At 71.0% G+C, this 56,866-nt stretch carries 53 protein-coding genes (1 of these 53 cut by a window edge); 28 read left to right on the top strand and 25 right to left on the bottom strand.

What is annotated here, in order from left to right; genetic code table 11:
- Positions 1-502: 502 nt before the first annotated feature.
- The 7 genes from G401_RS0100005 to G401_RS0100035 form a co-directional block, all read right to left on the bottom strand.
- A complete protein-coding gene (locus G401_RS0100005; RefSeq protein WP_027340867.1) occupies positions 503-1,288 on the bottom strand; it encodes an alpha/beta hydrolase in 786 nt (261 codons plus the stop codon).
- Positions 1,285-2,727, bottom strand: a complete 1,443-nt coding sequence (locus G401_RS42475; RefSeq protein WP_084556645.1) for a flavin-containing monooxygenase — start codon at positions 2,725-2,727, stop codon at positions 1,285-1,287. Before G401_RS42475 ends, G401_RS0100005 begins: the two co-directional genes overlap by 4 nt.
- Before the next feature lie 252 nt (positions 2,728-2,979).
- On the bottom strand, positions 2,980-4,464 hold the full coding sequence (locus G401_RS0100015; RefSeq protein WP_034590429.1) for a hypothetical protein: 1,485 nt from the start codon (positions 4,462-4,464) through the stop codon (positions 2,980-2,982).
- Between the two features lie 5 nt (positions 4,465-4,469).
- Positions 4,470-5,141: an endonuclease/exonuclease/phosphatase family protein gene (locus tag G401_RS0100020; protein WP_027340869.1), complete on the bottom strand. Its 672-nt coding sequence runs from the start codon at positions 5,139-5,141 to the stop codon at positions 4,470-4,472.
- A 34-nt stretch (positions 5,142-5,175) separates the two neighbouring features.
- Complete coding sequence (locus G401_RS0100025; protein ID WP_027340870.1) at positions 5,176-6,120, bottom strand: ROK family glucokinase; 945 nt, start codon at positions 6,118-6,120, stop codon at positions 5,176-5,178.
- A gap of 278 nt (positions 6,121-6,398) precedes the next feature.
- Positions 6,399-6,989: a hypothetical protein gene (locus G401_RS52200; protein WP_245601555.1), complete on the bottom strand. Its 591-nt coding sequence runs from the start codon at positions 6,987-6,989 to the stop codon at positions 6,399-6,401.
- Positions 6,986-7,432, bottom strand: coding sequence for an SRPBCC family protein (locus G401_RS0100035; RefSeq protein ID WP_027340871.1), 447 nt, complete (start codon positions 7,430-7,432; stop codon positions 6,986-6,988). Before G401_RS0100035 ends, G401_RS52200 begins: the two co-directional genes overlap by 4 nt.
- A 146-nt stretch (positions 7,433-7,578) precedes the next feature.
- Here G401_RS0100035 and G401_RS0100040 point away from each other — a divergent pair, with 146 nt between their 5' ends.
- From G401_RS0100040 to G401_RS0100060, 5 genes are read left to right on the top strand one after another with little or no spacing between them, the layout of a single operon-like run.
- Positions 7,579-9,345 (top strand): AMP-dependent synthetase/ligase, encoded by a 1,767-nt coding sequence (locus G401_RS0100040; protein WP_027340872.1) that lies wholly within the window; start codon positions 7,579-7,581, stop codon positions 9,343-9,345.
- Positions 9,346-9,355: 10 nt separating this feature from the next.
- On the top strand, positions 9,356-11,014 hold the full coding sequence (locus G401_RS0100045) for a sensor histidine kinase (RefSeq protein WP_034590340.1): 1,659 nt from the start codon (positions 9,356-9,358) through the stop codon (positions 11,012-11,014).
- A 43-nt stretch (positions 11,015-11,057) separates the two neighbouring features.
- On the top strand, positions 11,058-11,726 hold the full coding sequence (locus G401_RS0100050; protein ID WP_027340874.1) for a response regulator transcription factor: 669 nt from the start codon (positions 11,058-11,060) through the stop codon (positions 11,724-11,726).
- A gap of 40 nt (positions 11,727-11,766) precedes the next feature.
- Positions 11,767-12,288: a hypothetical protein gene (locus G401_RS42485; RefSeq protein ID WP_051365947.1), complete on the top strand. Its 522-nt coding sequence runs from the start codon at positions 11,767-11,769 to the stop codon at positions 12,286-12,288.
- Complete coding sequence (locus G401_RS0100060) at positions 12,285-13,400, top strand: glycosyltransferase family 4 protein (protein WP_027340875.1); 1,116 nt, start codon at positions 12,285-12,287, stop codon at positions 13,398-13,400. Before G401_RS42485 ends, G401_RS0100060 begins: the two co-directional genes overlap by 4 nt.
- A gap of 18 nt (positions 13,401-13,418) precedes the next feature.
- Here G401_RS0100060 and G401_RS0100065 read toward each other — a convergent pair whose 3' ends face one another.
- On the bottom strand, positions 13,419-14,663 hold the full coding sequence (locus tag G401_RS0100065; RefSeq protein ID WP_027340876.1) for a M48 family metallopeptidase: 1,245 nt from the start codon (positions 14,661-14,663) through the stop codon (positions 13,419-13,421).
- A gap of 22 nt (positions 14,664-14,685) precedes the next feature.
- Here G401_RS0100065 and G401_RS0100070 point away from each other — a divergent pair, with 22 nt between their 5' ends.
- Entirely contained in the window at positions 14,686-15,408 is a 723-nt protein-coding gene (locus G401_RS0100070) for an SDR family NAD(P)-dependent oxidoreductase (protein ID WP_034590342.1), read from the top strand.
- A gap of 364 nt (positions 15,409-15,772) precedes the next feature.
- The gene (locus tag G401_RS0100075; RefSeq protein ID WP_027340878.1) at positions 15,773-16,018 is read left to right on the top strand and encodes a hypothetical protein; all 246 of its coding nucleotides are present in this window, start codon (positions 15,773-15,775) and stop codon (positions 16,016-16,018) included.
- 93 nt (positions 16,019-16,111) lie between these two features.
- On the opposite strand, the gene G401_RS42490 is transcribed toward G401_RS0100075, so the two are convergent.
- Complete coding sequence (locus G401_RS42490; protein WP_084556646.1) at positions 16,112-17,542, bottom strand: NYN domain-containing protein; 1,431 nt, start codon at positions 17,540-17,542, stop codon at positions 16,112-16,114.
- A 72-nt stretch (positions 17,543-17,614) separates the two neighbouring features.
- Between G401_RS42490 and G401_RS0100085 the strand changes: the two genes are divergently transcribed.
- The 6 genes from G401_RS0100085 to G401_RS42500 all read left to right on the top strand — a co-directional run bounded on the left by G401_RS0100085 (position 17,615) and on the right by G401_RS42500 (position 24,089).
- The gene (locus G401_RS0100085) at positions 17,615-19,459 is read left to right on the top strand and encodes a DEDD exonuclease domain-containing protein (RefSeq protein ID WP_281174123.1); all 1,845 of its coding nucleotides are present in this window, start codon (positions 17,615-17,617) and stop codon (positions 19,457-19,459) included.
- A gap of 148 nt (positions 19,460-19,607) precedes the next feature.
- The gene (locus G401_RS55495; protein ID WP_051365948.1) at positions 19,608-21,566 is read left to right on the top strand and encodes a RelA/SpoT family protein; all 1,959 of its coding nucleotides are present in this window, start codon (positions 19,608-19,610) and stop codon (positions 21,564-21,566) included.
- Positions 21,563-22,132, top strand: a complete 570-nt coding sequence (locus G401_RS56580; protein ID WP_034590344.1) for an NUDIX hydrolase — start codon at positions 21,563-21,565, stop codon at positions 22,130-22,132. The genes G401_RS55495 and G401_RS56580 overlap by 4 nt, the downstream gene beginning before the upstream one ends.
- On the top strand, positions 22,132-22,935 hold the full coding sequence (locus G401_RS0100100) for a nucleotidyltransferase family protein (RefSeq protein ID WP_034590346.1): 804 nt from the start codon (positions 22,132-22,134) through the stop codon (positions 22,933-22,935). The genes G401_RS56580 and G401_RS0100100 overlap by 1 nt, the downstream gene beginning before the upstream one ends.
- A 9-nt stretch (positions 22,936-22,944) precedes the next feature.
- Positions 22,945-23,229: an Lrp/AsnC family transcriptional regulator gene (locus G401_RS0100105; protein ID WP_027340882.1), complete on the top strand. Its 285-nt coding sequence runs from the start codon at positions 22,945-22,947 to the stop codon at positions 23,227-23,229.
- Between the two features lie 38 nt (positions 23,230-23,267).
- Positions 23,268-24,089 (top strand): alpha/beta hydrolase family protein, encoded by an 822-nt coding sequence (locus tag G401_RS42500; RefSeq protein ID WP_034590348.1) that lies wholly within the window; start codon positions 23,268-23,270, stop codon positions 24,087-24,089.
- An 873-nt stretch (positions 24,090-24,962) separates the two neighbouring features.
- Here G401_RS42500 and qcrB read toward each other — a convergent pair.
- The 4 genes from qcrB to ctaE are packed head-to-tail and all read right to left on the bottom strand — an operon-like array spanning position 24,963 to position 29,213.
- Positions 24,963-26,567 carry a cytochrome bc1 complex cytochrome b subunit gene (qcrB, locus tag G401_RS0100115; RefSeq protein WP_027340883.1) on the bottom strand — a complete coding sequence of 535 codons (1,605 nt, stop codon included), beginning with the start codon at positions 26,565-26,567 and terminating at the stop codon, positions 24,963-24,965.
- Positions 26,564-27,706, bottom strand: coding sequence for a cytochrome bc1 complex Rieske iron-sulfur subunit (gene qcrA, locus G401_RS0100120; RefSeq protein ID WP_027340884.1), 1,143 nt, complete (start codon positions 27,704-27,706; stop codon positions 26,564-26,566). The genes qcrB and qcrA overlap by 4 nt, the downstream gene beginning before the upstream one ends.
- Positions 27,703-28,560, bottom strand: coding sequence for a cytochrome bc1 complex diheme cytochrome c subunit (gene qcrC / locus G401_RS0100125; RefSeq protein WP_051365949.1), 858 nt, complete (start codon positions 28,558-28,560; stop codon positions 27,703-27,705). The genes qcrA and qcrC overlap by 4 nt, the downstream gene beginning before the upstream one ends.
- A 35-nt stretch (positions 28,561-28,595) precedes the next feature.
- Positions 28,596-29,213, bottom strand: coding sequence for an aa3-type cytochrome oxidase subunit III (gene ctaE, locus G401_RS0100130; protein ID WP_027340886.1), 618 nt, complete (start codon positions 29,211-29,213; stop codon positions 28,596-28,598).
- Positions 29,214-29,344: 131 nt separating this feature from the next.
- Here ctaE and G401_RS42505 point away from each other — a divergent pair, with 131 nt between their 5' ends.
- From G401_RS42505 to trpD, 3 genes are read left to right on the top strand one after another with little or no spacing between them, the layout of a single operon-like run.
- Positions 29,345-30,364 (top strand): cytochrome c oxidase assembly protein, encoded by a 1,020-nt coding sequence (locus G401_RS42505; protein ID WP_084556648.1) that lies wholly within the window; start codon positions 29,345-29,347, stop codon positions 30,362-30,364.
- 49 nt (positions 30,365-30,413) lie between these two features.
- Positions 30,414-30,821, top strand: coding sequence for a response regulator (locus G401_RS0100140; protein WP_027340887.1), 408 nt, complete (start codon positions 30,414-30,416; stop codon positions 30,819-30,821).
- Between the two features lie 43 nt (positions 30,822-30,864).
- Complete coding sequence (trpD, locus tag G401_RS0100145) at positions 30,865-31,935, top strand: anthranilate phosphoribosyltransferase (protein ID WP_027340888.1); 1,071 nt, start codon at positions 30,865-30,867, stop codon at positions 31,933-31,935.
- Between the two features lie 71 nt (positions 31,936-32,006).
- Here the strand turns inward: trpD and G401_RS0100150 are convergent, their stop codons facing one another.
- A complete protein-coding gene (locus tag G401_RS0100150; RefSeq protein WP_027340889.1) occupies positions 32,007-32,432 on the bottom strand; it encodes a cytochrome c oxidase subunit 4 in 426 nt (141 codons plus the stop codon).
- Between the two features lie 11 nt (positions 32,433-32,443).
- A complete protein-coding gene (ctaC, locus tag G401_RS0100155; RefSeq protein ID WP_084556649.1) occupies positions 32,444-33,364 on the bottom strand; it encodes an aa3-type cytochrome oxidase subunit II in 921 nt (306 codons plus the stop codon).
- 147 nt (positions 33,365-33,511) lie between these two features.
- On the opposite strand from ctaC, the gene G401_RS0100160 reads away from it, so the two are divergent.
- The 3 genes from G401_RS0100160 (at position 33,512) to G401_RS0100170 (ending at position 36,543) form a co-directional block, all read left to right on the top strand.
- Positions 33,512-34,672 (top strand): cysteine desulfurase family protein, encoded by a 1,161-nt coding sequence (locus G401_RS0100160; RefSeq protein WP_027340891.1) that lies wholly within the window; start codon positions 33,512-33,514, stop codon positions 34,670-34,672.
- Positions 34,669-34,881: a sulfurtransferase TusA family protein gene (locus tag G401_RS0100165; protein ID WP_027340892.1), complete on the top strand. Its 213-nt coding sequence runs from the start codon at positions 34,669-34,671 to the stop codon at positions 34,879-34,881. The genes G401_RS0100160 and G401_RS0100165 overlap by 4 nt, the downstream gene beginning before the upstream one ends.
- Before the next feature lie 135 nt (positions 34,882-35,016).
- Positions 35,017-36,543: an endo-1,4-beta-xylanase gene (locus G401_RS0100170; protein WP_027340893.1), complete on the top strand. Its 1,527-nt coding sequence runs from the start codon at positions 35,017-35,019 to the stop codon at positions 36,541-36,543.
- Between the two features lie 96 nt (positions 36,544-36,639).
- Here the strand turns inward: G401_RS0100170 and G401_RS0100175 are convergent, their stop codons facing one another.
- The 3 genes from G401_RS0100175 to G401_RS42510 all read right to left on the bottom strand — a co-directional run bounded on the left by G401_RS0100175 (position 36,640) and on the right by G401_RS42510 (position 38,834).
- Entirely contained in the window at positions 36,640-37,629 is a 990-nt protein-coding gene (locus G401_RS0100175) for a carbohydrate kinase family protein (protein ID WP_027340894.1), read from the bottom strand.
- Between the two features lie 247 nt (positions 37,630-37,876).
- On the bottom strand, positions 37,877-38,236 hold the full coding sequence (locus tag G401_RS0100180; protein ID WP_027340895.1) for a HesB/IscA family protein: 360 nt from the start codon (positions 38,234-38,236) through the stop codon (positions 37,877-37,879).
- Positions 38,237-38,357: 121 nt separating this feature from the next.
- Entirely contained in the window at positions 38,358-38,834 is a 477-nt protein-coding gene (locus tag G401_RS42510) for a MarR family winged helix-turn-helix transcriptional regulator (protein ID WP_211240633.1), read from the bottom strand.
- 85 nt (positions 38,835-38,919) lie between these two features.
- Between G401_RS42510 and G401_RS42515 the strand changes: the two genes are divergently transcribed.
- Complete coding sequence (locus G401_RS42515) at positions 38,920-40,377, top strand: MFS transporter (protein WP_051365951.1); 1,458 nt, start codon at positions 38,920-38,922, stop codon at positions 40,375-40,377.
- Positions 40,378-40,533: 156 nt separating this feature from the next.
- On the opposite strand, the gene G401_RS0100195 is transcribed toward G401_RS42515, so the two are convergent.
- Positions 40,534-41,616 (bottom strand): glycerate kinase family protein, encoded by a 1,083-nt coding sequence (locus G401_RS0100195; RefSeq protein ID WP_027340896.1) that lies wholly within the window; start codon positions 41,614-41,616, stop codon positions 40,534-40,536.
- Between the two features lie 64 nt (positions 41,617-41,680).
- Between G401_RS0100195 and nadA the strand changes: the two genes are divergently transcribed.
- Positions 41,681-42,850: a quinolinate synthase NadA gene (gene nadA / locus G401_RS0100200; protein ID WP_027340897.1), complete on the top strand. Its 1,170-nt coding sequence runs from the start codon at positions 41,681-41,683 to the stop codon at positions 42,848-42,850.
- Between the two features lie 45 nt (positions 42,851-42,895).
- Here nadA and G401_RS42520 read toward each other — a convergent pair whose 3' ends face one another.
- The gene (locus G401_RS42520; RefSeq protein ID WP_245601557.1) at positions 42,896-44,878 is read right to left on the bottom strand and encodes a peroxidase family protein; all 1,983 of its coding nucleotides are present in this window, start codon (positions 44,876-44,878) and stop codon (positions 42,896-42,898) included.
- A gap of 367 nt (positions 44,879-45,245) precedes the next feature.
- Here G401_RS42520 and murA point away from each other — a divergent pair, with 367 nt between their 5' ends.
- From murA to G401_RS0100230, 5 genes are all read left to right on the top strand, one after another.
- Positions 45,246-46,613: a UDP-N-acetylglucosamine 1-carboxyvinyltransferase gene (gene murA, locus G401_RS0100210; RefSeq protein WP_211240634.1), complete on the top strand. Its 1,368-nt coding sequence runs from the start codon at positions 45,246-45,248 to the stop codon at positions 46,611-46,613.
- 23 nt (positions 46,614-46,636) lie between these two features.
- Positions 46,637-47,272, top strand: coding sequence for a DUF3043 domain-containing protein (locus G401_RS0100215; RefSeq protein WP_027340899.1), 636 nt, complete (start codon positions 46,637-46,639; stop codon positions 47,270-47,272).
- A 109-nt stretch (positions 47,273-47,381) separates the two neighbouring features.
- The gene (locus tag G401_RS0100220) at positions 47,382-47,654 is read left to right on the top strand and encodes a helix-turn-helix domain-containing protein (RefSeq protein WP_051365953.1); all 273 of its coding nucleotides are present in this window, start codon (positions 47,382-47,384) and stop codon (positions 47,652-47,654) included.
- 2 nt (positions 47,655-47,656) lie between these two features.
- Entirely contained in the window at positions 47,657-48,178 is a 522-nt protein-coding gene (locus G401_RS0100225; RefSeq protein ID WP_027340901.1) for a Clp protease N-terminal domain-containing protein, read from the top strand.
- 21 nt (positions 48,179-48,199) lie between these two features.
- On the top strand, positions 48,200-48,832 hold the full coding sequence (locus tag G401_RS0100230; RefSeq protein WP_027340902.1) for a DUF2461 domain-containing protein: 633 nt from the start codon (positions 48,200-48,202) through the stop codon (positions 48,830-48,832).
- 18 nt (positions 48,833-48,850) lie between these two features.
- Here the strand turns inward: G401_RS0100230 and G401_RS42525 are convergent, their stop codons facing one another.
- The 5 genes from G401_RS42525 to G401_RS58205 all read right to left on the bottom strand — a co-directional run bounded on the left by G401_RS42525 (position 48,851) and on the right by G401_RS58205 (position 53,729).
- Positions 48,851-50,182: an MFS transporter gene (locus G401_RS42525; RefSeq protein ID WP_051365954.1), complete on the bottom strand. Its 1,332-nt coding sequence runs from the start codon at positions 50,180-50,182 to the stop codon at positions 48,851-48,853.
- Positions 50,183-50,319: 137 nt separating this feature from the next.
- Positions 50,320-51,297, bottom strand: a complete 978-nt coding sequence (locus G401_RS0100240) for an ABC transporter ATP-binding protein (RefSeq protein ID WP_027340903.1) — start codon at positions 51,295-51,297, stop codon at positions 50,320-50,322.
- A complete protein-coding gene (locus G401_RS0100245) occupies positions 51,294-52,097 on the bottom strand; it encodes an ABC transporter permease (RefSeq protein WP_027340904.1) in 804 nt (267 codons plus the stop codon). Before G401_RS0100245 ends, G401_RS0100240 begins: the two co-directional genes overlap by 4 nt.
- Positions 52,090-52,776 carry an ABC transporter permease gene (locus G401_RS0100250; RefSeq protein ID WP_245601558.1) on the bottom strand — a complete coding sequence of 229 codons (687 nt, stop codon included), beginning with the start codon at positions 52,774-52,776 and terminating at the stop codon, positions 52,090-52,092. The genes G401_RS0100245 and G401_RS0100250 overlap by 8 nt, the downstream gene beginning before the upstream one ends.
- 371 nt (positions 52,777-53,147) lie before the next feature.
- Positions 53,148-53,729, bottom strand: a complete 582-nt coding sequence (locus G401_RS58205; RefSeq protein WP_157545128.1) for a hypothetical protein — start codon at positions 53,727-53,729, stop codon at positions 53,148-53,150.
- A 108-nt stretch (positions 53,730-53,837) separates the two neighbouring features.
- On the opposite strand from G401_RS58205, the gene G401_RS0100260 reads away from it, so the two are divergent.
- Positions 53,838-56,039, top strand: a complete 2,202-nt coding sequence (locus G401_RS0100260) for a WG repeat-containing protein (protein ID WP_084556653.1) — start codon at positions 53,838-53,840, stop codon at positions 56,037-56,039.
- Between the two features lie 41 nt (positions 56,040-56,080).
- Positions 56,081-56,866, top strand: the 5' portion of a protein-coding gene (locus G401_RS0100265; protein ID WP_027340908.1) for an aldo/keto reductase family protein. Its footprint extends 213 nt past the window's final position; 786 of the gene's 999 nt are visible here — the first part of the coding sequence; its start codon is at positions 56,081-56,083; its stop codon lies beyond the right edge, outside the window.

Genomic DNA, 56,866 nt, shown 5'->3' on the forward strand with positions numbered 1-56,866 from the left:
TGGGCGAGGGATGTGTTTTCACATCTCAGCCGCTGTGGATCATGTCCAAGCCGTCCAGCCAACCACTGCGGCCCAAGATGCGGGAACAATCTTCCGCCATGCGGACGCCAGGCTCGGATTTCTTGATCGATGACGGCCGAGGTGCATATCCGGCCCGATCTACATGATCGATGACGCGTCAGGTGCAGCAGAACCCGGTCAACGCGCTCCATAACCGTAAACGATCATGCATTGGGTGGCCGTTTTCGCACCTCAGCCGTAAACGATCACCCCATCGGCCGCCGGACGCGCCCACAAGTCGGACAGTCGGGACAAAGTCCGAGCCGACACACGTCAGACGGGGTTGGGTCGGGTCGGGGGTAAACGGTGACCGGGCGACGGTGAAAGATGCGTCGCCCCACTCACCTGGCAGTGGAGGCCCCCCAGGGCCGGAGCGGTCTCCCGCGCGAGGAGCGGAAGTGAGATCGACGAACCCGGGACAAGAAATTGATCTTGAATTGATCTAGTTCTTGGCCAGCCAGTCGAGGATGGCGTCGATGGGCTCCCGCCAGCGCGCGTCGAGCATCACGTCGTGCCCCATGCCGGGGAACAGCAGCGGTGCTCCACCGTAGCCCCGGGCCGCCTGCTTGAGGGCGACCGACGGGACGATCTTGTCGTCGGGGCTGCCGACGACGAGGACCGGCGGGTTGCCGACGGGCGTCTCGGGCGTGCGGCCGCGCAGCAGCTGCCACTGCGCGCGGGAGCTAGCGCGGCCGGTCTTGCGTGCGTAGGCGCGGGCGGTGGCGCTGGGCAGCTCGCGGCTGAACAGCTGGGAGGCGGGCAGGCGCAGGCCGCCGCCGAAGGCCGCCGGCAGGACCAGGCCCGGGTTGCGCAGGGCCGCACCCCAGCCGCCGAGCACCGGCGACACGAGCACCGCGGCCCGCGCGGGGTAACGCGCCATCGCGTGCGCGACCACGAGGGCACCGGCGCCGTGGCCCACCAGCACCGCGCGCCGCGGCAGGCCGATCGCAGCCTGGACGACATCGTGGGCGTACGCGCGCAGCGTCGCCTTCTTCGCACGGGCCGAGCCGCCCTGGCCGCGGAGGCTGAGCGCGTGGGCCGGGAATCCGCGCGACGCGGTGTGCTCCAGCCAGTGCTCGGCGTACGCCCAGGCGCCGTGCCCGAATCCGGGGACGAACAGCACCGGCGGCCGGCCCTCGTCCACCTCGGGAGTGGCGCTGAGCAGCTCACGGCGCACCGGTTCGACGGGGTGGGCCCATTCGTCGAGGCGTACCACCTTGACGCTCATCGGGCTCCCTCCAGGGTGTCGATCGCCTTCTGCAGTTCGCGCAGGTACGTGACGTGGCTGACCTCGAACCAGTGCCGGGTCGAATCGGTGGTGGCACCGTCGTGCCAGGACCAGTTCGCCTCGGCCTCGATCCGGCGGCCGAACGCGGCGGCCCGCTGCGGGGCGACCTCGCGCGCCCTCAGGTAGAGCGCGAACGCGACGGCCTGCCAGTGGGCCATCGGGAACACGCCCGCGTCGGGCTGGACGAGGCCCGCGACCGCGAGGGTCGGGAACCGCCGCGGGAAGGTGTGCAGGTAGAGCCGCGGGCGCCCCTGCCCGTCGATGCCGAGCAGTTCGGGCTCCAGGAACTCGAAGCGCGGCACGTACCCGGTCGCGAGCACGACCAGGTCCGGCTCGACCGTCTCGCCGTTCTTCAGCTCGACGGAGTTGCGCTGGAACCGCACGATCTCCGGCACCGGCGCGATGCCGCCATGGCCGACGTAGTAGAGCAGCTGACTGTTGACCACCGGATGGCTCTGGAACAGCTTGTGATCGGGCTTCGGCAGCCCGAACCGGGTCGTGTCGCCGACCGTGACCCCGAGCGTCCGCTGCGCGAACCACTGCCGCACCCGGAACGGTACGCGCAGCGCCAGCATCTGGTCGTTGACCTGGTCAGCCGGCCGCCCGAGCAGGTACTTCGGCGTGTACCAGTAACCGCGGCGGGTCGAGTGCCAGCACCGGGTCGCCTGCTGGGCCGCCTCGACCGCGATGTCGCAGCCGGTGTTGCCGCCCCCGACGACCAGGACGCGCCGCCCCCGCAACTGCGCCGCGTCCTTGTACGCGCCGGCGTGGATCACCTCGCCGCGGAAGTCCTCCAGCCCCTCGTAGGCCGGCATCTTCGGCGACCAGTTGTGGCCGTTGGCGACCATGACACCCGCGTACCGGTGGATGCGCTCGGCGCCGCCGTACTTGCTGGTGCTCCGCGTGGTGACGTCCCACGTGCCGCCGTCGGCCGGCTCGACCTTCACGACCTCGGTGCCGAACCAGATGTGCGGCTTGAGATCGAAGTGGTCGGCGTAATGATCCAGATAGGACAGGACGCGGGAGTGGTGCGGATAGTCCGGCCAGTCGTCCGGCATCGGGAAGTCCGGGAACTGCGTCAGCGGCTTCGACGAGATCAGATGCGTACTCGCGTAGACCGGGCTGCGATCATGCCGCCAGTTCCAGCCCCCGCCGACGCTCGTCTCCCGCTCGTAGCAGTCGACGCCGAAGCCGGCCTCCTTGAGATTCTTGACCGCCGTCAGACCGCTCGGTCCGGCGCCGATGACGCACACGGTGGCACCCCGGTCGTAGACGGGCCAGCCGTCCCGCCAGAGGGTGGTGCCGGTTCCGGTGGACTCAGACGGGTCATAACTCACCGAGGGCACTCCCTGAGGGTGGATTTGCCGGACGCGAGGCATTTTCGCGGGTGGGACGATTCATTGTCCAGTCCTGGGGGTGATTTTGTTCAAGATCCACTTCAAGATCTTTTTGTCCCGGGTTCGCCGATCTCACCTCCGCGCCCCGCGCCCCGCGCCCCGCGCCCCGCGCCCCGCGCCCCGCGCCGACGATCTTGCGCGAATGTCTCAGATTCTGCGGCAAACACCCGAAATGCCCGAACATTCGCGCAAGATCGTCGAAAGTGGCGGCGCGGTCGGCAGGGAGCGAGGGTGTCAGGGGCGGGCGGCGCCCCACCCGAGCAGTGCGGCCAGCCCGAGGGCGCTGCGCGGCGCGTACGCGGCCCGCCACAATCCCCCGTGCGCGGCGTTGAACGCTTCCTCCTGCCACACGTGCGCCTGCGGCTTCAGCGGCCGGTGCAGATCGTGCACGAGGAGTCCCGCCATCAACGTGTTCGCCGTGGCCGGTTCGAACACCTCGACGCCGAAGATGTGCGCCCCCGCGTACGCGGCTGCCAGGGCCCGGTTCTTCAGCACCGACCGGGTACGCGTCGGCGGCGCCACCGTGAAGCTCACCGGTGTGCCCGCGGACCGGGCGACGGCCGCCCGCCACCGCTGTAGCCGCTTGGCCAGGGCGTAGTTGGGCCCTTGCTGCGTCACGATGCTGTCGCACACGCCGGGTTCGGCGGCGCCGGACGGATCGCGCAGGCGCTCCCCCACGGGCGCGTAGTTGCGCCGCAGCAGCCGGCCCGCCGACACGATCCGCAGCGGCGAGCGGAGCAGCCGGAGCGCCGACGCCTCCCCGTACGCCCGTTCGGCCTGGGCCACCGCGTCGGGCGGTACGGCGAACACGTCGGTCGGCGTGGCCAGGAACGCCAGCGACAGGTCGGAACGAAGCGAGCGGAGCCGTTCGGTGAGCGCGTCGACGGCCACGCTGACGCGGACGTTGGTGGCGCCGTCGGCGTACACGTAGTTGCCCAGGGTCAGGTCGGTGAACTGTTCCAGCCACGCGGCCACCGCCGGGAGGTCGTGCAGCAGGTCGGCACCGGCCACGGCCGGATCCGCCTCGGTCGTGCCCGCCGGGACCGGCAGGTGCAGGCGGCCGGCGTACCGCTCGGCGAGGTCGAGCAGGCGCGTCCAGACCGCCGGACGGGGCAGGTCCACGGCCGCGACGTCGCAGCCCCAGCGCAGCAGCGAGTGCACCGGGCCCATCTCCGCGCCAGCGCCGAGCACCGCGATCGTCCGGCCGGGCAGGGCCAGCCAGTCCGGATTGGCCATGACGGTGCTGATCGACTCCGCGCAGGACGGCTCGATCACCCCCGCCTCCACCCAGCGTTCCAGCTGGGCGAGCAGCTGCCCGCCGGCCAGCCGCTGGCCCCGGTAGGGCAGCGTGAACTCGCGCTCCGCCTCGCCCCGGCCGGCGTACGTCGCCGTCGCCAGGGGCTTCGCGGGCGCGCCGTCGAAGAGCTCCCGCAGGCCGATCTCCCCGCGGTCCGCGGTGATCACCCGCATCCGGTCGTGCAGCGCCGCGAGGCCGTCCGCCGCGCTGGTCCGGGCCGCGTCGCCAGAGCTGAGGCCCGCTTCGAGCAGTCTCTTGAAATGCCCGGCGTACGCGGTGCGCCACGCCGTCTCCCGTTCGACCGCACCGGCACCCACCGGGTCGACGGCCCGCAGCGCGGACGCCACGACCGACCGGCCGAGGGCCGAGGTGCTGCGGCGCTCGCCGCCCGCGTCGGAGACCGGGAAGACGACGCCGGTCATGCCGCTCACAGGACCAGCTCCGCGACGAGCGGGTAGTGGTCGCTGGCGCGCAGGGTCGCCGGCCCGGCCTCGACCCGGAAGGACTCGACGGTCACGCCGGGCCCGACCGCGATCGTGTCGATCCGCCGGTCGGCCCGACCGCTGGGGAACGTAAGCACATCCGCCTCCGCGCCCAGGTCGGTCAGTCCGGTGTGGACGATCTCCCAGCTGGGCGAGCCGGGATCGTCGTTCAGGTCGGCACCGAGGATCACGGGGCCGTCCAGTTCCGCGAGGGCGTCGGCCAGCCGGCGGGCCTGCGACGGGCGTTCCTCGTCGTCGGTGGACAGATGCGCCCCGGCCACGGTGAACTCCACGCCGCTCTTCTCCAGCCGGGCGAACGCGGCCCCGCGCATGTGCCGCCCGGGCTTCAACGGGAACTTGACGTCCCACGCCTCGCGGACGCGTACGCCGAGGCTGGTCATGACCACGTTGCCCAGCGAGGGCAGGCCGCCGCCGGCGTACACCAGGTCGAAGGAGCGGGCCAGGGCCGCGCACTTGGTACGCCACCGCAACCGCCGCGGGCCTTCCTGGACGACGAGGACGTCCGGAGCGAGGTCCTGGACGACCCGGGCGAGTGCCGTGAGGTCGTCCCGCGACGAATGGATGTTGTACGCGACCACGCGCAGCCGTACGCCCATAGGGCGCAGCCTAGATCAGTTCGGCCCGATCAGTTCAGCGGCGGGCGAGGTCGGCGGCGCCGACGATGCCGGCCTCGTTGCCCATCCGGGCCGGGCGGAGCTCGGCGTAGGGCGAGTTGCGGCGCTGCGCGAGCTGCTCCTGATAGGACTTCAGGGCCGGGCGCATGAGCAGGTCGCCGGCGTCGATCACGCCGCCGCCGACCACGATCACCTGCGGGTCGAGCAGCTGGACCATGTCGGCCATGGCCACGCCGAGCCAGGTGCCGACCTGGTCGAACGCGTCGACCGCGACGCCGTCACCGGCCTGGGCGGCCTCGGTGACCATGGGACCGGTGATCGCGCCCGCGTTGCCGCCGGCCTTCTCCAGCAGCAGGCCGGCGGTTGCCGGGTCGTCCTTGGCGCCCGACTGGGCGAACCGGACCAGGGCGCTGCCGCTCGCGTACTGCTCGATGCAGCCGTGCCGGCCGCAGCCGCAGACGTGCCCGCCGGGCACGACGTTGACGTGGCCGAGTTCCGCGGCGATGCCGTGCGCGCCGCGCAGCAGCTGCCCGCCGAGGATGATGCCGCCGCCGATGCCGGTGCCGACGGTGAACAGCACCATCGAGTCGGTGGCGTCCTCGGCCGCGCCGTAGCGGAACTCCGCCCAGGCGGCCACGTTGGCGTCGTTCTCGACGACGACCGGCAGGCCGGTCCCGCGGCTCACGCCGTCCTTGAGGGGCTCGTTGCGCCAGGCCAGGTTCGGGGCGAAGAGCACGGTCGACCGGTCGGCGTCGATCCAGCCGGCGGCGCCGATGCCGACCGCCTCGATCTCGTGGCCGGCGGCCAGCTCCTTGACGACCTCGATGATCACGTCGCGGGTCTTGGCCACGTCGTCGGCGGGCGTGGGCAACCGGTGCGTCGCCAGCACCTTGCCGCTGTCGTCCACGACACCGCCCAGCACCTTCGTGCCGCCGATGTCCACGCCGATGGTGAGTCCCACGCCAGGCCCCTTACCCCAAGTTTGTTTCGGGGTTCACACTATCCGGTGACATCGGGGGACGCCTTCGGCCTGCCCTATTTGATCACCCTCGTTGCCAAAGCTTGCCTGACCAGTGACGTTTCCGCAATCGACCGATCAGTGGAATTGATCATCGTTGTGAAATGCGCCCGCGTCCGGGCGTGTCCGGCCTGTCCGGCGGCGTTGTTCACGTTCACGTCACCGGGCGATGAGCGTCGTTCACACTCACGGGAACGTGAATCAACCACATGCTGGGACGGTCACTCGCCGGGATCGTCCTCGGCCGGCGGCACGGGCTTCTCCGCGGGCGCAGCCTTCGGGGGCTCGGCCTTCGGGGGCGCAGCCTTCGGGGGCTCGGCCTTCGGAGGCTCGGGCTTCGGGGCGACCGCCTTCTTCGCGACGGCCTTCTTCGCCACGACCTTCTTGACGACCGGTTTGGCCGGCGCCGCCGGGTCCTGCGCCGGCGCGGGTCCCGCCTTCGGCACGGTGGCGGCCTTCGGGGCCGGGCGCGGCCCGTCGCCGGCCGCGTCCTCCTCGACGTCCGCGTCGTCGCCGGTGGTGGCCGAGCGCCACGGGTCGGCGGCCGGCGTACCGGTGGAGGCCAGGTTGCGCAGCAGGCTCGCCACCCCCACCGCGAGGTCGCCGGCACCGGTCGCCAGGCGCTCGACGAAGTGCGGATCGGGGTCGCGGACCGCCTCGATCAGCTTGCAGAACGGGCAGACGCAGCACGCCGCGCTGCCCGTCGCCAACTCCGGGTGGGAGCTGGCGGCCAGCGAGGCGAACGCCAGAGCGGCCGCCACCAGGCGCTCCGCCTCCTGACGGGCGTTACCGGGCTCGGTGAACACGCTCACCCCCGCGTCTCGACGCGCTTCTTCAGCCCGCCCAGCGCCGCGTCCATGATCGCCTTCTCGGCCTTCCGCTTGAACATGCCGAGCACCGGCATGGTCAGGTCGACCTCGAGCGTGTAGGTGACGGTGGTCGTCCCGTCCTCGTTGTCGACCAGGTCGTAGGACCCGTTCTGCACCTTCTGCATCCGGGACGCCTCGACGAGGTGCCATTCGATCCGGGTGATGTCGTCGGCGTACTCGTAGAGGACGGTGTACTCGTCGGAGACGACTCCCGCGTCGAGGTTGAACCGGACCTGGGCGGCGTAGCCGTCCTCGTACTCGGAAAGCACCTCGGTGCTCCGCATCGCCGGGATCCACTCCGGGTACGCCGCGAAGTCGCAGATGATCTCCGCGATCTGGGCGGGTGTGGCGTCGATCACGATCGACTGCATGGAAGAGTCGGCCATGCACTGAGGCTACCCAAGGCGACCGACACCGGTGCGCCCGCCACGGCATGTGACGCATGCCGCCGCGCCCGTTCCGGTGCCGAGCAGGTAGCTTTCGAAGGACACCAGGGCGGCGCGCCGAGGCGCCGGCGGCAGGGAGGCGTACCGTGCGCGAGATGGCGGTTCCGCCGGTCGTGACCATCGACGACCGGGACGATCTGACCGGCCCCGTGTGGGCCAACGCCGCCGAGCATCCCGACGCCGTGCAGTTCCTGCTGGACGACCGCGAAGTCACCTGCGCCGGCTTCCGGGACGAGGTGCTGACGCTGGCCCGGGGTCTGGCCGCGGCGGGCGTGGCGCCCGGCGACCGCGTGGCCCTCATGAGCCGTACGCGCTACGAATGGACCCTCGCCGACTACGCGATCTGGGCGGCCGGCGCGGTCACCGTGCCGATCTACGAGACCTCGAGCGTCGATCAGGTGCGCTGGATCCTGGCCGATTCCGGGGCCGTCGCCTGCGTCACCGAATTGCCCGGGCACTCGGAGACGGTCGCGCAGGCGGCGCCCGAGCTGAAGAACGTCTGGGAGATCGGGGCGGGCGCGCTCACCACCCTGGCCGGCCGCGCGGACGAGGTCGAGGCGGCCGACATCGAGCGGCGCCGGGACGCGATCCGGGCCGGCGACCCGGCCACGATCATCTACACCAGCGGCACGACCGGCCGCCCCAAGGGCTGCATCCTGACCCACCGCAACATGCTGTCCGACATCGGCAACGCCGTCCCCGAACTGGACATCCTGTTCCGGCCGGGCTCGACCACCCTGCTGTTCCTGCCGCTGGCGCACGCGTTCGCCCGGCTGCTGCAGATCGGCGTGGTCGCGGCGCGCGTACGCACGGCCTTCGCGCCCGACGTCAAGAACCTCGTCGCCGACCTCGCCCGGGTACGCCCGACCTTCGTCCTCGCCGTCCCGCGGGTGTTCGAGAAGGTCTACAACACGGCCCGGCAGAAGGCCCACGCCGACGGCAAGGGGAAGATCTTCGACGCGGCCGAGAAGACCGCGATCGAGTACTCGCGGGCGCTCGGGACCGGCCGGGTCGGGCTCGGACTGAAGATGCGCCACGCCCTCTTCGACAAGCTCGTGTACGGCAAGCTCCGGGCGGCGCTGGGCGGCCGCTGCGTCGCCGCGATCTCGGGCGGTGCGCCGCTGGGCGAGCGGCTCGGCCACTTCTACCACGGCATCGGCGTACTCGTGCTGGAAGGCTACGGGCTGACCGAGACCTCCCCCGCGATCACGTTCAACCGGGAGCACGCGCTCAAGATCGGCACGGTCGGCCGGCCGCTGCCCGGCGTCACCGTCCGCATCGCCGACGACGGCGAGATCCTGGCCGCCGGCGACATCATCTTCACCGGGTACTTCAACAACCCCGAGGCCACCGCCGAGGCCATCCGCAATGACTGGTTCCACACCGGCGACCTGGGTTCCCTGGACGACGAGGGGTTCCTGCGGATCACCGGCCGGAAGAAGGAGATCCTCGTGACGGCCGGCGGCAAGAACGTCGCGCCCGCCGTGCTCGAGGACCGCGTACGCGCCCACCCTCTGGTCAGCCAGTGCATGGTCGTCGGCGACGGGCGGCCGTTCATCGCCGCCCTCGTCACCGTGGACGAGGAGGCCCTGCCGAAGTGGCTGGAGGGCGAGGGCCGGGTACCCGCGGACGTCGCCGGACTGAGGGACGACCCGGCGCTGCTCGCTGCGATACAGTCCGCAGTGGACGAGGCGAACAAGGCGGTCTCGAAGGCCGAGGCGATCCGCGTGTTCCGCATCCTGCCGCGCGACTTCACCGAGGCCACCGGCGAGCTCACCCCTTCTCTGAAGGTCAAGAGGGCCGTCGTCATGAAGGAGTACTCCGACGACATCGACGCCATCTACCTCCGTTGAGCGCCCGCGCCTGGGTACCGCCGCCGTCCTGACGGCCGCCGCCCGCTTGGCGCTGCTCATCCTCGTGGCGGTGCTGACGCTGCTCGCCACGCGTTCGGCGAGCCAGCTGCTGTGGATCGTGCTGCTCGCCGTCGCCGCCGTGCCCGGGGTCTTCCCGCCCCGGCGGCAGTGGGTCGCCACCGCCGGCCGGGTCGCCGAGGTGCTGCTGGTCGCGTTCGGCGCCGCGTCCGTCGCGGTGGCCGCGGCCGCCGCCGGTACGCAGCCCGACGGCTTCGGTGCCGCCGCGCTGCTGCCCTATCTCGCCGTTCCGCTGATCGCCGCCACCCTGCGCGGCCGGGCCTCGGAGGCGGGCGTGCTGCTGGCCGCCGGCATCTGCGGGCTGGTCGTCGCCGGCGTGGTCTACCAGCTGAACGGCGACGCGCTGCTCAAGTCGGTCGGCTACATCATCAGCTGCGCGCAGTGGCTGGTCCTGATCTCGCTGGGCACCCTGACGACGGGCGCCCTGCAGCGGGCGGTCCAGGCCCGCCGGGAACCCCAGCCCTACGTCGAGGCCACGCGGCTGCTGACCCAGCTGCGTACGGTCGCCCGGCAGCTGCCCGGCGCCACCCTCGACCCGGGCGGGATCGCCGAGCACCTGCTCGAAGAGGTCCGCACGATGGCCAAGACCGACCGGTCGGCCGTGCTGACCGCCGGCGGCGGCGGCCGCCTCATGGTGCTGGCCCAGGCCGGGCTGGCGGCCGACGGGGGCGAGCGGCACGACTGGGAGACCGTCCTCGACACCGACTCGGCCATCGCCGAGGCCTGGGCGAGCCAGCTCCCGCAGACGTCCAGCCGTTCCCAGGTCCGGGGTACGCCGCGGGACCGCGAGGTCAGTGCGCTGGTGGTACCGCTGGTCGCCGGTGTGCGTACGGTGGGATTGGCGGTACTGGAGCACGACGGCGCCGGCGGATTCCCACCCGCCGCCCTCGCCCGGGTCCGCGCGGCGGCCGACCAGGCCGCGTTGCGCCTGGAGGCGGCGCTGCTCTTCGACGAGGTGCGCTCGCTGGCCACGAACGAGGAGCGGCAGCGCCTCGCGCGGGAGATCCACGACGGCGTGGCGCAGGAGCTGGTGATCATCGGTTACGGCGTCGACAACGTGCTGGCGACCCTGCCGGCGGGTGCGACCGAGGCCGAGGAAGGGCTCCGGTCGCTGCGCGAGGAGATCACCCGGGTCGTCACCGAGCTGCGCCTGAGCCTGTTCGAGCTGCGCAGCCAGGTGGACCGGCACGGCAATCTCACGTCGGCGATCGCGGAATTCGCCCGGATAGTGGGCGCGTCCGCCGGATTGCGCGTTCATTTGTCACTCGACGACTCGCCCGGTCGGCTGCCTTCGGCAATGGAGGCGGAGCTGCTGCGAATCGCGCAGGAGGCGATTACCAACGCCCGCAAACACGCCGGAGCAAGTAATCTCTGGGTCACCTGTTCCGTCGATCCCCCGAACGCTCATATAGAAGTGTCGGACGACGGACAGGGAATCGCTGACCAGCGAGTTGACGGGCGGTACGGTCTTGCGATCATGGCAGAGAGAGCGGAACGTATCCGAGGCAGGCTGGAAATCCGACCACGCCACCCGAATGGGACGACAGTGGCAGTGGTGTTGGGTCCGTCCGGCCGGCGCGATAGCGTGTGAGCGCCCGCCGTCGCCGGCGCGCTAGAAGGGGAGAGCACCAAGCATGTCCACCAGCACCGTACCCACGGGTCGGACCAAGGTCCTACTCGTAGACGATCACGACCTCATCCGCAAGGGTCTGCGGCACGCCTTCGAGCGCGACCGCCAGTTCGAGGTCGTCGGCGAGGCGGGCACGGCGGCGGAGGCCGTCCGCCAGGCCGGTGCGCTCCAGCCTGACGTGGTCATCATGGACCTGCGACTGCCCGACGGCAGCGGTCTGGAGGCCACCCGCGCGCTGCGCAAGGCCAGCGCGACCATGGGCATCGTGGTCCTGACCATGTACGCGGGCGACGACCAGCTCTTCGGCGCGTTGGAGGCCGGCGCGAGCGCGTTCGTGCCGAAGACCGCCCCGGCCGACGAGGTCGTGGCCGCCGCCCGGCACGCCGCGTCCGCCCCGAGCGCCTTCACCGCCGCCGACCTGGCCGAGGCCATGAAGCGCCGGCTCGCCCCGGCCGGCCCGCAGCTGAGCCCCCGCGAGGGCCAGGTGCTGCGCCTGCTCGCCGACGGCATGAGCGTCAACGGCATCGCCAAGCAGCTGTTCGTCAGCGAGTCGACGGCCAAGACGCACATCTCGAAGCTGTACGAGAAGCTCGGCGCGGCCAACCGGGCCCAGGCGCTGATGACCGCACTGCGCCTCGGCCTGCTCGAAGCTCCCGACGCGCCCAAGTTCTAGACGCGCCCAAGATCTAGCACAGGACAGGAAAGCCCGATCCATGGGAAGGCACTCCTCCACGCCCGCCGACGGCCTGGCCGTCGACTGGCGCTCCGACCGGCTCGGCTCGGCCCGTTCCGGGGAGAACCCGATGGTCATGGCGAAGCTGCCCAGCGGCTACGTCGTCTTCGGTGACACGCAGCACCTGCCCGGGTACTGCGTGCTGCTGTCGGACGTCGATGACGCCGATCACCTGACCGACCTCGCCGGCGAGCAGCGCCAGCAGTTCCTCACGGACATGGCGCTGCTCGGCGACGCGGTGTTCGCCGTCTGCGGCGGCCGGGACCCGGCGTTCCGGCGGCTCAACTACGAGATCCTCGGCAACTCGCTGCACCACCTGCACGCGCACGTGCACGCCCGGTACGCCTGGGAGCCGGCCGAGTTCCGGTCGGGCCCGGTCTGGCGGTACGCGTACGAGGACCGGTTCGCGCCCCAATACGATCCCCTCTCGTCGCCGGACGCCGAGGAGCTGGACGACCTGCGCCAGGCCATCACGCTGGAATTGCTGCGCCTGTCGAAGTGAAGACCCTGCTCGTCACGAACGACTTCCCGCCGCGGCCCGGCGGGATCCAGCAGTTCGTCCACAACCTGGCGCTGCGCCTGCCCCCGGCCGAGGTGGTCGTCTACTCGTCCACCTACGAGGGGGCAGGCGCTTTCGACGCCCGGCAGCCGTTCGCCGTCGTCCGCGAGGACACCGGCATGCTGCTGCCCACTCCCGGCGTCGCCCGCCGCGCGGCCGAGATCGCCCGCGCCGAGGGGTGCGACCGCGTCCTGTTCGGGGCCACCGCCCCGCTCGGCCTGCTCGCGCACGGTCTGCGTACCGGCGCGGGCATCGAGCGCGCCGTCGGCCTCACGCACGGGCACGAGGCCGGCTGGGCCGCGCTGCCCGGTTCGCGCGGCATGCTCAAGCGCATCGCCCGCGGCTGCGACGTCATCACCTACCTGGGCGAATACTTCCACCGCCGGCTCGACCCGGCGATCGGTCCGCTCACCGAACTGCGCCGCCTCGCCCCCGGCGTCGACATCGACGACTATCACCCGAGCGTCGACGGCGACGAGGTCCGCAAGGAGCACGGCCTGCTCGACCGCCCGGTGATCGTCTGCGTCTCGCGCCTCGTTCCCCGCAAAGGGCAAGACTCCCTGGTCCGCGCGATGCCGCACGTCCTGCGGAAAGTCCCTGACGCGGCTCTCCTCATCGTGAGCGACGGTCCGGACCGCGGCCGCCTCGAACGCCTCGTACGCGAACACGACGTCACCGGATCGGTCGCCTTCACCGGCAAGGTCCCGTGGGAGGAGCTGCCCCGGCACTACGCGGCGGGCGACGTCTTCGCGATGCCGTGCCGGACGCGCTGGGGCGGCCTGGACGTCGAGGGGCTGGGCATCGTCTACCTGGAGGCGTCGGCGACCGGCCTGCCCGTCATCGGCGGGGCCTCCGGCGGTGCGCCCGACGCGGTCCTCGACGGCGAGACCGGATACGTGGTGTCCGACCTGACCCAGCTCGTCGACCGGCTGGTCGAGCTGCTCACCGACACCGGTCTCGCCCGCCGCATGGGCGCGGCCGGCCGGGCCTGGGTCGAGCGGGAGTGGCGCTGGGACCTCCAGGCCGCCCGCCTCCGCTCCCTCCTCCTCGCCTGACCCTCCCCGAGGACCGATTCAGGGGTGCTCGCGGGCGTACGCGCGGGCGGCGGCGATGCGCTCGACGGTGGTCGGGTGGCTGCCGAACAGGAACTGCTCCCAGGCCGGCGGGTCCGGGTCGCCGAGGTTCACCAGGGCCAGCCGCTGCTGCATCCGGTCGAAGGTCGCCGGGTCGTTCGTGACTTCGAGGGCGTGCTCGTCCGCGCGGGCCTCGATCGCCCGCGACACGTACGCCTGCACGGGACCGGCCAGCAGTCCGGCCACGGAGCCGATCGCGAGCAGCAGGCCGATCGCGCGCGGGTCGGCGATCGACTCGACCCCGGCCCGTCGCAGCAGGGGCGCCCAGCCGCCGAGCAGGTACAGGACGATCACCATGGCGGCCGAGCCGAAGGCGCCGATGAGCGTACCGATGCCGACGTCGTTGCGCTTGGCGTGGCCGAGTTCGTGCGCGACGACGCTGACCACCTCGTCGTCCGGCGCCTCGGTCAGCAGGGTGTCGTAGACGACCACCCGGCGGGTCGGTCCCAGTCCCGACACGTACGCGTTGACCGCCCGCGTACGCCGGGACGCGTCGGCGACCAGCACGTCCTTCACCGGTACGCCGTCCGCCGCCGCCATCGTCACGATCCGTTCGCGCAGCGGGGAGTCGGGCATCGAGGTGAACTTGTTGAACACCGGCTCGACGAGCACCGGGAAGACGAACGTCATGAGGACGACCAGTCCGGCCGCTCCGGCCGCCGCCCACGCCCACCACCAGTTCGGGGCCAGCCGGGTCAGGCCGAAGAACAGGAACAGGACGATCGCGCCGAGGACCGCGCCGATCGCGTACCCCTTGAGGAGGTCCGTGAACCACGCGCCCCAGCCCTGCGTGGACAGTCCATAACGGACGGAGATGGTGTGGCCGACCGCGGACAGCGGGAGGGTCACGATGTCGGCGAGGAAGACGACGAGCAGGCCGCCGCCCACGGCCTGGACCCACCACGGGCCGGGGACCAGCCCGACGATCTTCGCGCCGAGCGGCGTCAGACCCAGCAGCAGCGCGGCCGCGAGCCCGATGACCATGCTGGGGTAGGCCACCCACCGCAACGCCCCGTGGTACGCCCTGGCCCGCGCGACCTTGTCCGCGGGCAGCTCGGCGAGAGCGGCGATCTGGTCGGCCCGCGGCGCGGGCGGCCGGTGCCAGGGAACCAGCAGGCCGGCGACGACGGCGAGCGCTGCCAGCAGCACGACGAGCACGACCGTCGCCCAGGTGCGTGGGGTCATGCCGCATTCTAAGCTGCTGATCATGGAGAAGCTCGCAGTCGTCAGCGGCGGCGGTACCGGCATCGGCGCCGCGATCGCCACCACCCTCGCCACCGACGGGTACGCGGTCCTGATCGTCGGCCGCCGCCCCGAACCGCTGGCGAAGGTCGCCGCGTCCCACCCGAACATCACGCCGGTGGTGGCCGACGTGGCCGACCCGGCCCGCGTGACGGCCGTCGCCGAGGCGGTCGGCGAACGCGAGGTCGACGTACTCGTCAACAACGCCGGCGGATTCGTCATGTCCACAGGGGACACGCTGGCCGACCTCGCCACCCAGTGGCGCGGCGCGTACGACACCAACGTGCTCACGGCCGTCCTGCTCACCGAGGCCCTGCTCCCCCGCCTGCGCCGGCCCGGCGGCCGCGTCATCCTGTTCAGCTCGATCGCCGCGCAGCGCGGCGGCGGCGGGCCCTACTCGGCGGCGAAGGCGGCCCTGCACGGCTGGGTCTTCGACCTGGCCGCGCAGCTCGGACCGGACGGCGTCACGGCCAACGTCATCTCCCCCGGATACATCGCCGACACCGAATTCTTCGGCACGCGCATGACCCCCGAGGGCCACGCGTCCCGGGTCGGCCAGACGCTCGTCGGCCGCGCGGGCCGGCCGGACGACATCGCGGCCGCGGTGAGCTGGCTCGCCGGCGAGTCGGGGGGTTATGTCACCGGGCAGATCATCAATGTCAACGGAGGGTCGGTCCTCGGGCGGTGACAGGTCAAGATCAAATTCATGTCCCGGGTCCGTCGATCTCACCTCCGCTCCTCGCGCGGGAGACCGTTCCGGCCCGGGGGGCCTCCACTGCCAGGTGAGTGGGGCGACGCATCCTTCACCGTCGCCCGGTCGCCGTTTCACCCTTTACCCCGAGCCTTTGTCGCGACTGTCCGACTTGCACCCGGAATGCTCGACGATCTTGCGCGAATGTCCGGGCTTTTCGGGCATTACGGACGATTTTCGAGGCATTCGCGCAAGATCGTCGAGAAGGTTGAGCGGGCGCGGGATCTCGGGCTTCCGCTGCGGGCCGGAGGGATCGCGCCTAGCGTGGGAGGCGTCCGCCTATCTGTGAGGAGAGGACGCGATGAGCAAGCGCAATCAGCGCCACCACGATTCCCGGCAGGAATCCCACCATCAGGCCGAGCATCAGGCCCCGACGGAGGCCTCCGATCCCGCCGCTCAGCACGGCTACCCCGGTGAGCACGCCCACGAGCAGGCCAAGCAGAACGCCATGGCCGCCCGCGGCAAGGCGACGAGAACCCAGATGTCCGTCGGCCAGGCCAACATCATGCGGCTGAAGAAGGGCAATCAGCCCCGCGGCAGCAGGTAGCAGCCATTGATCCCGCCGGGATCGGGGAACCCGCCCGCATCATGAATCATGATCACGTGGGGGGCCCTGATCCCAGCGGGATCTTGCGACGGTTCAGGCCCGGCCGAGGCGGCGCAGGAGGGAATCCGCCGCCATCGGGTACGCGCCGTGGCGGCGTACGCCGTCGGCGACCTCCCGGTCCGACGACACCACGACGACCGCCCGGCCGGACGGTTCCGCTCGCACGAGGCGGCGTACGAGTTCGTCGGCGGTCTCGCCCTTGCGGGAGAAGAGGACGCGGACACCGCGCGGGGCCGGGGGCAGGCCGTGGACCTGTTCGGCGCCGTCGAAGACCACCGTCACCTCGACCCGCGTCTGGGCGGCGAGCCCGCCGAGGGCCGAGATCAGCCGCGTACGCTGCTGTTCGAGCGAGATCTCCGGATAGCCGCGCTTGGTGACGTTGTAGCCGTCGACGATCAGATGCGCCTTCGGCAGGGCCAGGAGCTGGTCGAGCCGGGCGGGATCGTCGGCGTTCTGGGCGCGGGCCGCCGGGGACGGGCCGCCGGGGCGCTCGGCGAAGGCGTCGGCGATCGCGTCGGCGGGCAGCGTCTGGGCGGGATCCAGCGCGAGTTCGCGGCGCAGGCCGACGGCGGCCTGCCCGATCGTCTCCAGCAGCAGCCAGAGCCGGGCCTCGTCGACCGCGCGTTGCTGGCGGGCGTCCTGGCGGACGGTGGACGTGGACGCCTCGGCCTCCGCGAGCTTCGCCCGCAGCCGGCGCAGTTCGGCGTCGTGGTCGGCGGCGTTCTTCGCGATCCGGCCGCGTTCGGCCGCGACCGAGTCCGTCGCCTTCTTCAGGGCGGCCTGGCTCTCGCGCAGCGCCTTCGCGGTCGCGCGGCCCTCCTCGCGGACGGCGCTGAGCTCGTGGTGCACCTTGGCCAGCTCGTCGCGCAGCTTCTCGACCTCGACGCGGGCCACGGTCCGGTCGTGCTCGGCCCGCTGCGCCCGCGACTCCGCCTCGCGGACCAGTTCCGCGACGGCCGCGCTCTCGGCGTCGATGCGGACGGCGTACTCGGCGGCCTCGACCAGGTCCCGCCAGCCCGCCGGCCGGGCCAGGTACGCGAGCGCGGCGACCTCGATCGGATCGGCGGCCGCCGGCGACACGCCCTCCTGCACGGCCGCGCCCAGCTCGCCGGCCTCGGCGAGGACGCGCTGGCTGACCCGCTGCCGGAAGACGGGGTCGGCGGTCAGGTGGGCCGCGATGACCGGGCCGCCCATCCGGGCGCGACGGTTCGGCGCGAACTTCGCCACCTTGCGCAGCGGCGCGCCGAGTTCGTCCTGCGGCACGCCGGCCAGCACGCCGGCGGTGAGGGCGACGATCCGCTGGCGGACCGGCTCGGGCAACACGGGTTCGGGTACGAACTCCTCGTCGACCTGCGGCGGGAGTGGCGGGAGCGGCGGCTCGGGAGGTGGCGGCGGGGCTCCGGGCAGAGCCCCGTCGATCTTCCCGGCCCCCTCGGGGCGGTCGATCATCTCCGGCTCTGCCATCCCTCTAGTCTCCCACCTCGGTGTAGTGCTTTACGAGGCTCTTTGTCACACCCGTCGCCTAGGGTGCGCATCGTGCCCAACCCGATCCCCCGAGGTCAAACTTCCGCCACGTGGACGGGCCGTTCGGTCCCTGTCGTCGCAGCACCCCCGCCGCCCGTTCCGGCCCAGCCCGAACCCGGCCCGGCCGAGTCCACGCAGCTGAGTTTCGACGATATCCTGGGCGACCCGTTCGCGCTCGATCTCGTCCACACGACCTTCGTGGTCCTGGACTTGGAGACGACCGGCGGCAGCCCGCACGACGGGGACGGGATCACCGAGATCGGCGCGGTCAAGGTCCGCGGCGGCGAGGAACTCGGCCGGTTCGCCACATTGGTCAATCCGGGTCAGCCCATTCCGCCGTTCATCACGGTCCTCACCGGAATCACGACCGCGATGGTGCTGCCCGCGCCGAAGATCGAAGAGGTCCTGCCCGGTTTGCTGGAGTTCCTGCGCTCCACCGTCATCGTGGCCCACAACGCCCCTTACGACGTCGGTTTCCTCAAGGCCGCGTGCGCCCGCCACGGATACGCGTGGCCGGCGCTGCGCGTACTGGACACGGCGGCCCTGGCCCGGCGGGCGATCACGAAGGACGAGATCCCCAACCGGAAACTCGGCACGCTGGCCCATTTCTTCCACACCCCGCACCAGCCGAACCACCGGGCGCTGGACGACGCGCTGGCCACGGTCGACGTGCTGCACGCGCTGTTCGAGCGGCTCGGCAGCTTCCGCGTGCGGACGCTCGGCGACGCCATCGAGTTCGCCAAGGCGGTCTCGCCCGAACAGCGGGCCAAACGGACGCTGGCCGAAGGCCTCCCGCACGCCCCGGGCGTCTACATCTTCCGGGGTCCCGACGAGCGGGCGCTCTACGTCGGCACCTCCGTCAACATCGCGACCCGCGTACGCAGCTATTTCACGGCAGCCGAGAAGCGGGCCCGGATCTCGGAGATGATCCGGATCGCCCATCGGGTCGACTCGGTCGTCTGCGCGCATCAGCTGGAGGCGCAGGTCCGGGAGCTGCGCCTGATCGCGGCCCATGCCCCGCCCTACAACCGCCGGTCGAAGCATCCGGACCGGGTGTGGTGGCTGCGGCTGACCGACGAGGCGTACCCGCGCCTGTCACTCGTGCGGACGCCGGGCCCGGGCATCGCGCTGGGGCCGTTCCAGGGCAGGCACGCGGCGCAGGCGGCGATCGACGCGTGCTACGAGGCCCTGCCGCTGCGCCAGTGCACGACGAAGCTGTCGGCGAAGACCGCCTCGGCGATCTGCGCGCTGGCCGAGCTCGGCAAGTGCCATGCCCCTTGTGACCTGCGCGTCTCCGTCCAGGAATATGCCGACGTGGCCGCCGCCCCGTTCGCCGAGGCGGTGACGGGCGACCCCGAGCCGGTGATCCGTACGCTGCTCGGCCGCCTGAGGCGCCTGTCGGACGCCCAGCGCTACGAGGAGGCCGGCGCCCTGCGCAACCGGATGACCGCCTTCCTGCGCGCGGTGATCCGGCTGCAGCGGCTGTCGGGCCTGACCGCGCTGGCCGAGGTCGTCGGCGCCCGGCGGGACGCGGCCGGCGGCTGGGAGATCGCGATCGTGCGGCACGGCCGGCTCGCCGCCGCGATCACGGCACCGCCCGGCACGCATCCGCGGATCAGCCTGGAGACGGCCCGCGTGACTGCCGAAACCGTCACACCCGCGCAGCCCGGTCCGGTGCCGTGCGCCTCCCCCGAGGAGACTGAACGCATCCTCGACTGGCTGGAGCATCCGAACACCCGGCTCGTCGAGGTGTCGGCCGACTGGGCGTCACCAGCGCGTGGCGCAGCGCGACTGAAGCCCCTTCTGACCCGTTTGGAGAGTGCCGCCGGGACACGGATGATGAACGAAAGCGCATGAGGTATTGACCGAAAGTCGCAGACGTTCGTTACTAGTCTTAAGAGACACGAGCGAACCCGTCCGGCCGTGAGGATCAGATCCGATCGCTGAAGATCGCCGATCCTTCCCCGGACGCGCCGCGTGACTGGCCCGGAGGGGGGTGTCCACAATGGATGTCAATGCCGGCCTGGGCGCGCAACAGCTGACCAACTCGACGCAGCCGCTCACGAACAGGGTCCGGTCCTGGTTCGCCGCCCCCGACCGGCTCGGCCGGCCGGCTCCCAGCATCAGTCCCATGGCCGCTCTCGTCCGCGCGCACCGGCAGGTGCATCCGGGCGCCGACACCGTCCTGGTCCGGCAGGCGTACGTGACGGCGAAGCGGTATCACGAGGGGCAGTTCCGCAAGAGCGGCGAGCCCTACGTGACGCATCCGCTGGCCGTCGCGCAGATCCTCGCCGACCTCGGGATGGACACGACTACGCTGGTCGCGGCGCTGCTGCACGACACCGTCGAGGACACCGACTACACCCTCGAAACCCTGCGTGACGACTTCGGCGACGAGGTCGCCCACCTGGTCGACGGCGTGACCAAGTTCGACAAGGGCCACTTCGGGGCGATCGCCGAGGCCGAGACGATCCGCAAGATGATCGTCGCCGCCCGCCGGGACGTCCGCGTCCTCGTCATCAAGCTGGCCGACCGCCTGCACAACATGCGTACGCTCGACGCGCGCTCGCCCGCCTCCCGGGCCCGGATCGCCGGTGCGACCAAGGAGGTCCTCGTCCCGCTGTGCGACCGGCTCGGCATCCAGGTCCTCAAACGGGAGCTGGAGGACGTCGTCCTGGAGCACCTGGAACCGGAGACCTTCGCGCTGATCGACCAGGTGGTGCAGGAGCGGGTCCTCTGGAAGGACTTCCTCGACCACATCATCCTGACCGCCGAGAACGTGCTGCGCAAAGACGACGTCGACGCCGAGATCCGGCCGCGCCACCGCCACCACTACACGATCTGGCGCGACACCAAGGCCGTCGGGGACCACATCAAGCCGCTGGACATGCCGCGCATCGTGATCCTCGTCGACGGGCCCGACACCGACTGCTACGCCGCCCTCGGCGCGATCCACCGCGCGTTCCGGCCGGTACCGGGGCGGTTCAAGGACTTCATCGCCTCGCCGAAGAACAACCTCTACCGGTCGTTGCACACGACCGTGCTCGGCCCCGACAGCCGCCCGGTCGAGGTGCTGATCCGCACCGACCAGATGCACCGCGACGTCGAGTACGGCATCATCGCCCGGTTCCGCTACCCCAGCCGGGTGCTGCCGGACAAGCTGAGCCAGACCATCGGCAACGCCCTGACCTCCGCGCCCGTCATCGCGATGGGCAAGGCCCTCCCCCAGTCCCTGCGCCGCCCGCTGGCCGGGATGCTCGGCATGCTCACGGGCGACGCGCGGGACGCCTCCGCGGCCGCCGCCGCCGCGGCCGAGGCCACCGACCTCGAATGGCTGCGCCGGGTGCTCGACCTGGAACAGGACACCACCAACGCCGCCCAGTTCGTCCGTTCGCTGCGGGGCGACCTGGCCGAGCGGCAGATCCAGGTCATCGCCCGCGGCCGGACGTTCGTGCTGCCCTCGGGCTCGACGCCGCTGGACGTCGCGTACGACCTGGGGCCGCACGTGGGCGACCGGACGCTGGCCGCGGCCGTCAACGGGGAGATGGCGCCGCTGTCCGCCACGCTCGTGGACGGCGACGTCGTCGAGATCATCGAAGCCGAGCCCGGGCAGGCCGCCGGTCCGTTCGAGGAATGGCTGACCTACGTCCAGTCTCCCAAGGCCCAGCTGCACCTGCGGCGCCGGTTCCGGGAACACAATGTGGACGACGACCCGGCCGGCACGATCACCGACCGGATAGCGATCGGCCGCGCCGCCCTCGGGCTCGCGCTGCGGCGCCGCTCCCGGGGCCTCGCCGACGACGACTGGCTGGTCAAGCTGGCCGAGCACCTCGGCTTCCCGGACCTGGACACCATGCTGGTCGCGATCGCCGCCCACCGGCTGCGGGCCGACAACGTCGTGGACGAGCTGATCACGCTGGTCGACAACGGCCCCGGAGCAGCGCCGAGTACAGTCTCCGGGTGAGCCCACGCCGTTCCGCTCTGCGTACGCGTCTGACCTCGATCGGGTACGGGGTCTTCTACCGGCTCCCACCCAAGGTCCGGACCCGCCTGGTCCGCATCGCGACCCCCACCTACACCGTCGGCGCGGTCGTGCTGCTGTTCTCCTCCACCGAGCCGCGCCGGCTGCTGCTGCTGCGCCAGCCGCCCGGCCGGGGCTGGTCGTTGCCGGCCGGCCTGCTCGAACGCGGCGAAACCCCGGCCCAGGGCGCCGTACGCGAGGCCGCCGAGGAGACCGGCATCGAAATCGACCCGGCCGACCTCCTGCCCGCCAACCCGAACGCCGTGGTGCACACGAAGGGCCGCTGGGTGGACACGGTGTTCACCGCCGACCTGGACCCGGATCGCGTCGAGCTGAGCGTGGACGGGGCCGAGGTCTGGGAGGCCGCCTGGCATCCCCTCGACGACCTGCCGAAGATGACCGTCGCCACGGGCCGGCTGCTCGGCGTCTACGGGATCGGCCCGTACGCGGCCGACGAACCGACCGGCGGGCTCCCCGGATCGCGGCCCGCGCCCCGGAAGGATCAGTGATGAACCTCGCCGCGATCGTCCTCGCCGCCGGTGAGGGGCAGCGCCTGCGGCCACTGACGACGATCCGCCCGAAGGCGCTCTGCCCGGTCGGCAACGAGGCCATGCTCGACCGCGCGCTCGCCCTGCTCGCCTCCATCGGACTCACCGGACCGGGGAACGTCGCCGTCAACGCCTGCTGGCTGGCCGACCAGGTCGTCGAGCACGTCGGCGAACGCGCGTACATGAGTGTGGAGAAAGAGCTCCTCGGCAGCGCCGGCAGTGTCGGCAAGCTGCGCTCGTGGGTCGACGGCCGGCCGGTGCTCGTGCTCAACGCCGACGCGTACTTCTCCGGGGACGTCAGGATCTCCTCGCTGCTCGACGGCTGGGATACGCGTACTCTGCGGATGTTGGGCCAGGTGCACGTCGGGCATCAGGGCGAGTTCGGCGGCTACGACTTCGCGGGCATGTCGCTCCTGCCCGCGGCGACGGCCGCGCGGCTGCCGGAGGAGCACGGCGATCTGGTACGCGAAGCGTGGCGCCCCGCGGAGGCGGCGGGCGGGCTGGAGATCATCCGTCTGCACGGGCTGTACCTGGACTGCGGTACGCCGACCAGCTACCTGCACGCGAACCTCCTGGAGGTCGAGGACTGCCTGATCGCGCCGGACGCGCGGGTGACCGGAACGGTCGGGCGCAGCGTGATCGGCGCCGGCGCGGTGGTCGAGGGCGAGGTCCACGACTCCGTGATCTGGCCGGGCGCCCGGGTGGAACGCGGCGAGAAGCTGACCCGCGCCATCCGCGCGGCGGGGCACACCGTGCGGGTCTAAACTCGCCCTGTGATCACCGCCATTGTTCTCATCGACTGCGCGACCGACTCGATCCCCGAGGTCGCGAAGACCCTGGCCGATCTGCCCGGCGTGAGCGAGGTCTACTCGGTCGCGGGCGGCGTCGACCTCATCGCGATCGTGCGCGTCAAGGAGTTCGAGCAGATCGCCGAGGTCATCGCGGGCAGCATCTCCAAGACGCCGGGCGTCGTCGGCACCGACACGCACATCGCGTTCCGGGCGTACTCGCGCCACGATCTGGAGGAGACGTTCTCGATCGGGTTCCCCGAGAACTGATTACTCTTTAGTAACTTAGGCCGTCTACGCTGGCGGCCATGCAGATCGAGATCGACCGCGGGTCCGACCGCCTCGCCGTCACGGTTTTCGGCGAAGGTACGCCGGGTGCGCCCCTGTTCGTGCTGGTACCGGCGATGGGCGTACCGGCCCGGTACTACCGGCCGTTCGCCGACCTGCTCACCGCCGCCGGGTACGCCGTCGCGGCGGCGGATCTGCGCGGCACCGGTCTGAGCGGCTTCCGCGCCTCGCGCCGCAGCACCTACGGGCTCGCCGACCTCGCCGACGACGTGGCCGCCGTCCTCGACGGACTCTCCACGCTCCGGGCCGGCCGGCCCACGTACCTTGTCGGGCACAGTCTCGGCGGGCAGGCGGCCGTGCTGCACCTCGCGCGTACGCTCGACCCGTCCGTGGCCGGACTCGTCCTTGTCGCATGTGGACTGCCCTACTGGCGGCTGTTCGGCGCCCGCTCCCCCGGCGTGTGGGCGTTCACCCAGTCGCTCGCCGGGATCTCCGCGATCGCCGGGTACTGGCCCGGCTGGGGATTCGGCGGACGCCAGGCGCGTGGCGTCATCCGCGACTGGGCGTACACGGCGCGTACCGGCCGGTTCCCCGCCTCGCTCGGGGCGGATCCGGCCGCGGTGACGACGCCGGTTCTCGCGATCAGCGTCGACGACGACCAGTACACGCCGCCGCCCACCACGGACCAGCTCACGTCTCGCCTGACCAGCGCACCGGTGACTCGACTCCACGTCACCAACGCCGAGGCGGGCAGTACCCTCGACCATTTCCGGTGGGTCCGCGCGGCCACCCCGATCGTCGGCCACATCACCGGCTGGCTCCCCAGCCCGGTCCGCCCATAAAGTTCAAGATCTTTTTGTCCCGGGCTCGCCGATCTCGCCTCCGCTCCTCCCGCGGGAGACCGTTCCGCCCCTATCGCTGCGCTCCGGGGACTCCACTGCCACCTGAGTGGGGCGAAGCATCCTTCACCGCGGTCCGGTCACCGTTTCACCCAACCCCCACCCGGCCTTTGTCGCGACTGTCCGATATGGGGCGAGGTCGCGGCTGCGGTGTGATTCGGCGTGATCGAATACCGTCATCACGGCATTGCGAGGCCGATTCCCTTGATCGAATACCGTTATTGCGGCAAAAGAGCGCTCTCCTGCCGTATTGACGGTATTTGATCACGCTGAGGGGGCTGGGAATGCCGTAATAGCGGTCAACGATCACCGGCCGCAGGGATGTTCGGCTTGATCGCGACGCGAAAGCTTGATCAAGTACCCGGATGCTGTCAAAAACGGCCCGTTTTTGCAGATCCCCGGCTCTTGATCAAGCAATGGAGATCCACACCTACAGATTCCGGGCACTCGATCACCGCCCACCACCTCGCGGCCGAACCGATCGTGCCGAGCCTCGGTCGCGCCGTCCGGACTTTGTCCTGCCTGTCCGATATGGAGGATGGCCGGTCGACCCGCCGGTGGTCGTCGGCGGCTCCGACGTATCGGACAGTCGCGACAAAGGCCGGGTGGAAACGGTGACTGGACGACGGTGAATGATGCTTCGCCCCACTGTGCTGGCAGCGGAGGCCTCGGAGCGAAGCGGAGGGGCCGGAGCGGTCTCCCGCGGGAGGAGCGGAGGCGAGATCGACGAACCCGGGACCTAAATTTGATCTTGATTTGTGGGCTTGAAGCTGAAGAGGCCCCACCGGCGAACCGGTGGGGCCTCTTTTCCCGAATTTACGCGTCGATCTTGTCGCGTTCCTTGGCCGGGAGTGCCGGCGGGGGCGGCGGCGGCGCGGGCCGCTCGATCGGGCGGAAGAAGCCCCGGATCGCCGGGCCGAGGGCACCGAGCCGGTTCATCTTCCGCGGGACCGTCCAGCCGACGTAGTCGAGGTGGGCCGGGTGTCCGTGCTCGTCCACCGGCGCGAGCGGCTGGTGGATCTCGACGAACGCGCCGTTGGGCAGGCGCTTGATGATGCCGGTCTCGACGCCGTGCGCCAGCACCTCACGGTCGTGCTGCTGCAGGCCGAGGGCGATGCGGTGCGTGATGTAGTACGCGAGCGGCGGCACGACCAGGATCGCGATACGGCCCGCCCACGTCATGGCGTTGAGGCTGATGTGGAACTTGTCGGCGATGATGTCGTTGCCGCCGGAGACCAGCAGCACGACGTAGAACGAGACCGCCATCATGCCGAGCGCCGTCCGCTGAGGCACGTCCCGCGGCCGGTTGAGCAGGTTGTGCCGGCTCGTGTCGCGGTTCTTGCGGGCCTCGATGAACGGGTAGATCAGCGGCAGCACGGTCAGGATGCCGGGCAGCACGACCGTCGGCCAGAAGATCGCCGGCAGCGTGTAGCCGTGGCCGAACAGGCTGAACCGCAGTTCCCAGGCGGGCATCAGACGGGTCGAGCCGTCGAGGAACATGACGTACCAGTCGGGCTGGCTGCCCGCCGAGACGACCGCCGCGCGGTACGGGCCGAACAGCCAGATCGGGTTGATCTGGAACAGGCCGCCCAGGAACGCCACCACCGCGAAGACGAGCATGAAGAACCCGCCCTGCTTGATCGCGTACCGCGGGAACATCCGCTCGCCGACCACGTTCGAGTTGGTACGCCCCGGCCCCGGCCACTGGGTGTGCTTCTGGACGAAGACGAGTCCCACGTGGACGGTGATGAGCGCCAGCAGGATGCCCGGTACGAGCAGCACGTGCGCGATGTAGAGCCGGTCGAGGATCACGTGACCGGGGAACTCCCCGCCGAACAGCGAGGTCGTCACCCAGGTGCCGATGATCGGGATCGACAGCATGATGCCGGTGGCGATCCGCAGACCGGTGCCCGACAGCGCGTCGTCCGGCAGCGAGTAGCCGGCGAAGCCCTCCAGGAAGCCCAGCCAGAACAGCAGCAGACCGATGATCCAGTTCAGCTCGCGCGGCTTGCGGAACGCGCCGGTGAAGAAGATCCGGAACATGTGCACGACGATCGCCGCCAGGAACAGCAGCGCCGCCCAGTGGTGCATCTGCCGCACGATCAGGCCGCCGCGGACCGCGAACGAGATGTCGAGGCTCGTCGCGTACGCGTGTGACATCGCCTGCCCACGCAGCGGCGCGTAGGCGCCGTTGTAGATGACCTCGGTCATCGAGGGGTCGAAGAACAGGGTCAGGAACGTACCGGTGAGCAGCAGGATGATGAACGAGAAGAGCGCGATCTCACCCAGCAGGAACGACCAGTGGTCCGGGAAGACCTTGTTGAGCAGACCCCGGATCGGGCCGGCCGCCTTGAACCGTTCGTCCACGGCGTTGGCCGTGGCCGCCGGCAGCGCCTTGACGTCAAACTTGCGACGCTTCATTGTGTTGGCCTCTCCCAGAACGCCGGACCGATGGCGACCCCGAAGTCACCCTTCGCCACGAAGTAGCCCTCGCCGTCGACGTCGATCGGCAGCATCGGCAGCCGCCGGGTGGCCGGCCCGAAGATCGGCCGGGCGTTGTCGGTGATGAGGAACTGCGACTGGTGGCAGGGGCACAGCAGGCGGTTGGTCTGCTGCTCGTACAGGCTGGCCGGGCAACCGGCGTGCGTGCAGATCTTCGAATACACCACGAAGTTGTTCCACATCGATCCCGAGTTCGGGTCCGACGGGTTCGTCAGGGCGTTCTTCGAGTAGTTCTTCAGGTTGCTGCGCAGCGTCTGCGCGTCGTTGTCGCGCAGGTGGATGAGCAGGATCGGCGAGTCGGCGAACTCGTTCGTCGTCCCACCGGGGATCCCCGGGAAGGCCGTCATCTGGCCGCCGATGCTGACGTCCTCCGGCCGGATCGGGGTGTAGTCCTCGCGTACCAGGCGGACCGGCTTGCCGTCGTTGAAGCGGGGGTTGAAGCCCGTCTCGAAGTACGGGTCCTCGGGGTGCTCGGCCGTCGGGTGCGGATCCTTGATCATCATGCCGATCGGCACCGCCGCCGCGGCGAGGCCGAGGCCCAGACCGCCGAGGCCGAGCGTGGCCTTGATCAGCGGACGGCGCTGGATGCCCAGCTCCTCGCCGATGAAGCCCAGCGTGCCGGCCGCGATCTTGCGGTCGTCGTCGCTCGACGCGCCGTCGTGGCGGTCCTGGATGGCGATCTCGTGCGGCAGCAGCTTGCGGCCGTAGACGAGGACGCCCATGCCGATGCCGAACAGCGCCAGCGCCAGGCAGAAGCCGAGGGCCGGGGTGTACCAGTCCTCGCCGCCGGAGCCGAACGTGTACTCGTCCGGATTGAACGGTCCCCAGATGTAGACCGCGACGAACGCGATCGCACCGGCGCCGGCCAGGAAGAACAGGAACGCCACGAGGCGCTCGATGCGCCGCTCGGCCTTCGTGCCCGGCACCGGGAACGGCGACTCGTAGTGCACGATCTCGATGTCGTCCCGGCGCAGGCCGGCCTCGAGGATCTGCCTGTTGGTCAGGTTGTCCGCGGACAGGTCCACGGCGGGCGTACCGTGCCCGGGTTCGTGGCTCATGACTTCCCCGCAATCCAGAGGGTGGCGAAGACCAGCGCGACGATGCCCACGAGGAAGATCGCGAGACCCTCCGTGACGGGGCCGAAGCGGCCGAGTCCCCAGCCGCCCGGGTCCTGGTCGGACTTCATGCCCTGCACGTACGCGATGATGTCCGTCTTCTGCTGCGGCGTCAGCTGGTTGTCGCCGAACACCGGCATGTTCTGCGGGCCGGTCAGCATCGCGGCGTACATCTCGCGATCGGTCGCTTCCTTGAGACTCGGCGCGTACTTGCCGCTGGACAGCGCGCCGCCGCCGGCCGAGAAGGCGTGGCAGGAGGCACAGTTGATCCGGAAGAGCTCGCCGCCCCGGGCGATGTCGCCCTGCGACGCGAAATCGGTGCCGGCGGGCAGCTGCGGTCCGCCGCCGAGCTCCTGGATGTACTGGCCGAGCGCCTTGGCGTTGTTGTCCAGCTCCTCGCCGCCCCAGAAGGGACGCTTGCGCGGGACCTGGGCCTCCTGGCGGGCGGCGGGCATCCGGCCGGTGGTGACCTGGAACTCCACCGAGGCGGAGCCGACACCGATCAGGCTCGGGCCGCGGCCGTCCACGCCCTGGGCGTTGCTGCCGTGGCAGGAGATGCAGTTCTGGTCGAACAGGGCCTTGCCGTCCTCGGCCTGGCGCGACAGCGGCGGGTTGTCCGCCGCCGACGACGCCGGCGCGACGGCCATGTACAGGCCGCCGGCGAAGACGAGCGCGGCGAGCATCCGCAGCGCGGCGCTCAGCCGGCGCGTGGCCTTGCCCCGCTTGCGGGGGGCCACGCTGACCAGCCGCCTCAGCCGGGCGGCGGTCTTGCCGCCGGATTCCGTTGTCATGGTCATACCCTCGGGGTCCACATCCGCGGACGGGCGGCGGCTCATGAAAGGCCGCCGATCCGCTCCAGCAGATAGATCATGAAGAACAGGCCGATCCACACGACGTCGACGAAGTGCCAGTAGTACGACACGACGATCGCCGAGGTGGCCTGCGCCGGAGTGAACCGCCCCATCGTCGTGCGGATCATGTAGACGATGAAGGCGAGCAGGCCGCCGCACACGTGCAGCCCGTGGAAGCCGGTCGTGAGGTAGAACATCGACCCGTAGCCGTCACCGTTGATCTTGACGCCCTCTTCGACGAGGTTGCGGTACTCGTTCGCCTGGCCCAGAACGAAGATGAGACCCATCACGAAGGTGAGGGTGAACCATCGCCGCAGGGCGTGCACGTCGCCCTTCTCCGCCGCGAACACGCCCATCTGGCAGGTCACCGAGGACAGCACCAGGATCGTCGTGAAGACGAGGGCGTAGGGCAGGTTCAGCCGCGGGAAGTGTTCCCGCCACTGGTCGTACGCTGCCGCGCGGATGGAGAAGTACATCGCGAACAGCGCCGCGAAGAACATCAGTTCGCTGGAGAGCCAGACGATGGTTCCTACGCTGACCATGTTGGGCCTGGTCAGTGAGTGAATCCCGCTCTTGGCAATAGCTGGGGCCGCAGTCACGCGGTCATTATTATCCGCGACCAGCATCGAACCGCGTCGGGGTGCCCTTTCTGACCGCGTGTCGCCGAGCAGTGGCGCTGCGCACCGGACCCGGCGGGTGCGCTCATATCCGCCAGGACTAGCCTCGGATCGTGCCCCCGATCGCCTCTACCTTGGCAAACACCGAACTCCCGCCGTTCACCGCGGCCGCCGTCTTCACCCGGTGGACCGTGGACGGCTGGCTCGCGGCGGGTCTGCTCCTCGCGGCCGGGCTCTATCTCTACGGCGTCCACCGGCTCAAGGCGCGCGGCGACGCGTGGCCCGTGACGCGTACCGCATTGTTCGTCGGGGGCGGGCTCGGCTCCATCGCCTTCGTGACCCTGAGCGGCATCGGCGCGTACGACACCACCCTGCTCAGCGTGCACATGGTGCAGCACATGGTGCTCGGCATGGTGGCCCCGATCTTCCTCGCGCTGGGCGCGCCGGTCACGCTCGCTCTGCGTACCCTGCCGAAGAAACCGCGCGCCGCGCTGCTGGGTGCCATCCACAGCCGAGTCGCCCGTGTCCTGGCGTTTCCCCTGGTGGCGTACGCGATCTTCGTGGCGAACCCGTTCGTCCTCTACTTCAGCCACCTGTACCGGGCGACGCTGGAGCACCCGTGGCTGCACGAGGTGATGCACGCCCATTTCATCGCGACGGGCTGCCTGTTCTTCTGGCCGCTGCTGGGGCTGGACCCGTTGCCGGGGCGCTGGCCGCATCCGGGCCGCGCTCTGCTGATGGTCCTGAGTGTCCCTTTTCACACCGTGCTCGGGCTGACCATCATGCAGCAGCAGTTGCTCCTCGCCGGCGATTACTACCCCTCACTGCACCTGAGCTGGGCGGATCCGCACGCCGACCAGGTGACCGCGGGCGGTGTCCTGTGGGCCGGCGGCGAGCTCGTCAGCGTGACGATGCTCGCGGTGCTCGTCGTGCAGTGGGTCCGCCACTCCGAACGGGAGGCGCGCCGGATCGACCGCGCCCTCGACCGCGAGGAGGCGCTCGCCGCGGCGGCCGCCGCCCGGGCGGCGGAGAAGGGGGAAACCGCCCCGGAAGAGGGCGGTCCGGGGCCGGACATGACCACGCTCACACAGCCGCAGGGCGCCGAGTACGATCAGCGGGCAGCGACCAGCTAGCGCCGCCGACCAACCCGGCGCAGCGCGTACGACCCCGCGGGAGCCCGAGATGAGCGCAGAACCGAACCGGCACACCGTCCTGCTCTACAGCGACGACCCGGCGGTCCGCGACAGCATGCGCCTGGCCATCGGCAAGCACCCGGCGGCCGACATCGCCGTCGAGTTCGTCGACGCCTCGACCTACGCCGAGTGCGTACGCCTCGTCGACGACTTCGAGATCGACCTGCTCGTCCTCGACGGTGAGGCCGCGCCGGCCGGCGGCATCGGGATCGCCCGCCAGCTGCACGACGAGATCGCCGACACCCCGCCGACCGTCATCGTCATCGCGCGGGCGGCCGACCGCTGGCTCGCCGCGTACGCGAAGGTCACCGCCACCCTGGTGCACCCGCTCGACCCCGTGACGACCGGGCGTACCGTCGCCGAGCTGCTGCGCGACCGCACGCCGGCTTCCGCGTAGGGCGCCTGTCCGCCGCCCTCGCTCGACATTTCGGGAGGCCCTGATGGGCGACCGCACCTGGCCCAGCCTGCTCGCCGGACTCCTGCGCGCGGGCGAGATCTCCGCCGACGACGCCAGCTGGGCGATGGAGGAGATCATGGCGGGGTCCGCGACCTCCGCGCAGATCGCCGGGTTCGCCCTGCTGCTGCGCGCGAAGGGCGAGACATCCGCCGAGCTGGCCGGGCTGGCCTCGACCATGCTGCGCATCGCGCCGCCGGTCCCGCTGACCGACGCCCAGCGGGCCGCGGCCGTGGACGTCGTCGGCACCGGCGGCGACGGCGCGCACACCGTGAACATCTCCACCATGTCCGCCCTCGTGGTGGCCGGGGCCGGGGTCACCGTGGTCAAGCACGGCAACCGCGCGGCCTCGTCCCTGTGCGGCGGCGCCGACCTGCTGGAGCACTTCGGCATCCCGCTCGAACTCGGCCCCGAGGCCGTGGCCCGCTGCGTCGAGGAGGCCGGCATCGGCTTCTGCTTCGCCGCCCGGTTCCACCCGGGGATGCGCCACGCCGGTCCGACCCGGCGGGAGCTCGGCGTACCGACGGCGTTCAACCTGCTCGGCCCGCTGAGCAACCCGGCCCGGCCGCGCGCAGGTGCGGTCGGGGTCGCCGACGGCCGGCTCGCCGCGACCGTCGCGGGCGTGTTCCGGGACCGCGACGACAGCGTTCTCGTCGTGCACGGCGAGGACGGGCTGGACGAGTTCACGACCGCCGCCCCCACGACCGTCCACCTGGTACGCGGCGGCGCCGTTCACACGGCCACCGTCGACTCGGCGGACCTCGGCCTGCCCCGGAGTGCCCCCGGTGATCTCAAGGGCGGTGACGTGGCTTTCAACGCCGCTGCCGCCCGGCGCCTGCTGGCGGGTGAGACCGGCCCGATCCGCGACGCCGTGCTCGTCAACTCCGCGGCCGCTCTCGTGGCCGCCGCCGGGGTGGGCCGGCCCGCGTACGCCGACCCGGACCGGCAGCTCGCCGACGATCTCCGGGAGGGCATCGCCCGGGCCGCCGAGTCGATCGACTCCGGCGCGGCCGCCAAGGTCCTCGCCCGCTGGGTCGAGGTCGCCAACAGGCGGTAAAGCGACGACGAGAACGGCCGCCCTCCCGGAGGAGAGCGGCCGTTCTTCCGTCTGTGGCTCGTGTTCCGCGGTCAGTGTTCCGCGGTACGCCGGGTGCCCGTGTAGTACTCGAAGATCATCGCGCAGGCCGCCAGGATGACGCCGATCAGGCCGACCACGATCAGCCAGACCATCCAGAACACCATGCCGACGCCGGCGACGGTCGCGAAGGCCGCGATGCCGAAGGGCCAGTAGCTGCCCGGCGAGAAGAAGCCGATCTCACCGGCGCCGTCGGCGATCTCCGCGTCGTAGCGGTCCTCCGGGCGCGGGTCGATCCGCCGCGAGACGAACCAGAAGTACCCGGCGCACATCGCGCAGAGCAGCGTGGACATCACGAGCGCCGTGCTGCCGACCCAGTCGACATGGCCCAGGTCGTGGTTGCTCCACCAGGCGTACACCGGCATGACCAGTGCCAGGAAGAGCGCCACGCCACCGAAGATGCGCCATTCAGCCTTCATCGCCGACTCCCTCAATTCCCGCTGTAGTTCGCCGGCACCTGCTCGGATTCCTTCTTGACGTTGAACGGCTCCGTCGTCGTCGCGTACTGGTGCTCCGCGTCGAAGCCGATCACGCCCAGCGCCTGGGGCGTCGTCTTGCCGGCCTTCTTGGCCGCGAGGAACTGCTGGTACTTCTCCGGCGAGACCGCCCGCACCTCGAAGTTCATCATCGAGTGGTAGGTGCCGCACAGCTCGGCGCAGCGGCCGACGTACGAGCCCTCCTGGTCGATGGTGACCTCGAAGACGTTGCGCACGTTGCCGGGAAAGACGTCCCGCTTGAACAGCAGGTCCGGCACCCAGAACGAGTGGATGACGTCCTTGCTGGTCTCCTCGATGCGGATGGTCCGCCCGACCGGCAGGACCAGCACCGGGATGTAGTCACTGGCCCCGGTGGTCGTCGCGACGGGCGCGGCGTTCGGGTCGGTGTCCGGCGCGGTCATGTAGTTGAACTGCCAGTTCCACTTGAACGCGACGACCTCGACGGTGACGTCGGGGTTGGCCGAAACCTTGTTCACGTTCGTCTGGATGACCGCGGTGTAGTAGAAGAGCACCGCGATGACGAGGAACGGCAGAACCGTGTAGAGAACCTCGATCGGGAGGTTGAACCGGGTCTGCGTCGGCAGGCTCGGGCCGCCGGCCCGCTTGCGGTACACGATGATGCACCAGAAGATGAGGCCCCAGACGAAGACGCCGACGACGAGCGCCGCGATCACCGACCAGATCCACATGTCGTACATCTGCTGGGACTGCGGCGTGACACCGCCTTCGGGCCAGCCGAAGCCACCGAAAGCCTTGCCGACGTCCTGGGCGGAGCAACCGGCGAGAAGCGCCAGAGCTCCGACGGCGACTGCGCTCACGCTCAGTTTCCGCGCGCGCGACCGACCTGCAACCACCTGGATCCTGCCTCCCTTGCGCCACCCCGCCGGCCTGGCCGGCAGGGCGTCTGTCGACAGGTCCGCACACTACTCGACCATGCGTCCGGTTTCCGGCTGGGGGTCGGCGTGTCCGGGACGCCCGGCCCGGAGCGGTACCGTGAGCATATGCCTGACCAGGCTTATCTCGACTCAGCCACGGCGGCGCCGTTGCATCCGGCCGCCCGGGAAGCCCTGCTAGCAGCCCTGTCGGACGGCTGGTCCGACCCCGCCCGCCTCTACACGCAGGCCCGCCGCGCCCGCCAGCTCCTCGACGCGGCGCGGGCCGCCGTCGCGGAATGCCTGGGTGTACGCGTACCCGAGGTCACGTTCACCGCCAACGGGACCGACGCGGTACGCCGGGCCGTCCTGGGAGGACTCGCCGGCCGGCGGCGTACGGGACGGGTGTTCGCGCACTCGGCGATCGAGCACTCAGCCGTGCTGCACGCCGCCGAGGAACACGTTTCCGCTGGTGGTGAGGCTGTGAGTGTGCCGGTCGACCGGCTGGGCCGCATCGATCCGGACGCCTGGCGGGCAGCGGTCTCGGCCGATGGTGTGGCGTTGGCCGCACTCATCGCGGCCAGTCACGAGGTCGGGACCGCCCAGCCCCTGTCCGCGGCGGCCGAGGCGTGCGCGGCTGCCGGCGTACCCCTGATGGTGGATGCCTCCGTCCTGGTGGGACGGCTGCCGGTGGCGCCGGGCTGGAGCCTGCTCACCGCGAGCGCGCGCAAGTGGGGCGGGCCCGGCGGGGTGGGCGTGCTGGTGGTACGGACGGGTGTGCGGTTCGATCCGCCGGGGTCGGCGGCCTGGTCGCAGCCCGAGCGGGCGGCCGGCTACGGGCCCGGCGCGCCGGACCTGCCGGCGATCGTCGCGGCGGCCGTGGCCCTGCGCGCGGCCCAGGCCGAGGCGGCGGGTGAGGCGAAGCGGCAGCGCGAGCTGGTGGACCGCATCCGTACGCGGGTGGCGGCGACGGTGCCCGACGTGGAGATCGTCGGCGACCCGGACGACCGCGCCCCGCACATCGTCACGTTCTCCTGCCTCTATGTGGACGGCGAGTCCCTGCTGTACGCGCTGGACCGCCGCGGCTTCGCGGTGTCCTCGGGTTCGTCGTGCACCTCCTCGACGCTGCGGCCCTCGCACGTCTTGGAGGCGATGGGCGCCCTGTCGCACGGCAACGTACGCGTCTCCCTGCACCGCGACACCACCGATGAGCAGGTCGAACGCTTCCTGATCGAGCTGCCCGGGATCGTCGCCGAACTCCGGGCCGAGGCCGGGGTGGTGGGCCTGTGATCGAGCTGGACTGCCTCGGGCAGCGGTGTCCCCTGCCGGTGATCGCCCTCGCCCGGCGCGTACCGGAGGTGGCCGTCGGCGACGTCGTCCGGGTTCTCGCCGACGACCCCGCCGCCGCTCTGGACATCCCGGCGTGGTGCCGGATGCGCGGCCAGGAGTTCGTCGGATCGCCCGCCGAAAACACCTACGACGTACGCCGAATCGCCTGACGACGGCGTACGGCAACGATTGACAAGTGCGATTGGGAGCGCTTCCATAGAGGACGCCTGCCCCTACTCCACGGGGGTGGCCCGTCATCCGCCCCGCCGCACGCCCGCGACGGGGATCGCCCCGGAGGTCTTCGCATGTCCGCGTACTCCCGCACGCCCAGGCCGGCCCTGTGGCGTGCCGTCATCATCGGATCGGCCGCCGCAGCCGCGGCCCTCCTCGTCGCCACGATGTCCACCGGTCCGACGCCCGCCCGGGCCGCCGACCCGACGCTGCACCAGCTGATGGTCAACAAGGGCCGGGTCTACTTCGGCTCCGCCACCGACAACGGCGAGCTGTCCGACACCCCGTACACGACCATCCTCGGCAGCGAGTTCGGCTCGATCACGCCCGGCAACTCGATGAAGTGGGACACGATCGAGCCCACGCAGAACACCTTCAACTTCACCAAGGGCGACGCCATCGTGACGTTCGCCCAGGCCCACAACCAGATCGTGCGCGGGCACACCCTCGTGTGGCACAACCAGCTGCCCGGCTGGGTCTCCAGCCTGCCGGCCGCCTCGGTCCAGGCGGCGATGGAGAACCACATCACCCAGGAGGCCACCCACTACAAGGGCAAGGTCTACTCCTGGGACGTCGTCAACGAGCCCTTCAACGACGACGGCACCTACCGGACCAGCCCGTTCTACAACGCGATGGGTACGGCGTACATCGCCGACGCGTTCCGCACCGCGCGCGCGGCCGACCCGACCGCCAAGCTCTACATCAACGACTACAACATCGACGGCACCGGGGCCAAGGCCGACGCCATGTACAGCCTCGTGTCGTCGCTGAAGTCGCAGGGCGTACCGATCGACGGCGTCGGCTTCCAGGGCCACCTCGCCGTGCAGTACGGCTTCCCCACCAACATGCAGGCCAACCTGCAGCGCTTCGCGGCCCTCGGCCTCGACGTGGCCATCACCGAGCTGGACGTGCGCATGGTCCTGCCGGCCGACAGCAGCAAGGTCGCCACGCAGAACCAGTACTACACCAACGTCGTCAACGCCTGCATCGGCGTCACCCGCTGCGTCGGCATCACCATCTGGGACTACACCGACAAGTACTCGTGGGTGCCCGGCACGTTCTCCGGCCAGGGTTCGGCGCTGCCGTGGGATGAGAACCTGCTGAAGAAGCCCGCGTACTCGGCGATCGCGGCGGCCCTCGGCCTGACCTCGCCGTCGCCGTCCGCCTCGGCGTCCTCGTCGGCCTCGCCGTCCCCGTCGGCCTCACGCTCCGCGTCGCCGTCGCCGTCCGTGTCGCCCTCGGCCTCGCCGTCGACCTCGCCGAACCCCGGCGGCGGCTGCAAGGTCGTCTACGCCGCGAGCCCGTGGACCGAGAGCGCCGGCGTCGGCGGCTTCACCGCCAACATCACCATCACCAACACCGGCAGTACGCCGATCAGCGGCTGGTCGCTGAAGTTCTCGCTGCCGTCCGGGCAGACGCTGACCCAGTCCGGCTGGAGCGCCACGTACGCCGTCAGCGGCCAGGCCGTCACCGCGACGAACGTGTCCTACAACAGCGCCATCGCGGCCGGCGCCTCGATCGGCATCGGCTTCAACGGCCGGTGGACGGGCAGCTACACGAGCCCGACGTCGTTCACCCTGAACAACGTGGCCTGCTCCTGATCCTTCGCCGGCCGCCGTCACCGGACGGCCGGCGATCCTGACACGACGGCCCGGCCTCCGGGGAGAGGCCGGGCCGTCGTCCGTTCTTTGCGGCGCCTACTGCTGGGGGCGGTCCGCCAGGTGCGGGCGGACCTCGTCGGCGGCGGCGTCACCGTAGGACTCGGCCAGCCGCTTGAGGAAGAGATCGGCGCGCACGTCGTACTCCTGCGTACCGATGGTCTCCAGGACCAGGGTGGCGAGCAGGGCGCCGACCTGGGCCGACCGCTCCAGACCCAGACCCCAGGACAGGCCGGTGAAGAACCCGGCCCGGAAGCCGTCCCCCACACCCGTCGGGTCGTACGCCGTGATCTCGCGGGCCACCGGCACGTGAATGCGCTCCAGGTCCCGGCCGGTGATCTCGACGCCGTTCTTGCCGAGGGTCGTGACGCGTACCGCGACGCGGTCGAGCACCTGGTCGGCGGTCAGCCCCGACTTCTGCTCCAGCAGCGACTTCTCGTACTCGTTGGTCAGCAGGTACGCCGCGCCGTCGATCAGGCCGAGCACGTCCTCGCCGCCCATCCGGGCCAGCTGCTGGGAGGGGTCGGCGGCGAAGGCGTACCCGCGCTCGCGGCACTCCTGCGAGTGGCGCACCATGGCCGCCGGGTCGTTGGCGCCGACGATCACCAGGTCGAGGCCGCCGACGCGGTCCGCGACCGGCCGCAGCTCGATGTTGCGCGCCTCGGACATCGCACCGGCGTAGAAGGAGGCGACCTGGCACTGGTCCTCGTCCGTGGTGCAGACGAACCGGGCCGTGTGTGCGATCTCGCTCACGTGCACCGAGGCGCAGTCGACGTTGTGCCGCTCCAGCCACGAGCGGTAGTCCGCGAAGTCGGCGCCGACCGCGCCGAGCAGGATCGGCCGCAACCCGAGCTGGCCCATGCCGAACGCGATGTTCGCGGCCACGCCGCCACGGCGTACCACCAGGTCGTCGACGAGGAACGAGAGCGAGACCTTGTCCAGCTGGTCGGCGATCAGCTGGTCGGCGAAGCGCCCCGGAAAGTGCATCAGGTGGTCGGTGGCGATCGAGCCGGTCACGGCGATCTTCATAGCGCTCCTCGGGAATTCACTGGACGGCCGGTGTTCACGCAACGGCCGTGCCAGCCTACCGGCCCGTAATCCATGATCTCGATCGGCCGCACCGCCCGAGCTGCCGCGCACCCCGTGAGGCGGCCACCGATCCGGGGCCGGACAAGCGAAACCGCCGCGCCCCGAAGGACGCGGCGGTTCGGTGTTCGGGTGGCTTCCGCGGACCCGTCAAGATCCGAAAGCGTACGCCAGGATCTTGATGGAGGTACTAGTGGAAGCTGTCGCCGCAGGCGCAGGAGCCCTGCGCGTTGGGGTTGTCGATGGTGAAGCCCTGCGCGTCGATGCGGTCCGCGAAGTCGATCGTGGCGCCCGAGAGGTACGGCGCGCTCATCCGGTCGGTCACGACCTCGACACCGCCGAAGTCGGCGACGACGTCCCCGTCGAGATCGCGCTCGTCGAAGAAGAGCTGGTAGCGCAGGCCCGAGCAACCGCCGGGCTGGACGGCCACACGCAGGCGAAGGTCGTCACGGCCCTCCTGCTCCAGCAGGGCCTTGACCTTGACAGCCGCGACCTCGGTGAGGTTGATGCCGGTCGCAGTGCCCTGCGAGTCGGTGGTAGAAGTGCTCACGAGTGCTCCCTGATCTCTTGCGATCGTCATCTTGCCGACGCCTTCTCAAAGCCAACGCTAGCTCGCCGGCGACGATTCCCGGTCGGCGACCCGGACTGCCCGGGTGGCGTGTTGCTGTTGTTCACGCTGTGGCGGCCGTGGCCGCCGGTTCGGTCTGCGCGCCCGTCTCCGAGCTCAAGGTGGTGGCGAGCACGGCGCGCTGCGTGGGGCAGGCGTCCCGCCAGCGGGCGCGGCCGTCCTCGGTGATGTTCACGAAGACGCCGCGGCGGTCGGTCGAGCAGGAGGCGCGGGCGACGAGGCCCTCCCGCTCCAGCCGGTCGACGGCCCGCGACAGGGCGCTCTGGCTGAGGTGCACCTCGTCGGCGAGCTCCTGCATGCGGGCGGCGCAGTCGTCGGCCTCGGCCAGCCGGTCGAGGATCTCGAACTCGCTCATGCCGATCCCGTGCTGTTCGTGCAGGGCCTTGTCGAGCTGGCACGAGGTTGTCGTGAACAGGCGCGCGAGGTCGCGCCACTGCCGGACCTGCAGCGGCGTCTGGTCCTGCAGCCGGTGCGGGCGCGGCTGCGTGCCTGTAGTGGAGAGGGCGGCTCCGTCGGTCACGGGGCGATCCTAGCATGCAGCTGCACAACATGCGAAGGAATTTATTGCTTGCGCATTGTTTGCGTACGCATGTAGGTTACCGATCATGACTTCGACCGCGGTACGCACCGCGACCACGCCCGACCCTGCTCAAGATCAGGCAACCAAGATCCCCGAGCCCCTCCGAGATACGCGCTGGACGCCCCGGCTGTGGGGCCTCCTGCTGGTGCTGTGCACCGTGCTCTTCCTCGACGGCCTCGACATCTCGATGGTCGGCGTGGCCCTGCCCGCCATCCAGACCGACCTCGGCCTGTCCACCGCGACGTTGCAGTGGATCGTGAGCGGCTACGTCCTCGGCTACGGCGGCCTGCTGCTGCTCGGCGGGCGTACGGCCGACCTGCTCGGGCGGCGCCGTGCGCTCCTGATCGCGCTCGGCGTCTTCGCGGCGGCCTCCCTGCTCGGCAGCCTCGTGGACGACGGCACCACGCTGATCGCCACCCGGTTCGTCAAGGGCCTGGCCGCCGCGTTCACCGCCCCGGCGGGCCTGTCGATCCTGACCACGACCTTCCCCGAGGGCCCCGTACGCAACCGTGCACTCGGGATCTACACGGTCTTCGGCGCGAGCGGCTTCTCGTCCGGGCTGATCCTCGGCGGCCTGCTCACCGAGATCAACTGGCGGGCGACGTTCCTCCTGCCCGCTCCGCTGGCCCTGATCGCGCTGGTCGCCGGGTACAAGCTGATCCCGCGCCACAAGGAGAAGGCCGAGGGCGGCCACGACATCCTCGGCGCGGTGACCTCGACGGCGGCGTTGCTGCTCCTCGTGTTCACCGTCGTCAACGCGCCGGCCGCCGGCTGGGGCTCCGTACGCACCATCGCCTCGTTCGCGGCCGTCGCCATCCTGATCGCCGTCTTCATCGCGGTCGAGAAGCGGCTGGCGCACCCGCTGATCCGCCTCGGCATCTTCCGCAACCGCGAGCTCGTCCGGGCCAACGTCGCGGCGCTGACGGTCGCGGGGGCGTACATGAGCTTCCAGTTCATCGTCACCCTGTATCTGCAGGCGGTCCTCGGCTGGGCCCCGCTGCAGATGGCCCTGGCGCTGCTCCCGGCCGGCCTGATAGTCGCGAGTTCCGGTTCGCTCATGGGCCGCCTGATCACCCGCTACGGCACCGGTCGCCTGATCGCCGGCGGCATGGCCTCGTTCGTGCTCGCGTACGCGCTCTTCCTCGGGGTCGGGGCGGACTCGTCCTACCCGCGCATGCTGCCGACCGTGCTGCTGCTCGGGGCGGGCTTCGCGCTCTGCTTCGCGTCGATGAACGTCCAGGCCACCAACGGCGTCGCCGACGACGAGCAGGGCCTCGCCTCCGGCCTCGTCCAGTCCTCGTTCCAGATCGGCGGCGCGGTCGTCCTCGCGGTCACCAGCGCGATCGTCGGCAGCGTGGCCATCCGCCCGGGACATGTCCCGTCGAGCTTCTACCCGGCGCTCGCGGTCGTCACCGCGGTCACCGTGGTCGGCCTGGTGGTCGCCCTCCTGGGGGCGCGCCGAACGGCGAAGCACGCGCGATAACCCACGTCCACCACCGTCCGCGGGAGCCGTCCATCATGGCCGGCTCCCGCGGCGTTTCCCGATCAGGATCCAGATCAGGATCCAAGTCAAGATCCACATTCGGGAATACGCGTGACGGCGTTCACCATGACGGGGGACAGCCCCGATTCCGGGGTCTCAGCGGGGCGGGAACCGCCCGGCCACCTGCGCGGCGAGGAGGATCAGGCTCTCCTCCGCGTGGTGCAGCGCTCGATCAGTACCGAAAGTGTCCACAAGAGACTCAACGGCGGTGACGCCGGCCCCGGCTGCTTCGGCTGCGGAAACGGTCGAGCGGCCGGCCAGGACGTAGCAGGGGACTTCGTGCCGCCGGGCTGTGCCGGCGACGCCGTCGATGACCTTGCCGTGCAGGGACTGCTCGTCGAACGAGCCCTCGCCGGTGATCACCAGGTCGGCGCGGGCGATCTCCGCGTCGAGACCGGTCGCCTCGCGGACGAGGGTGATGCCGGAGACGAGGCGGCCGCCCAGGGCCAGCAGGGCCGCGCCGAGGCCGCCGGCCGCACCGGCGCCGGGCGTCTCCGCGACCTGCGGGCCGAGGACGGCGGCGACGCGTACGAGGGCGGCTTCCAGGTCGTCGAGGACCGGGCCGGTCGCGCCCTTCTGCGGGCCGAAGACCCGGGTCGCGCCGCGCGGGCCGGTCAACGGGTTGTCGACGTCCGTCGCCCCGATCAGCTCCACGCCGTCGAGCGAGCCGAGCCGGCCGGGGTCGGGACGGCCGAAGGCCCGCGCCGGTTCGGGGTGGCCGAGCGCGGCGAGCATCTCCACACCCGCGTCGTTCGTGCCGCTCCCGCCGAGCCCCACCACGATCCGCCGCACACCGGGAACACCTGCCGCCGCGAGCAGCAGGGCGGTCAGGCCGACGGAGCTCGCGTGCAGCGGATCGCGCCGGTCCGGACCGCCGGCGGGCTTCAGATGGTGCAGTCCGCAGGCTTGCGCGCTCTCCGCGTACGCCGTGTCGCCCAGCACGAAGATCTCCGCGTCGACCGGTCGCCCGAGCGGGTCGGCGGTGCGTACGGGAAAGCGCTTACCACTCGGCTGAGCGGCGGCGAGAACGTCGACGAAACCGGGGCCGCCGTCGGCCAGCGGTCGCCGGACCAGCTCGTCCGCCGGGCGTACGCGCCGCCAACCCGCCGCCACGGCTTCGGCGGCCTCGGCGGCGGACAGCGTACCGGCGAACTTGTCGGGGCAGATCAACACGCGCATGTGCGGTGCCTATCACACCGGGCGGACGGCTGTCACACCTGCGCGTACGTGGGACGATTCTGATGTGACCACCACATGGGTTGAACCAGGCAACACCGCCACGGCGCTGCTGCTGCTCGGCCGGGGCAGCGACCCTGCCTCCGAGCGCGGCGTGGAGTGTCCGGGCGAACTGCCGCCGGCGAGCGATCCGACGCTGGTCGAGCGGGCGCGGGCGGCCAAGGCGGCGCTCGGCGACCGGGTCTTCGTGCTCGGCCACCACTACCAGCGCGACGAGGTCGTCCAGTTCGCCGACGTGACCGGTGACTCCTTCAAGCTCGCGCGGGACGCGGCCGCCCGGCCGGACGCCGAGTTCATCGTCTTCTGCGGCGTGCACTTCATGGCGGAGTCCGCGGACATCCTGACCACGGCCGCGCAGAAGGTGATCCTGCCCGACCTCGCCGCCGGCTGCTCGATGGCCGACATGGCCGTGCTGAGCCAGGTCGAGCAGGCCTGGGACCGGCTGCAGGAGCTGGGGATCTCCTCCTCCGTCGTGCCGGTGACGTACATGAACTCCTCGGCCGACATCAAGGGCTTCGTCGGACGCAACAACGGCGTCGTCTGCACCTCCTCCAACGCCAAGCGGGCTCTGACCTGGGCGTTCGAGCGCGGCGAGAAGGTCCTCTTCCTGCCCGACCAGCACCTCGGCCGCAACACCGCCGTCCTGGAGATGGGCATCCCGCTTTCCGAGTGCGTGCTCTACGACCCGCACAAGCCGGGCGGCGGCCTCACCGAGGAGCAGCTCCGCGACGCCAAGATGATCCTCTGGCGCGGGCACTGCTCGGTGCACGGCCGGTTCACCCTGGAGTCCGTGCAGGACGTGCGGGAACGCGTACCGGGGGTGAACGTGCTCGTGCATCCCGAATGCCGGCACGAGGTCGTCAACGCCGCGGACTACGTCGGCTCGACGGAGTACATCATCCGCGCGATCGAGGCGGCCCCGGCCGGCTCCGCGTGGGCCGTCGGCACCGAGCTCAACCTGGTACGCCGGCTCGCCCTCGCGCACCCGGACAAGCAGATCATGTTCCTCGACAAGTCGGTCTGCTACTGCTCGACGATGAACCGGATCGACCTGCCGCACCTCGTCTGGGCGCTGGAGGAGCTGGTGGCGGGACGCGTACCGAACCAGATCATGGTCGACCCCGACACCGCGCGCAACGCCCGGGTCGCCCTCGACCAGATGCTGGCGCTGCCGTAAAACGATTCGCGAAAGGGCCGCCCCGACCGGGGCGGCCCTTTGCCGTCAGGCGACTCCGGACGGCGGCGGGCTGAAGAACACGTCGTCGGGCAGCTCGTCGCGCGGCATCCCCGTGTTCTGCGCGATGAGGTCGCCGAGCGAGTGCCGGTAGTCGACGCCGAACGTCCGCTTGATCAGTTCCAGCCCGGGGTCGTTGCCGTAGAAGAAGCGGTCGCCGTCGCGCAGCGCCTGGAACTGCCTCGTCCACATGGCCAGCTGGAGCGGGCCGAGCTCGCTGCCGCGTACATGGGGTTCGCTCGACATGCCCACGAACGCGTCCAGCCGGTCGACCGAGCCGTAGACGCCCTTCAGCCGGGCGGCCAGCGGCGTACGCCGGGTCACGCGTACCACCGTGTTCTCGGCGGCGTCGGTGCCGGGAGTGACGCGGTGGCCCTCGGCGTCGAAGAGGCCGGTGAATTCCAGCGCGGCGGGTGAGTCGAGGGACAGCCCACGCGCCGGGCTGTCGCTCTTCTCCCCCGTCACGGCGGTGAAGGAGCGCGCGGGCGGCAGCCCGTACGCGCGCCGCAGCTGGTTGTAGCCCGGCATGCCGTGATCGCGGCCGCGCTGGATGTCGAGCGCGGCGAGGTCGAGCACGCCCTGGAAGCACTTGGGCAGCTCCGGGCCGTCCAGGCAATGCGGGTTGGTCTGGTTGGGGATCTGGAAGAGCACGCTGCGCAGCTGGTTGTCGATCATCTCGTCGTTGCGGTACTCCGACTCGGACGCGAGCCCGGTGAGCATCGGACCGAGGCCGACGAGCGGCAGCAGGTCGGGGTTGAAGAAGGCGACGTTGAGCGGGATCGTCAGCTCGATCTCCTCGCCGTCGGCCGATTTCTCGGTCTCGACGCCCTGCTGGCGCAGGGCTTCGAGGTGGGCGGGGGTCATCGTGGCGGCGTCGAGGTCCGCCTCGAACTCGCCGTGGATCTGGCTGTGGGCGCGGTAGCCCACGGTGGCGAACTCGTTGGTCACCGCCGCGTCGACGTCCGGGTCGTAGCCCCGGTACGCCGGCAGCCGCACGCCCATCGCGGGCAGGAACTGCGTGTAGGTGATGTACTGCTGCTCGGCGATGACGACCCGGCGGGCGATCTGGAACCGCTCCTCCTCGCTGAGCGAGCGCGGCAGCTGGTCCACGATCCGGTTGTGCTCGCGGGCGAACAGGGTCTGCACGGCGGTGAGCGCGGTGTTCTCGTTCGCGCGCCGGTCCCCCGCGACCATCGCCTTGGCGGGCTGGCCGATCAGCCGGCCGTCGATGTTCATCGGGGGCGCGGTCTTGGAGTCGCCCCGCGCATCGCTGCGCGGCAGGTAACCGTCCGCGAGCAGCAGGTGCGCCCCGTTGTTGCCCAGGTCGCCGTCGACCGGGCCCTCGCGCAGCCATTCGAGCCGGTCGGCCGAGCCGCCGTAGACCGCCCACGCGTCGAGGTACGAGCTGACCGTGTTGATCTGCTGGCGGGCGTTGGTCGTACCGGTGCCGGCGGCCGCCTTGGACCGGGTGAACGGCAGCACGCCGAGATCGTTGGTGAAGGTCTCCAAGGGGTCCAACGCGTCGAAGGGGAGATCCGCCTTCGCTCCGGCGTCGTCACGCAGGCCCATCGTGTGGTCGAGGAACTGGCCCCAGGTGAATCCCCATTGGCTCACCCGGCGCTCGGAGAAGACGTTCTGGTGCAGGTCGTTGAAGACGCGGTTGCTGATGAAGCGCACGTCGGGACCCGCGACCGGCGCGCTCCTGCCGTCGGCGTACCGGGCGGCGGTCACGCGTGGATAGGCCTGCCCTGCCTGCCCCCACGACGGGTGTACGCGATTGTTGCCCGAGCCGTCGAGGCTCTCGATCGGCAGCCGCCCGAGAATGGACGGCGAGGAGCCCGGGCGCGGATGGTGCGGCCGCCCCGAGGCGAGCGAGGAATGTACCTGGACTCCGCCGACCAGCATCACGATGACGGCGGCGACGGCGATTAATCCGTAGCGGGATCGGCTACGGCTTTTGCTGCGTCTCATGGTCCGCTCCTGCCAGACAGAAACAGCACTCAGACCACTCATCCGGCTGGACGAGTGGCGGGACGAGCAGTTCTGTTCGGCGCGCCGAGCACATCTTTCGGCCCGGAATCGGCCATCGTCAAGAAATTCGATGTGCCATCTGACCTGCTGGTATCGACAATTGCATTGCGTCACTGCGCGTTGCGATGCGTCACGTGATTCGCATTCTCGACCAACTATCCACTGTGCATTCCGAGTCAACATGAGCATACACAGAGTGACCATCGTCACTGCGTACGCACAGCGAGGAGTGAGTCACGCTGCGCTGCGGATTTTTCGGTCATCGGGGATTTCATGGCGGTGACTTCCACACCGGGAAAAGCGGAGTATGCTTCGGCGGTTCGCCCTGGCCCCCCGGAGGATTGCGTTGACTGACGAACTCGTCGTACACGGTGGCACCCCCCTGATGGGGGAGGTCCGGGTCCGCGGCGCGAAGAACCTGGTCTCGAAGGCCATGGTCGCAGTGGTGCTCGGCGAGACGCCCAGCCGCATGTACGACGTGCCCCGCATCCGGGACGTCGAGATCGTCCGCGGCCTGCTGGAACTGCACGGCGTCCGGGTCACCGACGGCGAGCTCGACGGCGAACTGCGCTTCGACACCTCGAACGTCGAGCGGGCCGGGATCGACGAGATCAACGTGCACGCCGGTTCGAGCCGGATCCCGATCCTGCTCTGCGGCCCGCTGCTGCACCGGCTCGGCCACGCCTTCATCCCGGACCTGGGCGGCTGCCACATCGGCCCGCGCCCGATCGACTTCCACCTGGAGGCGCTGCGCCAGTTCGGCGCGGTCGTCGACAAGCGGCCCGAGGGCCTGCACCTGTCGGCACCGAACGGGCTGCACGGCATCAAGTTCCGGCTCGACTACCCCTCCGTCGGCGCGACCGAGCAGATCCTGCTCACCGCCGTGCGCGCCGAGGGCGTCACCGAGCTGTCGAACGCGGCCGTCGAGCCCGAGATCATCGACCTCATCTGCATCCTGCAGAAGATGGGCGCGATCATCAAGGTGCACACCAACCGCGTGATCGAGATCGAGGGCGTACCGCGCCTGGTCGGCTACTCGCACCGGCCGATCCCGGACCGCATCGAGGCGGCCAGCTGGGCCTCGGCCGCGCTGGCCACCAAGGGCGACATCATGGTCCGCGGCGCCCGCCAGGCCGACATGATGACCTACCTCAACGTCTTCCGCTCGATCGGCGGCGAGTACGAGGTCGACGACTCCCCCACCGGCGGCGGCATCCGCTTCTGGCACCCGGGCGGCGACCTCAAGCCGGTCGCCATCGAGACCGACGTGCACCCCGGCTTCATGACCGACTGGCAGCAGCCCCTCGTGGTCGCGCTCACCCAGGCCAACGGCCTGTCCGTGGTGCACGAGACCGTCTACGAGAAGCGGTTCGGCTACACCTCCGCGCTCAACCAGATGGGCGCGACCATCCAGGTGTACGCGGAATGCCTGGGCGGTTCGGCTTGCCGCTTCGGCCGCCGGGGCTTCAAGCACTCGGCCGTGATCGCGGGCCCGGCGAAGCTGCACGCGCACGACCTCGTCATCCCCGACCTGCGGGCCGGGTTCAGCCACCTCATCGCCGCGCTGGCGGCCGAGGGCACCTCACGGGTGTACGGCGTGGACCTGATCAACCGCGGCTACGAGGACTTCGAGGCCAAGCTGGCCGGCCTCGGTGCTCGGGTCGAGCGTCCATAATTTCTTCGGCTACTCTTGTCCGCGTGGCTACGCTTTTCCGTCGTAAATCCGCTGACAGCACCCTCTCTCCTGCCGAGGAGAGCGTCGGCTCGGTGAACACCGAGACCCGCTCCGACGAGGAGATCGTGCACGGCTCCCGGGGTTACACGCCCGGCAAGGGAAAGGCGACCCCGAAGCGGAGCGACGGCCGCCGCAAGCCCGAGCCGCCGCCGGCCAACCGGCGCGAGGCGTACAAGCGGGCCCGGGAGAAGTCGAAGGGCGACCGGGCCGAGGCGATGGCCGGCATGCGCGCCGGTGACGAGCGTTACCTGATGCCCCGTGACAAGGGCCCGGAGCGCAAGCTCGTCCGCGACATCGTCGACTCCCGGCGTACCGTCGGCACCTGGTTCTTCGGCAGCGCCTTCGTGGTGCTCCTCGGCTCCGCCACCGGCCAGGCCGGCTTCGTCATGTACGCGCAGCTGCTGTGGTTCCTGATCGCGTTCGCCACCCTGGTCGACACGGTGCTCATCTGCCGGAAGGTCGGCAAGCTGGTCCGCGAGCGGCTCCCGAAGTCGACCGTGCGGGTGTCGTCGCTGTACTTCTACGCGTTCATGCGCGGGATCACCTTCCGCCGCCTGCGGATGCCGCAGCCCCGCCTGAAGTTCGGCGAGAAGTTCTGACCCTCCGCTCTCCGAAAGGCCGCCCCTCACCGGGCGGCCTTTTTCGTATCCAAGGCCTTGGGCGTCAACTGGGGTTGACAGGGGCCGATTGTCAACCTACATTGACAGCATGACCGAGGCACAGGAGGCCCAACCTTCCGAGGACGACCGGGCGGCCACCCAGCGCCTGACGGCCGCGGCCAGCGGCAAGGACCCGAGCACCGGCCTGCGGGCGGTCCGGGCACTGCGCGACCTGGCCGAACGGCTGGAGGCGGTGCAGGTACGCCACGCCCGCGACCTCGGCTGGACCTGGCAGGAGATCGCCGCCCAGCTCGGGGTCACCCGGCAGGCGGTGCACAAGAAGTTCGGTGGCGGCCGCGGACTCTTCGGAGGGGAGAAGTAGACATGGCATTCGAGAGGTTCGGCATGGGCGCCCGGGTGGCGGTGATCGGGGCACGGGAGGTGGCCAGGCGCAACGGCGACGACCGGATCGGTCCCGAGCACCTGCTCGTCGCGCTGCTGGAGCAGCCGGACAGCGTCACCGCGACCGTCCTCGGGCGGCACGGCATCACGGCGGAGACGGCGTACCCGGAGATCAAGAAGCCGGGCGGCCTCGACGCGGAGGCACTGGAGGCGATCGGCATCGACCTCGAGGCGGTACGCGGAAAGCTGGAGGAGGCGTTCGGGGAAGGTGTGCTCGACCCGCCCGCGAAGGCGAAGAAGGGCGGCCGGCTGCCGTTCACCCCGTCGGCCAAGAAGTCGCTCGAACTGGCGCTGCGGGAGGCGATCGCGCTCAAGCACAACGGCATCACCGACGGCCATCTGATGCTCGGGCTGCTGCGCGCGGCCGATCCCGTCGTGGTCCGGATCCTGGCCGGGGCCGACCCGAAGGTGTTGCGCGAGCAGATCACGGCCGAACTCGGCTGAGGCTGCCTTACGCTGCCCCCCATGGGGTTCACCGGCTTTCCCGACGAGGCCTTCGCCTTCTACGAGGGGCTGCTCGCCGACAATTCCAAGGCGTACTGGACGGATCACAAGGCGGTCTACGAATCGGCGGTGCGTACGCCGATGCTGGAACTGCTCGACGCGCTCGGCGACGGCTGGGGCGAGGCCAAGCTGTTCCGGCCCTACCGGGACGTGCGGTTCTCGGCCGACAAGTCGCCGTACAAGACCCACCAGGGCGCGTTCTGCTCCATCGAGCCGGGCGTCGGCTACTACGTGCACGTCGACGCGGACGGTATCTACGCCGCGGCCGGATTCCACTCCCACACGAAGGACCAGACGGTCCGGTACCGGGCGGCGGTCGACGCCCCCGGTACCGGCCAGGCGCTCGCGGCGCTGGCCGCCAAGCTCACGAAGGCCGGTTTCGAGCTCGGCGGCGACCGGGTCAAGACGCGGCCGCGCGGGGTGGCCGCCGATCACCCCCGGCTGGAACTCATGCGCCACGAGTCGCTCATCGCGGGCCGCCACCATGATCCGACGGTGTCGTCGGATGTGCTGAAGATGGTTCGCGGCGACTGGAAAGCCCTCAAGCCGCTGGTCGACTGGGCACTCACCAATGTCGGCCCGGGCGCGGACTAAAGATCAAAATCTTCAAGTTCAAGATCTTCTTGTCCCGGGTTCGTCGATCTCACCTCCGCTCCTCGCGCGGGAGACCGTTCGGCGCTGGGGCGCCTCACTGCCAGGTGAGTGGGGCGACGCATCGTTCGCCGTCGTCCCGTCACCCTTCCTAGGCCCGGCCCCGGTCGCACGGCGGATGAGGCGGGTAGCGGCAAGTGCGAGCAGGGCGGCGGCCACACCGGCCACTGCCGGTACGGCGAAGGCGCCAGACGAACCGGACGAGTCGGCGATGTGGCCGGCGACGGCTGCGCCAAGTGCGACTCCCGCGACCACGCCGGAGGCGACGAGGGTCATGACCGTGCCGGCGCGGCCGCGCGGCGCGACGAGGTTGGCCAGGGCGTTGACCGTGATCAGGTAGGGCGCGCTGGTGACGCCGACGAGGAGCATCGCGACGATCATCCCGGCGAACGAGCCGGACAGCAGGTAGGCCGATCCCCCGCCGACGGCCAGGGCCGCGGCGAACATCAGATACCGGGTGACCGGGCCGATCCGGGCGGGCAGCCAGGCGGTGGCCACGCCGGCGGCCGCGCTGCCGACGCCGAGGACGGCGTAGATGAGGCCGGCCGCGCCCGGCGTGCCGGCGGATTCGGCGTACGCGGTGACGGCCGTCTGGGTGCCGCCGAAGACGACCCCGATCGCGAGCATGGCCAGGACGAGTACGCCGAGAGCCGCCCCCGGCAACGGTTCCGCCCTCCGCTGCGCGGCCGGTACGCGCAGCACCGGCGGGGCCGTGTGGTGCATGGCGAACGGAATGGCGAACAGCACGGTCAGGATGGCCGCCACCACCAGCGGTACGCCGGGCGCGCCGGTCAGGGCCAGCAGGCCGACCAGGGCCGGACCGGCCATGAAGGACAGTTCGTCGGCCGCCCCCTCGTACGAGAACGCGGTCGGCAGGGTGCGGGTCTGTCCACGGTCGCCGAGCAGGACCGCCCAGCGTACGCGTACCAGCGGGCCGATCTGGGGATTCGCGAACCCGGCGGCGGCGGCGAGCAGGCCGGCCACGACGGGGGCCGCGCCACCGGCGACGGCGGCGACGATGCCGATCAGCGCGAGGGCGTCGAGGACGGCGGCCGCGAGACCGGTGCGGCGCTGGCCGAAGCGGTCGGCGAGGCGGCCGACGACGGGACCGCCCACGGCCGCGCCCACCCCGTACGCGGCGGCGACCGCGCCGGCGACGCCGAAGGAGCCGGTGGTGGCGGCGACGAGAGTGATCACACCGAGGGGCGCCATGGCGGCGGGCAGCCGGGCGAGGAAGGCGGTGGCGAGAAAGCCGGTGCCGGTGGTGCGGACCAGCGTGCCGTAGGTGGCCATGCGAGGGCTCCCGAAATGTGCGGAGTTACGCATGCCGTCCCACCCAACCGGCATGCCCCTTGCGGCCCTGTGCGTGCCCGGTCGTCCCCTTTCGCGAACCGATCCGCGAGGCAGGGGCGAAGCCGAGCCGCCCGAGCCTAGCTCATGATCGACGTGGCCGGGGAGAGATAGAGGCGCGAGATCACATCTTCGATCTCGGGCTCGGCGATCGACAGGTCGCGCAGCGTGCCCCAGGTCACCAGGCGGGCGATGAGATCGCCGACCTCGGCCGTGCTGTCGAGGGCGAACACGAGCCGGGCGGCTTCGGCGGATTCGAGCGTCACACCGGGCAGCCCCGAGACGTCGCCGGGCACGACCGGTACCGCGAAGTCGGCGGTCACCCGGCGCTGCGAGCCGTAGCGCTCGTGGAGCTGCGTGAGGGTGCCGTCGTGCACCACCCGGCCGTGGTCGATGACCACGATCCGCCGGCACAGCCGCTCGATGTCGGCCAGGTCGTGGGTGGTCAGCACCACCGTCGTGTCACCGCGCGCGCCCAGTTCGGCCAGGAACTGCCGGACCGCCTGCTTGCTCAGCACGTCCAGGCCGATCGTCGGCTCGTCCAGGAACAGCACCTCCGGGCTGTGCAGCAGGGCCGCGGTGAGCTCGCCGCGCATCCGCTGGCCCAGCGAGAGCTGCCGCACGGGAGTGTCCATGAAGGACCCGAGGTCCAGCAGGTCCGTGCAGCGCCGCAGCGCCGCCGCGTGTTCACCCGCGGGTACGCGGTGCACGTGCCGCAGCAGCGTGAACGAGTCCCGCAGCGGAAGATCCCACTGCAGGCCGGACCGCTGCCCGAAGACGACGCCGATCCGGGCGGCGAGCCGGCGCCGCTGGGGCACCGGGGCGTACCCGCAGACGGTCAGGTCGCCGGCGGTCGGATGCAGCACGCCGGTCATCATCTTCAGCGTCGTGGACTTGCCGGCCCCGTTCGGGCCGAGGTAGCCGAGCAGCTCGCCCCGCTCGACCGCCAGGTCCACGCCGTCCACGGCACTGACCACACTGGACGTACGCCGGAACCGGCCGGCCTTCGCGCGTACGGTGAACTCCTTGCGCAGCCCGCGGGCCTCGATCACGTTCATGATCCGGTGCTCCTGTAATGCCGAATGCCGGTCCGCCAGACGAGTCCCGCCACGAGCGCCGCGACCGGGGCCGCCGCCGGTGCGGCCCAGCCCACCCAGCCCGGCAGCCCTAGCGGATCCCGTACGCCGAGCAGCGCCAGCGCCGGGTAGTACGCGACGAACCCCATCCCCAGCGCGTACGCGAACAGCCGCCGGAACCAGCCGCCGAAGACGGAGACGGGATAGCCGGTGAAGTCCCGGCCGCCATAGGTGACGATGTTGCCGAGCTCGCCCGATTCGATCCACCAGAACGCCACGGTCGCGGTCGCCACGAAGATCGAGGCGAAGAAGACCGCTCCGGCGACCGGTGCCACGACGACGAGGAGGGCTTTCGCCGGCGTCCAGTGCACATGGGCCAGACGCAGCGCGTACGCGAGAATCCCGGCCGAGTAGACCAGGCGGCCGAGGCGACGCGTACCGACGTCCATCGCGAGCAGCTGCCCGAGTACGCCGAGCGGCCGCACCAGCACCGTGTCCAGCGTCCCGGAGCGCACGTACGTCCGCAGCCGCTCGATGTTGCCGACGGCGAGATCCGCCAGCGCGAAGGCGACCTGCGACAGGCCGAAGACCACGAGCACCTGCGCCCGGTCGAAGCCGCCGAGCGACCCGCTCGTCCGCAGCATCACGAGCAGGGCCAGCAGGTCGGCCCCGAGGAAGAACACGTTGCCGGCCAGGTCGAAGAAGAAGCTCGTCCGGTAGGACGCCTGGCCGCGTACCTGGGTGGCGATCAGGGCCAGGTAGGGCCGGATCCGGTCAACCACCCTGCACCACCAGCCGGCGCTCGGCCCGCCGCTGGACGAGCAGGCACGCCGCGAGCAGCACGACCGCCCACGCCGCCTGGACGGCCAGCATCGCCGCCGGCCCGGGTACGCCGCCGTGCTCGCTGATCACGTCCAGCGGGGCCTGCAGGATGGAGGGGAACGGCGTACCGAGCCACAGCGCCCACATCGCCCAGCCGGGCAGCATCCGCAGCGGGAAGTACAGGCCGCCGAGCACGCCGGAGAACACCATCCACGCCATCGTCGGGCCCCGGTTGTCCAGCAGCCAGTACGCACATGAATTGACCAGATATCGGCAGAGGAAGCAGACGAGGACGGCCAGCAGGACCGAGCAGAGACCGAGCGCGTACGTCGTCGCCCTGGTCGGCAGGGCCATGCCGAAGACGATCGAGCCGATCACGACCGGCGGCAGGAAGCGGGTGGCGAACGCGTAGCCGGCCCGGCCCAGGTCGGCCGACACGTACGCGAAAACGGGGTGCTGCGGCCGGAGCAGGTCCATGACGACGTCGCCGGAGCGGATCCGCTCGGACAGGTCGTTCCAGCCCCACAGCAGGACGACGCCGATGAGGCCCTGCCCGAGCCAGACGAAGCTCATGAGCTGGGCGCGGGAGTAGCCGGCGATGGACCCGGCGCCCGACGCGGCGACCACGGCGAGCAGCACGTACGACCGGAGGAAGCCGAACGTCGTATTGGTGGCGAGGGACGCGACGGTCGCCTGACGATAGGTGGCGTACCGGCGGAAGCCGATTGTCGCGAATGACCTGAATTGTGCGGCTAACTCGAAGAAGTTTCGACCGGCTTGCCGAGCCGCAGTAGCGGTGACAAAGCCCACGCCGTACCCTCCCGTTGCAACCGCTTCTTCTCCCGGCCGGGTGACCCTACCGCCGGGGGTCGCGGTGTGATACCCGTTTTCTCGGAGCATGCGGCGTTCCGGCGTATGCGGGCGGAGCCTTGGGAGGTGAAGGCGTGACCATCGAGCGCACCAACGGCCGTCGAGGCCCCGAAGTGCCGGCGTGGGCCGAGTCGCCGACCTCACCGTGGACCCGGATTCCCGCCGCGCGTACACCGTCCGACCAGGGCGAGGACGAGCAGACGCCACCGTTCGGCGCGCCTCCCGGCCCGTTCCCGCCGCGCCCCGGCCAGCCGCAGATGCCGGCCGGCCAGTACCCGCCGGGCCAGTTCCCCCAGCCGGGGTACGCCCCGCCGCCACCGGGCGCGCAGCAGTGGCAGCACCAGCAGCAACAGCAGTACCCGAACCGGCCCGGCCAGCCCGTCGGCCCGAACGGGAACCCGCAGTACCGCGGCGGACCGGGCCAGCCGCCCGGCCCGAACCAGGGTCAGCCGGGCTACCCGCAGCAGCCGTACGGCCCGCCGCCGGGCCAGTTCCCGCCCGGGCCCTTCCCGCCCGGCCACCCCGGTCACCAACCGGGCCAGCAGTACCCGGGCGGCCCCGGCGCGCCCGGTTACGGGCCGCAGCAGGGGCCCGGCCAGCCTGTTCCCGGGCAGCCGGTTCACGGACAACACGGTCCGGGGCAGCCTGTCCCCGGCCAGCAGGGTCCCGGTCAGCAGGGCCCTGGGCAGCCCTATCAGCAGGGTCACGGTCAGCCTGGCCACGGCGGTCACCCGGGCCAGCCCGGCGGCTATCCCTCCGGGCCTGGTGGACCGGGCGGACCCGGCGCCCCGGCCGGGCCGGTGCAGAAGGGTGTCGCCTCGGTCGCGGGCATGCCGACGACCGGTGCGCCCGCGCCCGGGTCCGGCGGTCCCGCCGCGCAGACCTACGGCACCGCACCGGTTTCCGGGGCCGCGCCCGTCTCGGGAGCGGCTGCCCCCGGCGCGGTGCAGGCCGCAGGCGGACCCGCCGCCACCGCGACGCCGCCGGCCGGCCCGGGTGTCGCGAGTGGACAGCCGAACCTCGCGGGCGCGCATCCCAGCCAGGTCGTGCCCGGCCTCACCTTCGGCAGCGCCACGCCCGCTCCCCCGGCCTGGCCGCAGCCCGCGCCCGGCACCGAGCCGGGTACGGCGGCCGCCGGCCCGGCCGCGACCGGCACCGGTGCGACCGGCGGTACCGCGGCACAGGCTGCCGAGGCCCAGCCCGCGGAGCCCGCCGCCACCGCCGGGCCGACGACTCCGGCGCAGAGTGACGCCGGCGCCGAAGCGGCCCAGGCCGCCAAGCGCCGCGCGCGCCACGCCGCCGAGACGGGCGAGATGCCCGCCGTACCACCAGAGGAAGCCTCCGCCGTGGGCGAGAGCGCGCCGGTCTCGGCCGCTCCCGTCTCCGCGGCTCCGATGTCGGGAGCGCCCATGTCCGCCGCGCCGGCCTCGCCAGCGCCCGTGTCGGCCGCGCCCGCCTCGGCGGCGCCCGCGTCCGGGGTCCCCGCGTCCGGCGTACCGGTGTCGCCGGCGGTCGCCACGCCGGACACCGTGCTGCCGGTCTCCGCGCCCGCCACCGGCGTCTCGACCGCGCTGTCCGCGCCGACCATGCTCCATTCGCTGGTACGCCCGCAGACGCTGGCCGACGTGACGGCGACGGAGAAGCCGGCCGACGAGGAGTCCACCCCGGCCGAGCCGCCCCAGGACGAGGCGGCCGAGAGCGCCGAGGAGAAGGCGGACGAGAAGACCCCCGACCCCGAGCAGGAGCTCGCGGCGATCGAGTGGCGCTTCCACCCCGACACGCTCCGGGAACTCGTCGACGACCCCGATCTGCTGCGCGACATCCGCGACCGGCTCACCAACAAGCTCACCCCGGCCAACGACAACCCGTCCCGCGCCCGGCTGCTCAGCCTGCGGGCGGTCGTGTCACGCGTACTCGGGGACCTGGCGAAGGCGCTGTCGGACGCGAAGATGGCCCTCATGCACGCAGAGGCCACCGGCGAACTGCGCCGGGTCGCGATCGCGCAGGCCCGCCTCGCGCACGTGCTGCAGTGGCGGGGCGACTTCGCCGAGGCCGACCAGCTGTTCGAGGAGGCCAACTCCACCGAGCTGCCGGACCGGCTGCGCGCCACGATGCACGAGCACGCCGGCAAGTCCTGCTACGACCAGGGCCGCTACATCGAGGCCTGCAACCACTTCGAGAAGGCGCTCGAACTGCGCAAGGTCGAGGACCCGGATCTGATGGCGCGCACGGAACTGGCGCTGGACGCCGTCTTCCGGAAGGTCGCCGAGAACGGGTGGGGGCCGTACCCGCGCAACCGGGACGAGATCCTGCGCGTACACAAGCCGCCGATGCCGAAGTTCGACGAGAAGGTGCAGCGCTGGGGCTATGTCGACCCGTCCGGGACGACCGGCATCAACGCGGCCTTCGCCGACGTGCAGCCGTTCCGCGACGGCGTCGCCTGGGTACGCCGCCCGGAGTCGGAGAGCTGGGAGCTGATCGACGAGGGCGGCCTGCGCAAGATCGACGCGAAGGCCGGCTGGCTCGGCGTCGGCTCGTTCTCCGAGGGCCTGGCCTGGGTCTCCCGGGACGGCATGGGCGGCTGGGTCGCGATCGACAAAACCGGCCGCGTGGTCATCCCGGCGGGCTTCGACGACGTGCGCCCGTTCCGCAAGGGCGTCGCCGCCGTACGCCGAGGCGGCTGGGGCGCGGTCGACAAGACCGGCCGCGTGGTGGTCCCCTGCCAGTTCGCCGCCTTCGCGACCGCGCTGACCGACGGCCGCTACGTCGACGGCTTCACCGACGAGGGCCTGGCGATCGTGGACAACGGCGGCCGCAAGGGCGTCGTCGACAAGAGCGGCAAGATGGTCGTGCCGCCGGTGCACCCGGCGCTCGTCATCCACCCGGTCGCGTTCCTGATCGCGAGCCCGTCGGGAACGTGGGGAGCGCTCGACCGGCAGGGGCGCCCGCTCATCGACCCGGACCTGGCCAGCCGGACCGCGGTCATCGAGGAGATCGACCGCCTGCTCGCGGATACCAAGCCGGTCCTGTAGCGGCTGTCGGCCGAAAGTCGGCCGGCGGTAGATTCTGCTGCATGGAATTCCGCCATCTCGGCCGCTCAGGCCTGCTCGTCAGTGAGATCTCCTACGGCAACTGGATCACCCACGGCTCCCAGGTCGAGGAGGAGGCCGCCCAGTCGTGCGTACGCGCCGCGCTGGACCTCGGCATCACCACCTTCGACACCGCCGACGTGTACGCCGGCACCCGGGCGGAGGAGGTGCTGGGCCGGGCGCTGCAGGGTGAGCGCCGCCAGGGGCTGGAGATCTTCACGAAGGTGTTCTGGCCGACCGGCCCGGGCCGCAACGACCGGGGCCTGTCCCGCAAGCACATCATGGAGTCGATCGACGGTTCGCTGCGCCGGCTGCAGACCGACTACGTCGACCTCTACCAGGCCCACCGGTACGACTTCGCGACGCCGCTCGAGGAGACGATGGTCGCGTTCGCCGACGTCGTACGCGCCGGCAAGGCGCACTACATCGGCGTCTCGGAGTGGACCGCCGGCCAGATCCGCGAGGCCGCCGCGCTGGCGAAGGAGCTGCGTATCCCGTTCGTGTCGAACCAGCCGCAGTACTCGATGCTGTGGCGGGTCATCGAGGCCGAGGTCGTGCCGGCCAGCGAGGAGCTCGGGCTCGGCCAGATCGTCTGGTCGCCGATGGCGCAGGGCGTGCTCACCGGCAAGTACCTGCCGGGCCAGCCCCCGCCCGCGGGCTCCCGCGCGACCGACGAGCACGGCGGCGGCAACTTCATCAGCCGGCTGCTGAACGAGGACGTGCTGACCCGCGTACAGGCGTTGAAGCCGATCGCGGAGCAGGCCGGGCTG

The organism is Hamadaea tsunoensis DSM 44101 (genome assembly GCF_000428945.1).
Classification (GTDB): domain Bacteria; phylum Actinomycetota; class Actinomycetes; order Mycobacteriales; family Micromonosporaceae; genus Hamadaea; species Hamadaea tsunoensis.

Excerpts from the sequence above, each read along its gene's own strand:
- G401_RS0100140 (WP_027340887.1), top strand. The coding sequence starts at position 30,414 with ATGAGCGCAGAACCGAACCGGCACACCGTCCTGCTCTACAGCGACGAC.
- G401_RS0100260 (WP_084556653.1), top strand. The coding sequence starts at position 53,838 with ATGCCGACGACCGGTGCGCCCGCGCCCGGGTCCGGCGGTCCCGCCGCG.
- G401_RS0100065 (WP_027340876.1), bottom strand. The coding sequence starts at position 14,663 with ATGACCCCACGCACCTGGGCGACGGTCGTGCTCGTCGTGCTGCTGGCA.
- G401_RS0100075 (WP_027340878.1), top strand. The coding sequence starts at position 15,773 with ATGAGCAAGCGCAATCAGCGCCACCACGATTCCCGGCAGGAATCCCAC.
- G401_RS42490 (WP_084556646.1), bottom strand. The coding sequence starts at position 17,542 with ATGGCAGAGCCGGAGATGATCGACCGCCCCGAGGGGGCCGGGAAGATC.
- G401_RS42525 (WP_051365954.1), bottom strand. The coding sequence starts at position 50,182 with ATGGCCACCTACGGCACGCTGGTCCGCACCACCGGCACCGGCTTTCTC.
- qcrB (WP_027340883.1), bottom strand. The coding sequence starts at position 26,567 with ATGAAGCGTCGCAAGTTTGACGTCAAGGCGCTGCCGGCGGCCACGGCC.
- G401_RS0100050 (WP_027340874.1), top strand. The coding sequence starts at position 11,058 with ATGTCCACCAGCACCGTACCCACGGGTCGGACCAAGGTCCTACTCGTA.
- G401_RS42500 (WP_034590348.1), top strand. The coding sequence starts at position 23,268 with ATGCAGATCGAGATCGACCGCGGGTCCGACCGCCTCGCCGTCACGGTT.
- G401_RS42475 (WP_084556645.1), bottom strand. The coding sequence starts at position 2,727 with ATGCCTCGCGTCCGGCAAATCCACCCTCAGGGAGTGCCCTCGGTGAGT.
- G401_RS55495 (WP_051365948.1), top strand. The coding sequence starts at position 19,608 with ATGGATGTCAATGCCGGCCTGGGCGCGCAACAGCTGACCAACTCGACG.
- G401_RS42520 (WP_245601557.1), bottom strand. The coding sequence starts at position 44,878 with ATGAGACGCAGCAAAAGCCGTAGCCGATCCCGCTACGGATTAATCGCC.
- G401_RS0100170 (WP_027340893.1), top strand. The coding sequence starts at position 35,017 with ATGTCCGCGTACTCCCGCACGCCCAGGCCGGCCCTGTGGCGTGCCGTC.
- G401_RS0100160 (WP_027340891.1), top strand. The coding sequence starts at position 33,512 with ATGCCTGACCAGGCTTATCTCGACTCAGCCACGGCGGCGCCGTTGCAT.
- G401_RS0100150 (WP_027340889.1), bottom strand. The coding sequence starts at position 32,432 with ATGAAGGCTGAATGGCGCATCTTCGGTGGCGTGGCGCTCTTCCTGGCA.
- G401_RS0100020 (WP_027340869.1), bottom strand. The coding sequence starts at position 5,141 with ATGGGCGTACGGCTGCGCGTGGTCGCGTACAACATCCATTCGTCGCGG.
- trpD (WP_027340888.1), top strand. The coding sequence starts at position 30,865 with ATGGGCGACCGCACCTGGCCCAGCCTGCTCGCCGGACTCCTGCGCGCG.
- G401_RS0100100 (WP_034590346.1), top strand. The coding sequence starts at position 22,132 with ATGAACCTCGCCGCGATCGTCCTCGCCGCCGGTGAGGGGCAGCGCCTG.
- G401_RS0100015 (WP_034590429.1), bottom strand. The coding sequence starts at position 4,464 with ATGACCGGCGTCGTCTTCCCGGTCTCCGACGCGGGCGGCGAGCGCCGC.
- G401_RS0100035 (WP_027340871.1), bottom strand. The coding sequence starts at position 7,432 with ATGGCCGACTCTTCCATGCAGTCGATCGTGATCGACGCCACACCCGCC.
- G401_RS42515 (WP_051365951.1), top strand. The coding sequence starts at position 38,920 with ATGACTTCGACCGCGGTACGCACCGCGACCACGCCCGACCCTGCTCAA.
- G401_RS0100070 (WP_034590342.1), top strand. The coding sequence starts at position 14,686 with ATGGAGAAGCTCGCAGTCGTCAGCGGCGGCGGTACCGGCATCGGCGCC.
- G401_RS0100195 (WP_027340896.1), bottom strand. The coding sequence starts at position 41,616 with ATGCGCGTGTTGATCTGCCCCGACAAGTTCGCCGGTACGCTGTCCGCC.
- G401_RS0100240 (WP_027340903.1), bottom strand. The coding sequence starts at position 51,297 with ATGAACGTGATCGAGGCCCGCGGGCTGCGCAAGGAGTTCACCGTACGC.
- murA (WP_211240634.1), top strand. The coding sequence starts at position 45,246 with ATGCTTCGGCGGTTCGCCCTGGCCCCCCGGAGGATTGCGTTGACTGAC.
- G401_RS0100005 (WP_027340867.1), bottom strand. The coding sequence starts at position 1,288 with ATGAGCGTCAAGGTGGTACGCCTCGACGAATGGGCCCACCCCGTCGAA.
- qcrA (WP_027340884.1), bottom strand. The coding sequence starts at position 27,706 with ATGAGCCACGAACCCGGGCACGGTACGCCCGCCGTGGACCTGTCCGCG.
- G401_RS0100225 (WP_027340901.1), top strand. The coding sequence starts at position 47,657 with ATGGCATTCGAGAGGTTCGGCATGGGCGCCCGGGTGGCGGTGATCGGG.
- G401_RS0100175 (WP_027340894.1), bottom strand. The coding sequence starts at position 37,629 with ATGAAGATCGCCGTGACCGGCTCGATCGCCACCGACCACCTGATGCAC.
- qcrC (WP_051365949.1), bottom strand. The coding sequence starts at position 28,560 with ATGACCATGACAACGGAATCCGGCGGCAAGACCGCCGCCCGGCTGAGG.
- G401_RS0100230 (WP_027340902.1), top strand. The coding sequence starts at position 48,200 with ATGGGGTTCACCGGCTTTCCCGACGAGGCCTTCGCCTTCTACGAGGGG.
- G401_RS0100220 (WP_051365953.1), top strand. The coding sequence starts at position 47,382 with ATGACCGAGGCACAGGAGGCCCAACCTTCCGAGGACGACCGGGCGGCC.
- G401_RS42485 (WP_051365947.1), top strand. The coding sequence starts at position 11,767 with ATGGGAAGGCACTCCTCCACGCCCGCCGACGGCCTGGCCGTCGACTGG.